We start from the raw sequence: 57,671 nt of genomic DNA, 5'->3' as shown, positions 1-57,671 counted from the left end.
TTCCGTCCAGATGAGGAATATTTGCGCAACACAGCTTATCCTTTGTTAAAGGGAGCTGCGTTATTTTGTCTGGATTGGCTGGTAGAGCTGCCTGATGGAAGATGGACAACGGGTCTGTCTACCTCACCGGAGAATGTATTCTTGACTGCTGATGGTACGCCATGCAGTGTTTCAGTTGGCTCAGCTATGGATTTATTGCTGATCGCTGAACTGTTCAAGCATTGCATTCAGGCTGCTGAGATTTTGAATACCGATGCCCAGCTGAGGCAGGAGCTACGCCAGAAACAGGAACGACTCGCTCATCCTGGGATTGCACCGGACGGACGTATTCGTGAATGGAATGAGGATTTTGCTGAACAAGAGCCTGGGCACCGCCATGTCTCTCATTTGTATGATTTATATCCCGGGAATGTAATTAGTCCTTCCTCCACACCAGAGCTAGCAGAGGCGGCAGCGTTATCGCTTAAGAAGCGCTTGGAAGGCGGGGGCGGACACACGGGCTGGAGTGCAGCCTGGCTACTTAATCTATATGCGCGTTTGAAGGATGGCGAGAATGCGTATAGCTGTTTACGTCGTATTTTGCAAGATTCAAGTCTGCCGAATTTATTCGGTAATCACCCTCCATTTCAGATTGACGGTAACTTCGGAACTACGGCCGGAGTTGCTGAGATGCTCTTGCAGAGTCATCAGGAAGGGCTTGAATTATTACCCGCTCTTCCAGAAGAGTGGTCTGAAGGAAGTGTGAAAGGCTTGATAGCCCGAGGCGGCTTTATCACAAATATAGAATGGCATGAGGGACGCTTAACGAAGGCGGAACTGACTTCGACGCATGGACAAATATGCAGAATTTACAGTCACCAGCCTTTGCTCATTCAAAGTCCCGATGGTTCACGAATAGGAATAGAGATGGAATTTGAAACCGTTATAGGAGAGACCTATATCATTACACCGCAAAGCGAATAAAACACATCGTTCTAGCATATAGGCTGTTCTCAGAGTAGAATTATTCTACGGGGAGCAGTCTTTTTTTGCCTAAATGCTCATTATCTATTAAATGGTAGGGTTCATTACAAGTCTATAGGAGCCGGAGGAACGGAATATATATGTGGAAAAAACGCTTCACATTAGTAAAGATCATTCTGGGAGGAGTGATTATATTCGCTGCTATTCCACCGATGATTTATTGGGGCTGGGGTCATGCTTATGCGGCTTCGAGTTCACCCACCCTTCGTTCTGTAAATGAAGTAGCGCAGAAGCTAACGGGTGCAATGAACAACCGCAGGGAGACCATTACTTTTACTTATGAGAGCAAAGCTTCAAATTTGAAAACGAAAATACAAGCGGCTCTGGATCAAGCGATGGCTAGTGACCCTTATTTGTATTACATTATAGACAGCTACGGATATACTTATCGAGGAAGCGCAAGCTCTGTAAAAGTTACGGTGGAAGTGAAATATTTGGAGACGCTGGAGCAGACGGCTTTTGTAAACAAAGAAGTGAAGGCTGCGCTGAAGAAGATCATAACGCCGGGCATGAACAATCATCAGAAGGTGAAGGCTATCCACGATTGGGTTGTGCTTCATCTGAAGTATGACACTTCGTATCGTAAATATACGGCTTATGAAGGATTGAAGAGTGGCAGCGCCGTTTGCCAAGGGTATTCGCTGTTGACCTATAAGCTGTTAAAGGAGGCTGGATTCACGAATAAAATCGTTGAGGGTACAGCCAAACAGCCTGGAGGACGTAGCCAGTTGCATGCCTGGAATCTTGTGCTGTTAGATGGACGGTGGTATCATCTCGACACGACTTGGGATGACCCGACACCTGATAAGGCAGGTGTGGTTAGCACAGCCTACTACTTGAGAACGGATGCGCAGATGCGTCAGGACCATAGCTGGACGAAGTCTTATCCGGCAGCTTCTGTAGGCTATCATAAGACCTTGTCTGCGCTTGTGGAGCGTGGAGGACAGAATGCGGTTGTCTATAAACAGCTTCAGAAGGATCTCAATTATGAGCTATATGCCGAGGAGCTAATTGTACGTTCGGTAGGAGATCTGACTCGGCTAGCGAATAAGGCAATTGCCTCCGGTGAGGTGTCTATATTATTCCGTTATCAAGGGAGTGGGACCAAGCTTAAGAATGACCTGCAGGAGCTATATAAGCTTGGACTAGAGGATGTATCTTACTCCAGTTCTGCTTTTGACAATACGGGCGATCTCAAAGTGTTTGTGACTTGGGAATAGAAGGATAACCAAAAAGGACATCCCATAAGCCTAAATGGCTACGGGACGTCCCTTTTTTGTTTTTTTACCGGGTCTATTTTATTCTGGGTGAGTACTTAGGTCGCATTTATCCAAAGGAATAATATTACTCTTCCGGAACCAGCGATAGCCGACCCAGATCAAGACAAACAGCGGCAAGCTGATATAGGAAACGGCGATACCATACCAGTCGATATTTCCACCTGAGAAGGCGCCCATATTCTGACCGAGGATAGCTACAATACAAAGTCCTAAAGCAAAGATAGGTCCGAATGGGAACCATCTAGCTCGGTAAGGTAGTTCATCTAGCGAATGCCCTTGTGCAATAAAAGCACGTCTGAAACGGTAATGGCAGACCGCAATACCCAACCAGTTAATAAATCCGCACATACCAGAGGCGTTCAGTAGCCAGTTATATACGGCACCGTCACCAAAGAATGAAGCGAGAAAGGCGAGCATTCCGACAGCCGTAGTTACTAGCAAAGCGCCAACAGGGACACCACGGCGATTGAGCTTACCCAGTGCGCGCGGAGCCATGCCATCCTTAGCCATTGCATACAGGACACGGGTGGAAGCATACATTCCTGAGTTCCCTGCCGACAGTACAGAGCTGAGAATGACGGCATTCATTACGGATGCAGCAATTGCAAGCCCGGCTTTATTGAACACGATCGTAAACGGACTGACTCCGATGTCATCGATGCCTCCACGCAGAAGATCTGGATTCGTATAAGGAATCAACATTCCGATTACAAATATAGCAAGGATATAAAAGATTAATATACGCCAGAATACTTGGCGGATCGCAATTGGGACGTTGCGGCGTGGGTTCTCGCTCTCACCAGCAGCAACGCCGATTAGCTCGGTACCCTGGAAGGAGAATCCGGCTGCCATAAAGACCCCGACGAAGGCGAAGAAGCCACCGTGGAAGGAGCTGCCCCCGATTTGGAAGTTACTGAAGCCTACGGCTTCTCCACCCATAATGCCGAATATCATGAGGACACCGACAACGAGGAAGGCGATAACGGTAATGATTTTGATAATGGCAAACCAATATTCTGATTCCCCGTAGCCACGAGCAGATAGGAAGTTTAGGCCGAACATCAGCAGTAGGAACACCAGACTCCAGAGAAAGGAAGGGCTGTCCGGGAACCAATATTTAATGATGACGGTAGCCGCTGATAGCTCTGCTGCAATCGTAACCGCCCAGTTATACCAGAAGTTCCAGCCGATGGCGAAGCCAAAGGCGGGGCTGACGAAACGAGTGCCGTAGGTACTGAAGGACCCGGAGTCCGGTAAATAGGTGGCGAGCTCCCCAAGACTAGTCATGAGAAAATAAACCATTACACCCACAGCCGTATAAGCTAGAAGCGCTCCACCAGGTCCTGCTGAAGCGATCGCGCCGCCACTGGCTAGAAACAGACCCGTTCCAATAGATCCGCCAAGCGCGATCATGGTCAAATGTCTTGCTTTGAACGATTTTTTTAGCGCAGGCTGATTTATGTTGCCTTGCGCTGGGTTTTGCTGATTGCCCTGCATGAATATGACACTCCTTATGATCTAATCTTACTGTTCATGAACGGGGAGTGCTGAGCTGCTGACTCCCGCAAGGCGGGAGGTATACTTCGTGATTTCCAGAAGGTTATGGATGACTGTACGAAACATACAAATTCTGTAAACGCAAAGAAGCCGCAAACTATGTCTGCGGCTTCCATCTATACAGCTCCGCATCATACTCCCTGTGAAGATAGCGCAACACACTGCAGTCTGCTATTTACGCAGGCTGTACAATGTGACAGTTCCGTGCCTTTCGGCAACGGCCCCAGCCTGCACCGCTGTAAGAGCTACAGCGCAAGCTTCGGCGGATATTCCTTTCGGCGTGATTCATAGACGGCTCTAACGTCTCCACACGCGTACTCTTTATATCCGCGACCTCTACCTCATCTTAGTATGACGAGGCTATCTTTACTTCATTCATTTATAAACAACAGGAATTAGTATAAAGCAAGTTTACTTCTCAAAGCAATGACAAAATCAGGTACTTCCATGTTAATTACGACGGCGTTCTGACATCTGTTGCCATACGGTGCCTGCTGCGGCTTCACCTGAGGCGATACGCTCCAAAGCCATCTTGGCCTGAAGGCCAACCTCGAACTCTGGATCATCTGCTGCAAGTGTGAGTGCATCTTGAGCTTCGGATGTGCCAACTTCATAAAGAAAACGAGCTGCGCGCCAGCGGACAAGCTTGCTCTTATCTGTTAGCGCCGCCGTCATCACTGGCGTGGCGGCAGGATCGCCGATGTCGGATAGCGTATCGCCAGCCGTACGTCTTACGGCTGGGGCGCTGTCAGCCATCGCCTCATAGAGCAGCTCCATCGCCTCAGGCGTGCGAAGGTCGCCTAGATACACGACCGCAAGCCTGCGAATATGCAGCTTGGGATCGTGTAGCGCCGCCTTAAGCTCCGGCAGGAGCTCCGCCGTCGGCGTAAGATCCTCTAGCGCGGCGTAGCGCACGCGCCAATCCTCATGCTTCAGGTCTCGCAGCAGCTCATCCTGTGTGCGAGTTCGTCTCTGCTCGACGAACTCACCTTCGGCTCCGTGCGCAATGGCTTGCTGCACGAGGGAGTCGAGGCGTTCCTGCGGATACGCTGCCTCGATCTCTTGCTCGACCTCGCGCGCAATGTCCGCGGGCTCGCCATAACGCACGCCGTAATCAGTGAGCTTGCGCTCTTTGATCATCACGGCGCTAGCCACATCCATAACCGCTTTAGTAAAGCGGTTAGCTAAGGATATGCGCTCTTCATTCGCGCCCGTTTTGACGCGGATTTGCATCGGAATTCCGCGGAATAATTGGACGAAGACTTGCGCTTCCCCAAAATGAGCACCGGCATTCTCGTCAGCTAGGCTCCAATCTCCAGTTACACCTTCGCTGTTAGCGAAGCGGCTTTGAACTTCTCTTAGAATGGCTGCCCAATCGGCATTGCCTTTGCGCTCAAGTGCTGCGAAGTCAGCAGCATGATAAATGCTAATAACGCCCGGTATCGTTAACATTTCACGTGCCCAAGCAGGTGCGGAACGCTCGCTTTCTGGAGTATAGGTTCTGCGAATTCCGGGTTCTAAACTTTCGTCCAAATGTAGCTTCATCGTATTTGGACTTGGAGTCGGTTCAATAAAAGTAATCTTCATACGTAGCTCCCCCTTGAACGGTATATGCACCGCCATACTTTATACACATATTATCTCATTTCTGGTGTGAAACCAAAAGAACTCTTCTATTATTTCGCTAAAGTCTGCAATTGTGAGGAATAAAAGGGCGAACCTTTACCATGCTATTTGTATATTTTGCAAAATACGCTGCTGTTCAATATAGTTGTAGTATATTCGCTAAAGCTAGGGTTGCTCGGTAAACTTCTGTAGAAGAGGTGTTGTATGCCTAAAACTCGTTACCATAACGTCGATAATGTAAGTACCGATAAATCATTAAAGGAATTTCGCCAGTGGCGTGAGGAACGTCGTCGCAAGAAGAAGGACTATTCATATGTTGTACCGAATACGCCGCCCAGATTATCTTATCTGTCTGAGAATCGATTGGAGTCTACCATTACGTGGATTGGGCATTCAACATTTTTCCTTCAATATGAAGGGATGAATATCATTACAGATCCCATCTGGGCGAGAAGGCTGGGCTTTGAGAAAAGACTGGGACAACCTGGGATTCCACTTAGCGAAGTGCCACCGATTGACCTGATTCTGATTTCGCACTCTCATTATGACCATTTGCATATTGCCTCTATCCGCAAATTATATCGGGCAGGGACAACGCTTGTAGTTCCTGTTGGTCTGAAGCGAAAAATGCTTCGCAAAGGGTTCCACAACTGTGTGGAAATGGAATGGTGGCAGGAGATTAAGCTAGGTAAGATCAAGCTTAGTTTTGTGCCTACCCAGCACTGGACGCGGAGAACGCCATGGGATACGAATACTTCTCATTGGGGTGGGTACATCTTGGAGCCCGCTGATTCCGGAAATCAGAAGTCTTCTCCGAATCTTTATTTCGCTGGGGACAGCGGTTATTTTCCAGGCTTTAAGGAGATCGGAAGTCGTTATAAGATCGATATCGCGCTTATGCCGATTGGGGCTTATGAACCGGAATGGTTCATGACCTCTCAGCATGTAAATCCTGAGGAAGCCGTTCAAGCTTTCCTAGATGTAGGGGCGGAGACCATGATTCCGATGCATTACGGTACCTTCAGACTTGCTGATGATACCGCCCGGGAAGCACTGGATCGCATGGAGAACGCCCGAGTTAAACACGCGATTTCGGACGAAAGAATTCGTATACTCGGTTATGGAGAAACACTGGTCGTACAAAAGGAGAATCGCACATCTGGGGAATAATTGAAAAAATTCCTCCTTAAAAGTTGTCGCCGTAAAACAGTTGGAATAAGTTTCGTAGGAGTGAGATCAGCTTAAATGCCTATTTCACGGGATTTTTGCACTGATTTTATGCTATAATGAGCCGAAACCCTAAAGTGAAAAGGATGGTAATGCGTAATGATTAGCACAAGCGGCGTAACACTCCGCTACGGAAAACGCGCTCTCTTCGAAGATGTAAACATAAAATTCACCCCTGGTAACTGCTATGGTTTGATTGGTGCCAATGGTGCTGGTAAATCAACCTTTCTGAAAATTCTGTCTGGGGAGATTGAAGCGAACACGGGTGATGTTCATATAACACCAGGTGAACGCCTTGCAGTTCTGAAGCAGAATCATTTCGAGTACGATGAATTCCCAGTACTTGAAACAGTAATTATGGGTCACACTCGTCTTTATGAAATCATGAAAGAAAAGGACGCGCTTTATGCGAAGTCTGATTTCACGGAAGCAGATGGTCTGCGTGCCGGTGAGCTTGAAGGCGAATTTGCCGAACTTAATGGCTGGGATGCAGAGCCGGATGCGGCGGCTATGCTGATCGGTCTTGGCATTATGCGTGAACTGCATGATAAGAAAATGGCCGAACTGAGCGGCAATGAGAAGGTACGGGTACTCTTGGCACAAGCCTTGTTTGGCCGTCCAAACAACCTCCTGCTCGATGAGCCTACCAACCACTTGGATCTAGAATCGATTGGCTGGTTAGAGAACTTCCTCATGGATTATGAAGGTACTGTTATCGTCGTATCCCATGACCGTCACTTCCTGAACAAAGTATGTACGCATATTGCGGATATTGATTTTGGCAAAATCCAGATGTACGTTGGTAACTACGACTTCTGGTACGAGTCCAGTCAGCTTGCTCAAGCTTTACAGCGTGATTCGAACAAGAAGAAGGAAGATAAGATCAAGGAACTGCAAGCCTTTATTCAGCGTTTCTCGGCCAATGCTTCCAAGTCTAAACAGGCGACTTCTCGTAAGAAACAACTCGAGAAAATTACGTTGGATGACATTCGTCCATCTAACCGTAAATATCCGTTCCTCAACTTCAAACCTGAACGTGAAGCAGGTAAGCAGCTTCTGACGATCAGCGGATTGACCAAATCGGTTGAAGGTGAGAAGGTTCTTGATGAAATCAGCTTTGTAGTTAACAAAGGTGATAAGATTGCTTTCGTGGGTCCTTACTCCCAGCCTAAATCACTTCTATTTGATGTGATCATGGGTGAGCAGGAAGCGGATGCGGGTGAATATGCGTGGGGCGTCACTACAACTCAAGCTTATTTCCCGAAAGATAACTCCAGCTATTTCGATGGCGTGGACTTGAATCTCGTAGAATGGCTGCGTCAGTATTCTAAAGATCAGGATGAGACGTTCCTGCGTGGATTCCTTGGACGGATGCTGTTCGCCGGAGAAGAAGCACTGAAGAAAGCGAGTGTATTGTCCGGGGGCGAGAAGGTTCGCTGTATGTTGGCGAAGATGATGCTGAACGGTGCGAACGTGCTTGTATTCGATGAACCTACCAATCACTTGGATCTGGAATCCATTACGGCACTGAATAACGGACTGATCGATTTCGACGGGACTATTCTCTTTACTTCCCATGACCATCAGTTCATCCAAACGATTGCTAACCGTATCATCGAGATCACACCTACAGGTGTAATTGATCGCACGATGACTTACGATGAGTATTTAGAGAATCCTGAAATTAAGGAAATGCGCCAACGCATGTATCCTGTAGAAGTATAATATTTACTTTCCGTTATGCGGAAGGAACCCGTCAAGCAGCTACTCTAATCCTAATAGGATTAGGGTAGCTGTCTTTATAATTTCGATTTTGAAAAGGTCACGGTAGGTGGAGCATGTGGACAGAACTATTTTTATTATGAGGCATGGGGAGACCGAGTTTAATACGCAAGGTCGTTACCAAGGACAATTGGATTCACCTCTGACTGAGCATGGAATGGATCAAGTCAGACAAATGGGTAGGCTGCTTCGTTATTCGGTGGAGCATCCCTCCGAATGGAAGGTGATTTCAAGTCCACTTGGGAGAGCGCTGCAAAGCACACAAATTTTGTGTGAAATCTTAGGTTATGATTTCAATGAAATAGAAACGGATTCTAGGTTAAGTGAAGTTTCCGTTGGTTCTTGGTCAGGGCTAACGCTCAAGGAAATTGAACAGGGCTGGCCGAATAGTCTTGAAGATACGACTATGTATGATTGGTATTTTCGTTCACCAGATGGAGAGAGCTATGAAGCGGTTCAGGAGCGTGTCACAGACTGGCTGGATAGCTTGTCCTCCACTCCGCGGGTCATTGCGGTTACACATGGATTAACAAGTAGAATTCTACGGGGAGTATACGCGGGGCTTGCAAGACAGGAAGCCTTATCACTTGAGGTTTCCCAAAGCGCATGTTTTCAGTTGTCTAATTGTACAATAAAGAGAATCAGTTATGAATTTGATGAGTTCTAGCCCATCCTTTAAGGCAGGCGAACGCATAAAAGGCTGCGTTGTCCCTGAGGGATGCGCAGCCTTTTATGTTTATAAAATAGTACTAGGACCCGCCGGTACGACGGCGTTGGTTGTTAGGCTTTTTGTTATTCTGACTTTTTAGTGGTTTAGCGGATCCGGCCTGAAAAGTTGATCCAGGTTTGGAGGAAGATTGTTGTTTCTTCTGCTCCAGCTTTTGCCGGATAGCTTCAGCTAAATTGATTTTTCCTTTTTCATTGTTTTCGCTCATTATGATAACCTCCTTTGAAGCAAGTCCTTCACTTTATTCTAATTGTTTTTAAATGCTGCTACAAGGGCAAGAATAATTGAAAGAATTCTTTTCTAACAAAACTGAAAACGAGGAGATAGCCAAAATGGTTGATATTTACGAAGATATACGTAAAGGCGAGCGGGGCGCTTGGGTTAGCATAGCGGCTTACCTCATTTTATCGACTTTCAAGCTGGTTAGCGGTTATCTATTCGCCTCTAGTGCATTGGTCGCGGACGGAGTCAATAATTTAACTGACATCGTAGCATCTGCAGCCGTGTTGGTTGGTCTAAAGATTTCGCGGAAGCCACCTGACTCTGACCATGCTTATGGACATTTTCGGGCAGAGACAGTAGCTGCATTGTTGGCTTCTTTTATTATGGCGGTAGTAGGTATTCAAGTGATTGTGGAGGCGGTGCGGTCCTTTTTCGATCGTGCAAAGGAAACCCCGCAGCTATGGTCTGCTGGTGTGGCTCTAGTGTGTGCAGTAGCAATGATGGGAGTATACATATACAACAAAAGGCTGGCTAAGCAGATAAATAGTAGTGCACTCATGGCAGCGGCGAAAGATAATTTTTCCGATGCTATGGTTAGTATAGGTGCTGCTGTTGGGATTGTAGGTGCTCAGTTCGGACTGCCATGGATTGATTCTGCGGCGGCAGTAGTTGTCGGACTGATTATCTCTAAGACGGCATGGGATATTTTTCGTGACTCGACCTACCGGCTTACGGATGGCTTTGATGAAGATAGATTGATGGATCTACGTAGTACGATTGCTCGAACACCGGGAGTAGAGGGGATTAAAGATGTGAAGGCACGGGTTCATGGGAATCATGTACACGTGGATGTTGTAGTGGAGGTAGACGCGAATATTACAGTGGTGGAAGGTCATAGGATCAGTGACTCCATTGAAGAGAGAATGAGCAAGCTACACAATATTATGAATGTACAGGTGCATGTGGAACCTAAAGATTAAATTTGAAAAATTCTATTTTAAGGAAAAAACAAACATATTTAAGGAGGATTCAAGACTTTAGTCCTGTATTTTACCATAAAGTGGCATGATTATATGTGCAATTTGGAGCATGTTCCAAATCCCGGGCAAGCCTATAATGAGGGCATAAAGGAATGTAGTTCACACCTTTGTTGAAATCTCATCATGGTATTGGGGGAACGTATGATTAAATCACATAAGCAATTAACAGCATCCTTATTGGTTTCAGCTGCAATTGTTGCAGGTTTAGGAGTATCTGCTCCTGGAAATGCAGCAGCAGCCTCAAGTCCATCAAATTCAGTTATGGCAGCAGCAGCCGGTCAAACAGCGGTCATCGAGGCAAGTGTTCGCCTTCGCAGTACACCTTCTACAAGTGGAGAAGTAGTGAAGTATTTGCAAAAAGGAGATCAAGTGCAGATTGTGGCACAACCGAATAGCTATTGGTATCAGGTGAAAGCAGCGGATGGATCCGTAGGCTATACTAGTACAGATGATAAGTATATCAGCGTAAATTCATCTTCAGTAGGTACACCAACAGCACCATCAGCACAAACGGGAACCATAAAATACGGAGTGAATCTTCGAACTGTGCCTTCTACAAGCGGAAAAGTACTGAGACTTCTGAAGAAGGGGGAACAAGTACAGCTTCTGGCACAGCCGAACAGCTCCTGGTATCAAATTCAAACCTCTGATGGTAGCATTGGATATATAAGTTCAAGTGATCAATATACTTCGTTCGCTAATAATGGGGGGACTGGGACGGTAACGCCGACACCAACGCCGCCAGCACCAGTACCACCTATTTCTACACCTGGGGCTTCTGCCCAAATCGAGAGCGTAATCTCAGCAGGTATGGGCTATCTGGGTACACCTTATGAGTTTGGTTCCAGCAGATATGATACAAGCACCTTCGATTGTTCTGATTTTATCCGGCAAATTTTCATGGATGCTGTGAATTTGAAACTGCCTGCTGATTCCCGTCAACAGGGAGATTGGGTGAAATCGAATAGTACGGTAGTTACGTCTACTTCCGGTTTGAAACGCGGCGATCTAATGTTCTTTATGGATTATAAAGGGAACTCCGCTTCAGCGTATGAAGGGATCGACAAATCTAAGGCAAGAATATCGCATGTTGCTATGTATCTAGGAGATGGACAAGTTCTCCATACGTATTCCGTAGCTTCAGGCGGGGTGAAAGTAGATAAATTAAGCGCTTCTTGGACGAATCGTTTCCTCTTCGGGGGATCGGTCATCCGATAATTATATAGGTATACAGAAGCGGCAGCATCGCATGTTTGTGACGGGTGAACAAAGGCGGCGTAAGCGCAAAAGCTACCCCCTCAGTAGAATGATCTACTGAGGGGGTAGCTTTTTGTAAATATAAGAATTTATATGTTCCGTTCTATAAATTATCCTTATATTTCTCGCTTAAACACTTGCCGTCCTTATAGGGACGCCGAAGGCGTTTATGCTTGTTATCATCTTTTCTGTACTAATTACATAATTACATTGGCAGCAACAGGAACCTTTACCCACGCTTTTCCTAGCCAAGTGTAGATTTCTCTCCATTCATTGCCCCAAGTATCCGTAATCACTTCACCTGTGGTATCAAGCGTTTGAGCGCTAAGCCAGCCTGCAGGAATCATACTGCCAACTGAAAAGTGAAAAGCTGTTTTTTCGGTTAGAACAATTTGTGGTGTGGCTGGAGTAATATCCGATGGGGTAATGATCGTTTCAAAAGATGTTGTGTAAGTGCTTCCAGTTCCGGGCGTAGAATCTGTAGTTGTCCCTGTTACCTCAGCGGCTGATGCTGTAGCTGCTATTGAAGCCATAAGTCCCAAGGCAAGTGTAATGCTGGCGAATTTTTTCATGTTAAGTTCCTCCTCATTATGATCTAACTTCAAAACTTTTTCTTATTTTCTCAAGTGACATCTGTGTGGGAATGACCTATACTTTCTGCATGATGAATAAGATATATGGATAGATATGGGAGGAGGCTACATCGATCTACCTCTGCGTCCCGTGAAGAGGGAAACAACAAACAGAACCAAGAATACGAAGAATAGTATCTTTGCAAGACCAGCAGCGGCTGCTACAAGATTGAAGAAACCAAAGATACCAGCGATTACAGCTACAACTAGCAGAATTGCGGACCATTTTAACATTACATATCACCTATCCTTTTTTTGATTTGTAGTCATTGTATAAACGGGGACTTTGATTCTGAAACAAAGGGGAGCAGGGAATTTTGACAACGCTCGACAGATTGTTTCGGCATATGGTAGTAGGGGTAACTATGCAGTATACAAGGCTGATTAGCCACTATTTATGAGATTTGGAAGGGGTTATGAATATGATCATTGAACTTAGTGTAGCTCTCGTTGCTATCGCATTCGCAATACTTGTTTTCTTTCTAATTAAGACTTTGCAGTCAGCGAAGCAATCTCTCGACAAAGTAAGCCAGACCTTGGTGGAAGTGCAGAAGACGATGGATGAACTGACTTATGAAGTGAAGACTACAGTCAGACATGCAAATGAAATTACCGCTGATGTACAGAATAAAATTCAGAAGATTGATCCTGTCATAGATTCTGTGAAAAATTTGGGAGAAGTTATGAATGAGTTAACCTTAACCGTTAAGCAAGTTTCAGTAACTGTGATTGAGAGATATCGTAAATCACATGAACTGAGGGAGAAGCGTAAGGGGGTATCCATAAAAGAAGCTCCGCTGACTCCAGCTGAGGAACGTACGGTAAACTCTTATGATGCTGTTAATAACGAGAAAGCACCGGGGAAAATAGCTACTGTGTTAAAAAGTGTAGATGTAGCTGCAACTCTTTGGAAAAAATTCCGTCATTAAAGTTAAGGCAGCAAGTCCTCTGTAAATGGCGGCTGCAGATAAGAAAGGTGGGATAACAACATGAACATTATCATACTCTTGTTTAGTCTACTTTCCCCATACTTTGATGCGTCTCCACAGTTGACGCCTATCTCGACTTTTAGTGATCAGCCTAAGACAGTTCTTACATTTGAACATTCCTCAGAAACGAGCCCTGCTATAAATCAGTTTGATTCACTGCAAGGTGTTGCTTTATATGCTACGAAGGAAGAATTGCTTCTGGCCAAGGGCAATCCGCTGGCGGTAACAAATGATCCATTGCAAGGGACAGAGGAGTACCAATACGCAGATGTAACAGTGGGTGTTGGTGAGGGGTTTGTACTGTATGTGCATGTCTCACCTTCTCAAGCACAGCAGTTTGGGCTACAGGTAAATGGGGTGGGAATTGATCCCGTGAAGGATAATGTGCAATCGACCTTGGGTAAACCGTATTTTATTGCCGAAGATGGTGATGTATATATGAGAGGAAACAATGCGCTCAAAATATATCGAAATTTGGCAGGTGAATTTGAAGGTATTGATTTATTTGATAGTATTTCTTCTTAATATGTTTCACTTTTGATCATTTTGGTTAATAAACAGAGGCTGTCTTTACCATAGAGTAACCTCCCGAACCACTACATGTAGTGGTTCGGGAGGTTACTTTGCTGAAGGCGTAAATGAACCTATTACTATATTTACATATATTAAAAATAGAAATAACACATTTAAATAGCGTATGATATAGGTAATGAGTCGCAGAATTTTACGTTCGTAATACTATTCGTGTGAGGTGAAGATGATGAGAATCTTAATCGTAGATGACAATCCGACTAATGTTATCATTATCCGTGAAATCCTGAAAAAAGAAGATTACCGAAATTTCGTAACCGCATCCTCTGCAAAAGAGATGCTTACACGGTTGGGTATCGGTTCTGTGAGTGAAGATGGACGTCCTCGGATGTCAGATATCGATCTGATTTTACTGGATATGATGATGCCGGAAATGGATGGAATCGAGGCATGTCGTGTTGTACAGCAATACGAACACCTAAAGGATATTCCAATAATAATGGTTACAGCTGTTGGCGATTCCAAGAAGCTGGCAGAAGCACTGGATGCAGGTGCAGTAGATTATGTTACGAAACCCATTAACAAAGTGGAGCTGATGGCCCGAATTCGGCTCGCGCTGCGGTTGAAGCGAGAGAAAGATTGGCATAAGGAACGAGATCAGCGAATTCAAGAAGAATTGAGACTAGCCGCACTTGTTCAGAATGCTGTGTTGAGCTTGCCTCTTCAGGAAGAGAATTTTGAGGTCAATGCCATCTATCAGCCATCCTCTGAGCTTGCCGGTGATTTATACGCGTGGTACCCCCTTGGTGATGGCCGATATGGCGTGATCCTGCTGGACATTATGGGACACGGAATATCGTCATCTCTTTTTTGTATGTTTCTTGCTTCTGTGTTGAAGGACACGGTAACTACGTATGTAGAGCCGGAAAAGGTAATTCAGGAGCTCAATCGAAGGTTTAATCAGCTCTATATTGAGAAAAAGCTGATCCAATACTACTTTACGACCATTTATCTTGTGATAGATACCCGTATGAAACGTATTGACTACGTCAACGCCGGGCATCCACCTGCGCTATTTTTTGAAGGAGTGGCTAAGACTCCAGTCATGCTGGAAAGTAACTGTCACCCAGTAGGTTTGTTTGAACGGATTGATATTCAGCCACAGAGCTTAACCTATGAAGATGAAGGGCATCTAGTTCTTTATACAGATGGTCTATTGGAACTGGTTGAGGGCGAACAAGAAGAGCAGCTGAAATTTATGATTCAACATTTAAATGTTGAACATGAGTGGAACGAAGAAGCTATTCGAGCTGCTTTTTTCAATGTTGAGGTTCCTAAAGAGCGTGATGATGATAAGTGTATTGTGTGGATCTCACTGAAGAAGGGAACAGATAGAGAATGAAGATAAAGGCTAAACTCTTAATTGGCTTCAGTGCCATGTTAGCGATTATGCTTGCACTTACGATGATAGGATACGACCGCTTAAATTATATGAATAATCAACTGGAAGGGTATCAGGATAGATATATGAAGGGGCGGTCTTCTTCAGGGATGCGTGGAGAAGTCAATGATATGGCGCGAATATTAACCACGACCATGTTAAGTGCAGATGCATCATCGGTAGAATCTCAAAAGAATGAGATTGATAAAAAGATCACTAAAGCCAATGAGCACTACGAGAAAATAAAAGCGTCGATGACTAGCGCTGAAGAAATGCAAATGGTCAGTCAAATAGATGGCGCGTACACTACTTATTTAAATTATCAGGAAAAGGTACTGAAACTGCTATCGGCTGGTTATTTTCAGAATGCTAGCACGTATTCCAACACAGAGGGACAAGCGATTCAGAATGCCGTGTTAAACGCTCTGAACAGTCTCTCTGATTATAATGCTTTTATTATGAATGAAGAGAGTACGAAGGCCAACGAAGCTTATAAAAGTTCGACTCAGATGGTAGTTCTAATGATGATTATGGGCTTACTTCTCGGACTTGGAGTAGTTCTATGGATCATCCCAAGCATCACTCGGGGGCTTAATGTCGTTTCGATGATGATTACCAGCTTTGGCAACGGTAAAGTGAGGGCTATACGGCGTATAAAGGTTACTACTAAAGATGAAATTGGTGAGGTTGCTCTTGTCTTTAAAAAGATGGCTTTAGATCTTGAACAGAAGCAGCAAATGGAACAGGCCTATGCGCAAGCGCAGAATGACCAATCCTGGCTGAATGCGAATGTTGCTCGGGTGACGGAACTATTGCGAGGTGTTAGCTCCTTGGATCAGGTCTCACAGACCTTCATCAATGAGTTTACCCCTGTGCTGGGAGCACAGTTCGGAGCTGTATATTTAAAAGATGCCAATCGTCCTGATTTTTTACGAAGCAGTGGATACTATGCAGTAGATAATGATAAGAAACCTAAGGACGGGTTTGTGATTGGTGAAGGGCTTGTAGGGCAAAGTGCGCTCGATATGCACCCGATCAGACTGGAGAAAGCTCCTGAAGACTATTCATCCGTTAAGTCCGGATTCGTGGATGCACAACCTGGATATATTTCTATCCATCCGCTTATTTTTGAAGACGAACTGCTAGGCGTAGTAGAATTTGCTTCATTCCAACCTTTTAGCAGTTTGAAAAATGATTTGCTGCAACAACTCGCTAATAATTTAAGTATTATTTTTAATAATATTAGCCGTCGTTTGATTGTGGAGAAGTTGTTGCGTGATTCACAAGCTCTTACGGAAGAGCTGCAGTGTCAGTCGGAGGAATTACAGACTCAGCAAGAGGAATTGCGTCGTTCCAATGAGAACTTAGAAGAGCAGACGGATGCGCTTAAACGTTCGGAAGAACTACTCCAGCGTCAGCAGGAAGAACTGGAGCATTATAATACGGAACTTATTGCCAAGACCCGCGCTTTAGAGGAACAAGTGCAGGAGGTTGAAGAGAAGAAAGACGAAATTGAGCATGCAAAAATTCAATTAGAGAAACAGGCCAAGCAATTATCCGTTACTAGTAAATATAAATCAGAGTTCTTGGCGAATATGTCTCATGAATTGCGAACTCCGCTCAACAGTCTCTTGATCCTATCGCAGCTACTTACGGAGAATAAGGATGGCAACTTGTCAGAGAAACAGGTTGAATTTGCACATACGATTTATATGTCAGGTGCAGACTTGCTTAAGATGATTGATGAGATTTTGGACTTATCCAAGGTTGATGCTGGCAAAATGGAACTGAACCAAGAAGAAATTAAATTAACGGAGCTGAAGAGCTTTGTGAAGCAGAATTTTGCTCCGCAAGCGCTCAAAAAGGGACTTTCTTTAAGAATTACCTTTAACGAGCCGCTGCCAGATAGTGTCATTGCCGATGGTCATCGGTTGAAGCAGGTGCTAAGAAATCTGCTTTCTAATGCCTTTAAATTTACGATGGAAGGATTTATTGAGTTCTCGGTTAGCCAAGCAGATGACAATCTTATTCCGCTAGATCTGCCAAGTGAAGTTGAATATATTGCTATTGCTGTAAAGGATAGCGGAATTGGTATTCCGGCAGATAAAACTGATATTGTGTTCGAAGCCTTCCAACAGGTGGATGGAACTACCAGCCGTAAATTTGGAGGGACAGGCTTAGGCTTGTCTATTAGCCGTGAGTTAGCGCGTTTAATGGGTGGAGCTATTGTGCTGGAATCCCGTGAGGGTCAAGGTAGTACCTTTACTATGTATTTGCCGGTTATAGGGAATTATAATAAGCAACCTTCAGTAATAGAAGCTGCTGCTTCTAGAGAGGATGTAACCTTCGAAGAATATATCGGAGATATGACTCCAACCCTTGTACCAACACCAGTCCATGAACCTATTCCACAATTGATGATCGATGATGACCGTGATCATTTGACTGCAAATGATAAGGTTCTGCTTATTATTGAAGACGATGAGAGCTTTGCGAAAATATTGCTGGATATGGCTCATGGCCGCAATTTCAAAGGACTTGTAGCCCTTCAAGGCGATACTGGACTGCAGATGGCGAAGACTTATCTACCTGATGCGATTATTCTAGATATTCAGCTGCCTGTTATGGACGGTTGGACCATCCTTAGAGAGTTAAAAAGTGCATCACAGACCCGCCACATTCCTGTCCATGTCATCTCTGTGAATGATGAAGTGAAGCAGGGACTTATGATGGGGGCTATGGCTTATTTAAGAAAACCATCTTCTAGAGAGGCTCTAGAGCGGGCGTTCTCCCAAATCGAGAATTACACCTCCAGTACGTTGAAATACTTGCTGATTGTTGAGGATGATGAAATTCAACGTCGTTCAATCATGGAATTGATCGGTCACGACGATGTGGCCATAACCGCAGTTTCAACTGGCGGGGAGGCACTGAGTGAGCTACGGAAGCAGAGATATGATTGTATGGTTCTGGATCTGATGCTTGAGGATATGACAGGTTTCGATCTGCTGGATCAAATTCGAGATGATGAGGAATTAAATGATCTACCTATTATTATTTATACGGGTAAGGATTTGGATGGCAAAGAAGAGACGCAGCTGCGCAAATATGCGGAATCAATTATTATCAAGGATGTACGTTCTCCAGAACGGTTATTGGATGAGACTACGCTGTTCTTGCACCGGGTAGAAGCAAATCTTCCGGAAGATAAACGTAAGATTCTGCAGAAGCTCCATAATAAAGAAGAATTGTTCGAAGGAAAGAAAATACTGCTCGTCGATGATGATATTCGCAATGTCTTTGCGCTCTCCAGTGTACTCGAAGAGTATCACATGGAAGTGAAGTTTGCGGAGAATGGACGCGAGGCGCTGGAAATGCTGGTAGAGCAAGAAGATTTTGATCTTGTATTAATGGATATGATGATGCCGGAGATGGACGGATATGAGGCTATGCGCCGGATCCGCGAGATGCCGCAGTATCAGAAACTTCCTATTATTGCGCTCACCGCCAAAGCTATGAAAGAGGATCGTGCCAAATGTATTGAAGCTGGAGCCTCCGACTATATGAAGAAGCCAATCGCAACAGGTCAACTTCTATCTTTAATGCGAGTCTGGCTGTATTCGTAACCTCAATATTGGGGTAATACTTTAAAAGAACTAACAAAAAGCCATTCTTCAAAAGTACGGCGTGTTGATAAGGGAGTCGGGATAACAATGAAAGCAATAGAACACGGATATGAGGAGCAGCCCGTTCTGGCGGGAAGTGACGAACTGGAGCAAATTGAGATTGAGCTGCTTCTTGATGGGGTACACCGTTTATATGGCTATGATTTCCGGAATTATGCGTTGCCTTCATTAAAACGACGCATCTGGCATCATGTTCATGCGGAGAATGTACTCACCATATCCGCGCTGCAAGAGAAGGTTCTGCATGATCGGGCTTGTTTTGAACGATTTGTTTACAGTCTCTCTATTCCTGTTACTGAAATGTTCAGGGATCCAGGATTATTTCTAACTTTTCGCCAGAAGGTAGTTCCTTTGTTAAGAACCTATCCCTATATTCGTATCTGGCATGCCGGATGTTCCACTGGGGAGGAAGTTTATTCTATGGCCATCCTGCTACATGAAGAAGGGCTTTATGATAAAGCTCGAATTTATGCCACAGATATGAATGAGCGTTCTTTACAGCAGGCTAAGGAAGGCGTTTATGATATTAGCAGAATGAAGCAATACACAAAGAATTATTTGGAGGCAGGAGGTACTCGGGCATTTTCCGAATACTACACTGCGAAGTATAACTCAGTCATTTTACAACCGTATTTACGCAAAAATATTATTTTTGCTGAACATAATTTAGCTACTGACACTTCTTTTAATGAATTTAATGTTATTTTCTGCCGAAATGTAATGATTTATTTCAATGATGAGCTTCGTGATCATGTTCACGGGTTGTTTCATGAAAGTCTCAGTCGCTTTGGAATCCTTGTTCTGGGCTCTAAAGAGTCTATTCACTTTACGAAATATAGCGATTGCTATGAATCTTTAGACAGAGTGGAGAAAATATACCGTAACATAAAATAACGCATGAAGGAGGGTGGTCCTATGGGGTTTCAAGAACCAATTCATATACTACTAGTCGACGACCGTCCTGAAAACTTGCTGGCGCTGGAGGCGGTACTTGAGAGCCAGCATTACGAGCTAGTCAAAGCCACCTCCGGTGAAGAGGCACTGCGGTGTTTGTTAAGGTATGATTTTGCTGTCATCGTACTGGACGTACAGATGCCAGGTATGGATGGGATCGAAACCGCAAAATTGATCAAAGCCAGAGAAAAAACAAAGGATATCCCCATTATTTTTATCTCTGCGAACAGCAAGGAAGCGGAGCACTTATTCGCTGGTTATTCGGCAGGGGCTATTGATTATATGGTCAAGCCGTTCATTCCACAGATTTTGAACTCTAAGATACAAGGCTTTGTCGAAATGTACATCACGAGTAAGAAACATCAGACTCAAACCATGCTGCTGCAGCAAAAGACGAAAGAACTGGAAATTATTAATAGTGAGCTTATTAAGGCAAAAGAAGAGGCGGAGATTGCCTCTAAAGCAAAGTCGGAATTTCTTGCTATGATGAGTCATGAGATTCGTACACCTATGAACGGCGTAGTTGGCATGATCGATCTATTAATGGAGACGGATCTTACTTCTGAGCAAAAGGAATATTCGGAGATCATTCGGAAAAGTGCCGACACGTTGATTACGGTAATTAACGACATTCTTGATTTTACTAAAATGGAATCCGGAAAAATGGAAGTTGAAGAGCACTTATTTGAACTTCGAAATTGTATTCAAGAGGTGTTCAGCCTCTTCTCGATAGAAGCGGGAAAGAAGAACCTGGAGCTCGCTTATTTTATTGATCAGAAATTGCCTCGGCTTTTATATGGGGATATGGCTCGTTTACGCCAAGTTCTAATTAATCTGATCGCTAACGCAGTTAAATTCACAAATCAAGGTGGGGTCTATCTAGTCGCCTCGATCAAGAGTGTTGCGGATCATAAGATGGAAGTTGAATTCACAATTATGGATACGGGGATTGGTATTTCTCCGGAGAAATGTGACCGATTATTTGAGCCCTTTTCGCAGCTTGATTCTTCCATGACACGGAAATATGGGGGAACAGGTCTGGGACTAGCTATATGTAAATCTCTTGTCGGAATGATGGGCGGAGAAATTCGGGTAGAATCGATGGAGCAAAAAGGAGCCACTTTTATCTTTACGATTCAGGCATCCATGCCAGGAGAAGATTTGATAGGTGGATATCAAGAAGAGGAATCCACGCATCCTGTTCCCAATCAAGAGGGGAGAAGTAGAATCCTTGTTGTGGATGACCATCCGATTAATCAGCGTCTAATGGTCAGCATGCTGGATAAGCTGGGCTATGCGGCCGATATGGCTGAAGATGGTCAACAGGCTGTGGATATGGCGATTAAACATCCTTATGATTTTATCTTTATGGACCTTCAAATGCCAGTGATGGATGGCTTAGAGGCGACCGCTCAAATTCGTCGAGAGGGTGGTCCTGCTGCCGAGAAGACCATTATCATTGCAATGACGGCGAACGTCATGGAAGGGATTCAGAATCGCTGTAAGGCCTCTGGAATGGATGATTACATCAGCAAACCGCTGAAGATGAGTAGTATAAAACAAATTATTTCTCGATATTCTAGCAACGACAATGTATTAGTAGAACCTGATATATCTATTTTCCAAGCGTAATCTAGTATTTACCAATCTGTTTTTTTAACGTTATCTGATTCAAAGGTATATCATTAAGGTTATTAATATAGAAAATATTTGTTCAGGAGAGATCGTCTAATGAATACGCATAAAAGTAACAAGTTCCATGCTAAGACAGAAACCAAAGGGAATGTATGCACAGTTTTCCTGAGTGGTGAACTTGATTTATCAGTTGCTTCCGATTTCCGCCTGGTTATGGAGCCACTTGTGGGAGATACCAAACTAGATCTAGTTATTAATCTAAAAGAATTAAAATACATCGATAGCACAGGGATTGGTATTCTACTTTCGATCCTGAAATCAAGACAAGGAATGGACGTTAAGTTTATGGTTGAGGATGTTCCTCCACAAATTCAGAAGCTGTTTGACATGACTGGTATTTCCAAGTTTTTTGCCTCCCAAGAGAATTCCCACTAGGAAAGGATAGAACAAAGAATGAGTGATGATGTGCAAAAAGTAATTCTTCAGTTGCCTGCTAGCGCAGAGTATGTGGATATTGTTAGGTTGAATTTATACGGCATTGCCTCGAAAATGGGTTTCACCTATGAGGATATAGAAGACATGAAAGTGGCAGTGTCAGAGGCGTGTAACAATTCAGTATTATATGCTTATGGCCAAAAAGACGGAGTAGTAGATGTTATTTTTGAGGTAGAGGAAAGCTCCTTATCCATTACAGTCAAAGACGAAGGGGAGAGCTTTGACGGCTTGGACAAGTCTAATGAACGTATGACACTGCACGATAAGGAGTTAAGTGACGTTCAGGTTGGCGGGTTAGGGTTCTACTTAATGCAAGCGTTGATGGATGACGTTAGTGTCGTAAGTGAAGCCGGAAAAGGGACGGTGGTAACTTTGAAGAAGCACCTTAATTTTAGCGAGGAGAAAGTATGAGTGACAAAGTGACTCCCCCCGAGTCCATGAATGAAGCAGTCACCCAAATTTGGGAGTATCAGCAGACCAAGGATAACGATCAGGCGACGTTGCTGATACAGAAATATGAGCCTATGGTGAAAATGGCTGCTGGGAAAATTTCCCGTAATCGCCCCGACTTGTATGAGGATTTATATCAGGTCGGGCAAATGGCGCTCATCCGGTTACTGCAGCAATATGATATCAGTCTCGGAATCCCTTTTGAGCCCTATGCGATGAAAAGCATGATTGGACATATGAAGAATTATTTGCGTGATAAATCTTGGTACATACAGGTTCCTAGACGGATTAAAGAAAAAGGAGCGCTTGTTCAACACGCGATTGATGAACTTACAGTGAAGCTTGAGCGTTCTCCTGCGGTCGATGAGATCGCTCATTATCTTGATCTGTCTGTTGAAGAAACTGTAGAAGTACTGGCAGGCAGAGAATGTTACCATTACGTATCTCTAGATTCACCGCTTTCTCAAGAGGAGACTGGAGCTACGCTAGGGGAGCTTATCAGCTCTGATGCGAACGATTACGAGACTGTAGAGAAACGAATGGATCTGCAGCAAGCACTAGGACAATTGAAGGAGCAAGAGCAGCAAGTGTTGCTGCTAGCCTTCCAAGATGGTCAATCCCAGCGGGCAATTGCTCAGAAGCTGGGGGTTTCACAGATGAGTGTTTCACGGATACAGAAGCGGGCCACTGAGAAGTTAAAGCAGATTATGGCCAACTCATCCTATTGAGCTCCTTTATGTGTAATATACATTACCTGGATTTGAATTCTACTGTTCGACGATAAGGACATGCCTCTCTCTGTGCCTGGAGAATAGCATGTCCTTTATTTGTGTTCCATAACGCCCTTACCCCGCTTGTCCGGCTAACCCTGAAGGATTAGACAGACAAGCGGGGTAAGGGGGAGCGGTGATAGATGGGCGATAGATAGCCCAGTTGTTAGCTGTTCGCATCGATGTATTTTTTGATCTCGCCAAGGTACTCACCGATCACGGGAACATCAAGAAATAGGCTAAGAATGTAGCCCAGAACACCAAGGACTACGAACGTTCCGAGAGATAGGCCGAGACCTCGGGATATACCGGCCATCAAGTTTGTGATAATTCTTTTTTTGGGATCTGAGTAGTTATCAAGGATGTCCTTAAATTCTGATTTTTCTAGTGAATCAGCAATCTTGTCCAGACGATTGTTTAAGCGTTTGACCTCATGACGTAATTCGAAAGGATGTTCATCAATTTCATATGCTTTTGTTTGGCTATTTGATTCTCCCATGGAGCACCCTGCTTTCTGTAGCCCGATCGGGCATTCATTAAGGATCTATTCAATCAGATGAAACTTTATATAGGGTATAACTAAACAACAGCCAGCTGCGGACAGCTGGCTGTTGTCGGATGAAATGATAGCTGTATTATGCCGCAGATTAGTAACTGGATTTATAGGAGGATTTAACATCCTCTTTCGCATCTTTAGCCTCATCGGCGACTTCTTTAGAGGATGCTTTGGCTTCGTCAGCCACTTCTTTAGAAGCGTCTTTAACATCAGAGGCTACATTATTTGAGGCTTCACTTACAGTGTCACCAATTTTGCTGCCTACGTCTTGAAGGGTAGCGGCAATTTGCTGCTTGCTGTCACTGACAGTAGTGTAGATATCAGAGGCTTTGACTGAAACCGTACTAGCCAGATCGGTTGCTTTTTCACCTACCGTTGTGGCAATGGCTTTGGTCTTGTCAGTTACGACACCAGCAACTTCTTTGGTTTTGTCAGTAGCAAGCGTAAGTTTATCGGACAGATCACTGCGCATTTCACGACCAGGCTTTGGTGCAAATAATAGGGCTGCTGCAGCACCTATTAAGCTACCAATAAAGATGCCTTTGAAAAAGTTGCTTCCGTTTTCTACTTCATGCTCTACTTTATGTTCTACGTTACTCATCACCAATCACTCCTTATAAGTTATCTTACTTCGTATTTAAACTTTGGCGTATAGGCTGAAACAATTGATGAGCAAGGCGTAGATGGCGAGGGGCTCTTGTTATGGACTATTTATTAACAGCTTGGAATACCGCATAGCCGAATTCGGGCAGATTCAGATGTAGTAATGATGTGAATTTTTCTGTTCGCTTCTGCGTCTCTAGGTTTACCCATATAGCGTCCATCCCGGGTACAGGAATGGTGGCGTCGACTAACACCTCTTCATTGTTGAGCACGATTAAGAAGCGGTTATGTTCGTCCCACCGTTCATATACAAGCAGACTTGGGTGGTCCGGGATATCCAGCGATTTAAAGCCGCTACTACGGAACGCAGTATGCGACTTACGAAGACCGATCATCCAGCGATAGTATTCGAACAGTTCCCTGTTCTGTTTCTGGATGTCCCACTCCATACATTTACGATTATCTGGGTCATATTCACCTTCCATACCGATTTCATCGCCATAGTAAATACATGGTGCTCCCTGAAAGGTCATTTGGAACAAAACGGCCAGTTTTAATCTCCGGATGTCACCACCGCAAAGGGTCAGGAAACGAGTTGTGTCATGGCTGTCTAATAGATTAAAAGTGGCCTCTGTAATTTGCTGCGGGTAATTTGCTAGCATAGTAGCAATCGATAGAGAGAATTGTGAAGCATTAATTTGTCCGTGAGCGAAGAAATTAATCTGAATATTGGTTAGTGGGTAATTCATAACGGCGTCAAATTGATCGCCAAGTAGCCACGGCAAGGAATCATGCATAATTTCGCCTACAAGATAGGCTTCTGGATTAATGCTTTTGATCGTATTACGGAATTGTCGCCAGAACGTATGAGAGACTTCATTCGCGACATCAAGCCGCCAACCGTCTACACCGATTTCCTCAATCCAATAACGACCAACGTTCAACAGATAATCTCTGACTTCAGGATTCTCAGTGTTGAATTTTGGCATGATAGGCTCGAATGCAAATGTGTCATAGGTGGGAATTCCGTCGATGACTTGTGGTGGCCACTCACGCACATGAAACCAATCGGCATAACGGGAAGAGCGCCCGTTGGTGAGCAGATCAACAAATGGCGGAAAGGTATGGCCGCAATGATTAAAGACACCGTCTAGAATGACGCGGATCCCTTTGGAATGACAGGCGTCGACAAGTTCTTTTAGCAAAGCGTTGGTTCCCAAATGAGGGTCCACCAAGAAATAATCCTTTATATCATATTTATGATTGGTGGTTGCCTCAAACAGAGGATTGAAATAGATGGTGGTAATGCCCAATTCACAGAGATAATCCAAATGATCTAGTACACCTTGCAAGTCTCCTCCGAAGAAATTCCGGGGACTCGGCGTACCGCCCCAATCCAGCACATCTGCCGGATCGTTAGTAGGATCGCCATTTGCGAAACGCTCCGGAAAAATTTGATAAAATACTGCATCCTTCACCCATGCTGGAGGGGAGTGTACATCTTCACGGTTCAAGAAAGGAAAGTCGAATAAGCCCTCATATATTATGACTGGAGGCTCTGAGAAGAAGCCTTTTTCCAAATAATAAAGGACCTCATCTTTGTTATAAAGTGCAAAATAGTAAGTGAGTCTGCGATAAACAGGACGGACCGCAGCCTGCCAATAATCGAATAAGCTGTCAGAAGCCATGTGCTGCATGGGAATAACCTCATGGGTTTTGTCCCAACCGTATTTATCTCCGCAAAAAAGATCAATCTGTGACACGTTATCCCGTTTTGTTCTTATGCGAATATGCAGTGTAGACTCATCGTAGGCATATGACCAATTCTGCCCCATGCGATGATAAACGGCTTCTTGTTGAATCATAATCAATTTCCATCCCTTCGCGGCATGTAAACGCAAAAAAGGGCCAACCTCATGATAATCAGAGGTTGAACCCTTGGCGGTTTCATTGCCTTTAAATTTTGTCTGAATCTTATCATACCCCTCAAGATTAAAGCAATAGATTATTTCACATGAATTCACAATATGGAATATTTAGTATGTAGTTAAAAAAAGGAGAAAATATAAGGAAAAACAAGAAAAGTGCTATTAAATCACCCCATTTGGATCTATACTCTGATTGCAATCCAAATTATGGGTATTATAGAATGAGGGCGAACGAACTTGATTTTTCTTAATACGCAAACAAATTAAAGGCACTGTTACCTAAAAGGTACAACCTCGGCACTTTGTGCAAATGAGGTTGTACCTTTTTTGCATGCTCTTTTTCTATGCGTGTTAGGTCTGATCACTTATGAATAAAGGGGAGATGAGCAAATGAAGAAGAGTAAACGATCTAAAATGCAAGCGGTATCATTTAGTTTGACCCTGAGTCTGCTGTTGGCATTGACGGTTACGGCTTGCGGTTCAGGCAATGGGAACTCTACGGCTCAGCCGAATTCAAGCCCGAATTCCACAGTGAACGAGCCGGGGGGAACTACAAATGAGACGAATCCCGCCGAAGAGGAGCTGAAACCGGAAGCTGGGGCCGAATTAACGGTCTGGGAAGCCAAGGAGCAGGTTGAGTACATGAAGCAGTTAGCCGCTGATTTCGAAAAAGAATACGGCGTTCCTGTCAAGGTTGAGGAAATGGCGGGCGGCGATCAGGGAACAAGGTTGGCGACAGATGGCCCGTCCAAACTAGCCGCTGATGTGTTGACTCTCCCGCATGATCAGATCGGTCAGGCTGTCAAAGCGGGATTGCTTTTGCCAAATGATGTGTTTGAGGAAGAAACGAAATCAACTATGGTGGAGACAGCTATTCAGGCATCGACTTATGACGGTATCCTGTACGGTTATCCTAAATCGGTGGAGACCTATGCGCTGTTCTACAACAAGGATCTGATATCCGAAGCTCCAAAAACCTGGGATGATGTGATCGCTTTTGCCAATACGTACAATAAGCCGAAAGAGAACAAGTTTGCGATCATGTGGGAATTCGTCGGGTATTACAGCTATCCATTCATTGGCAGCTTCGGCGGATACATTTACGGTGACAACAATACGAATGTCAAGGATATCGGCTTGAATAATGAAGGCACCGTCAAAGGATTTACTTTTCTCCAGAGCTTAAAAGGAATTCTGCCATTGAATGCAGGAGATATCACCTATGACGTTAAAACCCAATTGTTTCAGGAAGGCAAGCTGGCAATGAACATCGACGGGCCATGGTCTATAGCGATGTTCAAGGATCATATCAACCTTGGAGTGGCACCTCTTCCGAAGGGACCTGATGGTCAAGACAGCATTTCTTTTTCCGGAGTTAAATCGTATTATGTCAATTCCTATACGGTATATCCGGTCGCAGCTCGCCTGTTCGCACATTTTGCAAGCAACAAGGAGAATCAGCTCAAGAACTTTGAAATGACGGGTGCGATTCCTGCGAACATTGAAGCCGGAGAAGCGCCGGTAATCAAAGATGATCCGATTATAAGTGGATTCTTCGAGCAATTCCAACACTCCGTGCCGATGCCTTCGCTATCGGAAATCAAATCCGTCTGGGAACCGCTAAAGGCAGCATTTGTATCCCTGTGGAACGATCCGGGTCTTGATGTTAAGCAGACGCTCGATAAGACTGTATCAACGATTCAGGCCGATCTGGATTCGAAGTAAAGGACAGGTGATTTGAGCTATGCACAAAAAAACAGGTGCAGCGCTACTCTCGGCTATTATTCCGGGACTGGGCCAGTTCTTCAATCGACAGTGGCTGAAAGGATTAGTATTCCTGCTGGTGGGGTCTGCTGGAATCTATTTTATTGCTCATGATCTAATGGGGTATTTGCGGGGGTTGATCACACTTGGTGAATTTCCAAGCCGTATGGTCAAGGTAGGTAAATTAACCCGGATGGTGGAGGGCGATCACTCCATTTTTATGATGATCAATGGTCTGATGTCATTGCTGGCGCTGCTGTTTTATACAGCTTTTCATTTACTGAATATCAGGGATGCCTTTCTAGTTGGAGCTGCGCGGGACCGGAATGAGCCCATTCATTCATTCGGTGAATCGCTCAGACATATGGGGCGTAGAAATTTCGCTTATCTTGTACTTGCGATTCCTTTTGTGGCAGTGGTTTTTCTGACGATATTGCCGCTTGTTTTTTCGGTGCTACTGGCGTTTACGAACTATGCCGACCCGATTTTACCGCCTGCGCATCTAGTAGAATGGGTGGGTTTCGGTAATTTTAATAAAATGCTAAGTTTGGATGTATGGAGTTCAACCTTCGGCGGAGTGCTGACTTGGACACTGATCTGGGCGATTATTGCTACTGCGACGACTTATATTGGAGGTGTGCTCATCGCCGTACTTATTCACCAGCCCCGTGTTCGGTGGAAAAAGCTTTGGCGTACACTGCTGATCGTTCCCTTTGCTATTCCTAATATGATTTCTCTGCTCGTCATGCGTAATATGTTCAATAATCAGTTCGGACCGATCAATAGTTATGTAAGAGCTTTGGGATTGGAGGGGGTGGCCTGGCTGACTAATCCTTTCTGGGCAAAGGTCACCGTAATTCTGGCTAATATGTGGATCGGAATTCCGGTTACCATGATTCTGGCTTTTGGGGTACTGACAACGATTCCACGGGATATGTACGAAGCTGCTGAAGTGGACGGTGCTGGGGCATTCTACAAATTCCGCATGGTTACACTGCCTATGGTACTGTTCGCGACTGCTCCAATCCTGATCATGCAGTTTGCCGGTAACATTAATAGCTTTAACGTCATTTACCTGATGACCAACGGAGAACCGGTTAATCCGGATTACCAGTACGCGGGCCATACCGATCTGCTGGTGACTTGGCTCTACAAACTGGCGCTTAACCAATCGCAATACAGCTTTGCTTCCGTAATCGGGATTGTCATCTTCCTGCTGGTCGCGACCTTCTCCATCTGGAGCTACCGCCGAACGCGATCCTACAAAGAGGAGGATATGATTGCATGAAGCCAAAACTGTCAGAAGCGTTTAAAACGATTGGAAGCCATTTGCTACTGATTGTGCTCAGTTTTATTAGTCTTTTTCCAGCGTTTTGGATTATTATGTCTTCATTCAAGACGGGAAACAGTTTGTTCAGCGACTCGTTGATTCCTAAAAATTTCACGTTCATTCATTACAAGGAACTGTTTGAGCAAACTAAATATTTGATTTGGTTCATGAATACACTAAAGGTTGCAGCGCTGTCTACGCTACTTGGCACTTTTCTGCTGCTGTTGACTTCGTATGCCATCTCTCGCTATCGGTTCACGGGCAGAAAAACGACACTGACCGCGCTTCTAGTTCTGCAAATGTTTCCGGGATTCATGGCTATGATTGCAGTTTACGTGCTGCTGAACACGCTTGGGCTACTGAATTCCCATTGGGCACTTGTGCTTGTATACAGCAGTGGCGCCATTATCACCAATGTGTTTGTGGCTAAAGGTTTTTTTGATACTATTCCTAAAAGTCTGGAAGATGCTGCGCGGATGGACGGGGCGAGTCATATGAAAGTTTTTCTCTCTATAATGATCCCGCTGTCCAAACCGATGCTTACCTATGCCAGTCTTATGATATTTAATGGCTGCTTTGTGGATTTCATATTCGCTGACCTTGTATTGCGTACGGAAGAGACGAGAACGCTCGCTGTCGGGCTTTTCCGGATGGTGAATCAAAGCAATTCGACCGAATTCACATTGTTCGCCGCCGGAGCGGTGCTGGTTGCTCTCCCGGTCACGCTACTGTTCATTTTCCTTCAGCGATTCCTGGTGGACGGTCTGACCGCGGGTGCAAGTAAGGGTTAGTTCGATTTGCGCTCCCACTCTACAGCAGTACTGAATTCTATAAAAACCACTTCCTATTCAGAAGAGCAAGAATCTGATGCGGGAGTGGTTTTTTAATTTAAAAGCTTCATTTATGTTCCTGTCATTCAGGATTTATTGCTGATGGAATTGTTTTTGTGTGGTTTCTAAAATCTTCTTGGTGTGGAGAGGATTGAAGAATGATGAAAATAGGAGTAGAATTCCTCATGGAACTAACACTTAAGGGAGTTTGTGATGTACAAAAAATCCCCCGAGCACGGGGTTATTTTCTAGCATTTATTAAATGTAGAATCCTAATAAATCCTTGTGAGTTATAGAGCAGCAAAGAGAAAAGAGGAGAGTTACCATGGAAACAGTATTAGTACGAGAATATCGGTCAGATTTGCTGGAATGTGTCCATAGCGGACATATTGCTATCGTAGGAGAACACGGGAACGTAAAGGGCTATGCAGGTGATCCTGAATTTGTATCCTTTACCCGTTCTGCGGCCAAGCCACTTCAGGCTATCCCAGGCATTCGTGGAGGAATCGTGGAGCATTATGGTTTTACACCCGCAGAGGTTGCCCTAATGACTGCTTCTCACCGAGGAGAGAGCTACCATGTTGCCGCGCTAGAGAGTATTTCCTCCAAGATTGGGATCGATGAGCAACAAATGATATGTGCCACTAGCTATCCACTGGATTATACGAGTAGAGAGAATGCCATTCGCGGCGCGGGCAAAAGAAAGTTCTATCATAACTGTGCGGGCAAGCACATGGGGATTTTATCGTATAGTAAGCTCAAAGGACTACCACTTGAAGAATACTCTCAGCCGGAGCAAACGGTTCAGCGTGAAATTATAGATACGATTGCTTATATGGCTGGTGTAGCACCAGACAGTATTGGTCTAGGTACGGATGGATGCGGTCTGCCGGTATTTGCCATGCCTTTGACAGCCTTGGCGACTGCGTATTTGAAATTAGCCAATCCTGATTTAATTGCTGACGAGGCAACTCGCAAAGCGGTCACTACGATCACTGCGGCCATGAATGCTCATCCGGAGATGGTTTCTGGGTCTGGACGCCTTGATTCAATCCTTTTGGAAGATGAAAATATTATTGCTAAGGGTGGATTTAAAGGGGTATATTGCTTCGGGTTGCGCCACGAGCGACTGGGCATTGCCTTCAAGATTCTGGATGGATCAGAAGAAGAGTGGGGACTTATTGTACAGGGGATTTTAAATCAGATTGGATACAGTCAGAAAAATACTTTGGAAAAGCTGCGTAATGCATTTTCAGGTGTGATCTACAATGATGGTGGTACACGGGTAGGTCATGCAGATACAGAATTTCAGCTTCATTTCATGAAATAGGAACTTAAAAAGGAGCCCCTCGCTGCGCATCCATCTCGGATTCGCAGCGAGGGGCTCCTTTTGTAAACGAAGAACAATTATTTCTGACGTAGACGGCCGAGTTCGGAGACGAGCGCTTCCACCTGAGAAATACTGAGTCTATCGCTGCCCATGGCTACCTCATAGACATCGAAGATATCTTCATATTTATCTACTGAAAAAGCGGAGGCTTGCATTGCAGCAGCACTTGCCATCTTCAGTTTGTTCTTGATGGCCTCGATCATATATTCAACATTTTCCTGACTAGGTTGTGTTAAATCCATAGGGTTATTAACATCCTTTCTGTACACTGATTCATGTATTTTACCATGATTGTGAGCTTGATCACCATTTTTTTGTCGGGCTCACAGAAATCATGTTAAATTAAAGGCATGAAATCAAAAATATCATCGAAGGGAGGAAAGGTATTGGCAATTAGAGAACAGGGAAGCGGTAAACGAAGCAAAGTGGACGATGTAGGATTGGTGTCCTTTTTTATGGAAATTGCAGCGCTGCATTCAGCTAAGAAAGTTACCTTTCTGTGTATCGGAACGGATCGATCTACAGGTGATGCTCTCGGTCCACTAACAGGCAGCAAACTTCTGGAATATGGCTTTCCACACGTAATCGGTACGTTGCCATCTCCTTGCGATGCAGATAATTTGGTGGCCAGAGTCGCTGAGATTCCATCTGAGCATATCATTATTGCTGTGGATGCTTGCCTAGGACCTTCAATAGCTCTTGGATATTACTTCGTTTCGAAGGAGCCGCTTCAGCCAGCACAATCGGTGGGGGTATGCCTTCCCGCAGTGGGGCATTATAGCTTGGCGGCGATTGTAGATATCAATGGTCCCAAGCCCTATCGGACGCTGCAGACGACTCCACTACATAGAGTTATGGTTATGGCCGAACAAATTGCCGCCGCAGCAGCAAAAGGGTTTGGAATTGGGCGTTAAGAATAGGATCCGGTTTCAAGGAGAGCTGTTTTGCTTAATAATAGATATTAGTTAATATATCTTAGTATTTTGGAAAGAGGGAAGCAGCCATGGAAAGAGTACGTTGTGACGGAAGCAATATTTGCTACAGTGATCAGGGGAAAGGCGAGGTTATTGTATTACTGCATGGCTTTTGCGGAAGTGCTGAATACTGGGAACAAATCATTCCCATCTTAAGCAGCGACTACCGAGTGATTGCTCCCGATTTACGTGGTCATGGAGCTTCAGAGGCTCCACTAGGCCCTTATACTATTGAACAAATGGCAGACGATGTTCTGGGCTTGTTAGATACACTAGAAATTTCTGAATGCACCATGCTGGGACATTCTCTTGGTGGGTATATTACACTTTCGTTCGCACAGCGGTATGCCTCTCGATTGAAGGGCTTCGGATTAATCCATTCTACTGCATATCCGGATAGTGAAGAAGCTCGGGAGAATCGATTGAAAAGTGTCAGCAGGATTCAAAATGAAGGCATTACTCCTTTTGTGGACAGCTTCGTCCCAGGAATTTTTGCTAAAGCAACCGCTACTGCATCACCACAGCTGCTGGAGCGAGCCAAAGAAATTGGTTACAAAACGCCTCCACAAGGAGCAGCGGGAGCTGCACTGGCGATGCGCGAGCGTCCAGATCGACGTGATGTGATCACAGCTACCACGTTGCCGGTACTACTTGTTGCTGGCGAGCAGGATGGACTGATTCCTGCGGAGCGCACCTTTACTTCGGATAAACCAAATATAACGCAAGCTACGATTTCTGGAGCGGGCCACATGAGCCTCTTTGAAGCTCCTGAACGGTTAGCTGAGGTTATCAGGGAATTCACCCAAGCTACGGTTAGTATTAACAGCCATTCGTGATCGCTGAAATAATAATTCAAAAAGAGGCAGCTCCGCGTCAAAGTAACTGGCGTGGGCTGCCTCTTTTTTAGGAGACTATTGAAATTTACGGATTCCCAATCCGGCAATAGCTATGATTGTTACGCCGCTAATGAGGCACGGCATTTAATGTCAATAAGTAGAAGGATTCTAGTCATTATTTTTCCCGGAATTGCTTTAGTGGCATAGCGTAGTGCAATGGTTTAAGATAAATGAATAAAACACATATAATACCTAGATACAATAGCTTCACAGTTACAGTATGGAAAAGGGGGAAGTTCATGTTCCGAAGAGACTATATTGTCCGAATGATTGAAGATATGACGGCGATGGTTGCAAAGGTTCTAACGCTGAAGCAAGAGCGGAAGACAACGGAAGCCTTATGGGAAATTGATGAGCTATTGAACCGACATTTTCCGCTGAACTCACGTCTTTTAAATTCACTATCTGTAGAAGATATTATAGATATGTTCCGGTTTAATGGTGTATTGGAGTCAGATAAGCTTCAAGGTGTAGCTAAGCTACTTAAGGAAGAGGGCAGCATTTATGCTGCAAATGGCGATCATGACGCGGCACTATTCAGAAGTATGAGATCGCTGCATTTATATTTGTACGCAGATTTGCACGGCGCTGATCGAGAAATGCTGCAGATGACAGAGGATATTAATGAACTTCTGGAGGAAGTCAAAGCGTATCGTCTTCCAGCCAAGACGGAACGGCTGCTTCTAGATTATATGGAGTCAATCGGACATTATAGTAAAGCGGAGGACAGTCTGTATCGACTATGGGAGCAGGGGGAAGATGTCTCACTGGAAGGTGATGAGCTGTACAGACGGCTGCTGCTTAAATCACCGGAAGAATTGGAACAAGGCTCGCTTCCTATCCATGAAGTGGAACAAGGATGGAAAGAGTGGCGCCGGATCACAGAAGTTCGAAGGGAGTCGGAAGCCTAATGAATACCCCTTTATTTATTATCGATGCCTTTGCAGGAAAAGCATATTCAGGAAATCCGGCAGCAGTATGCTTGCTGAAGCATCCAGTCGACGAGGCATTTATGCTTAAGACAGCAGCAGAAATGAACTTGTCAGAGACGGCATTTCTCTGGCCGGAGAATGATGGATATCGCCTGCGCTGGTTCACGCCCAAGGTTGAGGTTAATTTATGTGGCCATGCTACTCTAGCGAGTGCACATATATTATGGGAGGTGGGATTGCTGGATCCAGAGGTGGAAGCTAGATTTTATACACGCAGTGGGTTGCTTAGAGCTTCTCGTGCGGATGACCTCATCTCACTGTACTTCCCGCCTTATGAGCTTAAGTCTTCTCCTACAATTCCGGCTCTTATAGAAGCACTTGGTATTACAGAAGCAAATGTGGTAGAAACTATGCTATATGCTGACAATGTACTTGTACGGCTTGATCAGGAATCCCTAGTTCGCGAACTTAGCCCAGACTTTGGGGCTTTATCCCGGCTTGAAGAGCGAGCCTTTGCGGTTACTGCAGAAAGCTCCATCGAAGGCATTGATTGTGTGTCACGGTTCTTTGCACCGAAGATGGGGGTAAATGAGGATCCGGTCACAGGCTCAGCGCATACTGCGCTAGCACCTTTCTGGGCTAGTCGACTTAACCGTACGCAGTTGACCGCTTATCAAGCTTCCGAACGAGGAGGCTTACTTCAACTTGAGGTAAGCAAAGATCAGATTAAGATGTCTGGCCGGGCAATAACTATTGTTAGTGGAGAGCTGCATGTGAAGCCCTGATAGGCTACCTCTTGTAGAGCCGTGATATAATGGAACGATGATGGTTAGGAGACATAGATTCTCCATTTTTAATCCCGAAAGTGAGATGTGCGTTGTGGAATCTTTAAAAGCTCTTATTGAACAACTGATTAATGACCGTACCTTGATTATGGCTACCTTAAGCCAAGTACGTTACAAAGGGGAGACCTGTACGAAGGTACAGATTAAACCTGTCGAACTAAAAGGTAAGTTGCATTATCAGTTTGCGTCCTATATTGGTACAAAGGTTGAACATCGCAACGTACCGGCAGAATTAGCAGCGGAGGACATGACTCTTTTATTTAGAGAATCATATCGCCAAGGCTTGTTATGCACGGTGGAAGCGGATTATCAGGTGCTGATTAGCAAAAAATTCAAAGTATCCATCCTTACCAAGTCTCCAAGTAAAAAAGAAGAGCCGGATCTGGCACACAACCGCCGCAAGCGTTATGTGCTGGAGGATGGAGAACCTGTGCCATTTCTTGTGGAGCTTGGCATAATGAACAGAGAAGGAAAAGTGCTGGCCAAGCGATACGATAAGTTCCGGCAGATCAACCGTTTTTTGGAGATGGTTGAGGATGTGCTTGCCGATCTGCCAACGGGACGGCCATTAACGATTGTTGATTTTGGATGTGGTAAATCGTATTTGACCTTTGCTCTTTATCACTATCTGACCGTCCGCAAGAAGCGGGAGCTTAATATTATTGGACTTGATTTGAAAGCGGATGTAATTGAGCATTGTAATGAGCTTGCTGCGAAAATCGGTTATGATCACCTGAAGTTCCTTGTGGGTGACATTGCCGAGTACGATGAGCTGGATCAGGTAGATATGGTTATAACGCTTCATGCTTGTGACACAGCTACAGATGCTGCACTCGAAAAAGCAGTACGTTGGGGCGCCTCCGTCATTTTGTCTGTGCCTTGCTGTCAGCATGAATTGTTCGCGCAGATTGAGAATGAAGTAATGAGTCCGATGCTTTCACATGGGATACTTAAGGAACGTTTCTCTGCCTTGGCTACGGATGCTATCCGTGCCAAATTGCTCGATATGATGGGTTATAGCAGCCAGCTGCTGGAATTCATCGATATGGAGAATACACCGAAGAATATTTTAATCCGCGCAGTTAAAAGCTCGGGTGGTGATAACTCCGTCAAATGGCGTGAATACACCGCATTCCGTGATTTTATAGGGGCGAAACCTTACCTTGAGCGCGTATGTGCTGACCTGCTTCCGAGTGAAAGTTCGGTGGAGGGATAGCACGAGCAATTTTCCCCATCCGGCGGAATTCTCGAAAAATAGTTGTACATTATGCAATTACACTAGGATGCAGTAACGAATATCAGAGGTTAGTTGTACTTTTTGCAACTATATAGCTTTTTTGATGAGAATTGGGACGGTACAGCTCCTTCGTGGAGAGGTATCGTCCTTTTTGCATTCTAGTTTTGCGAAGGGGAAATGTGGAAAGGATAGAGATAACTTAACGAATATAGGGGTATCTAAATGGGAAGCGTTAACAGAGAGCGGAGTCTGGATTCAATAATCGTATATTTTAGTGCAGCCTTAGTCATCGCAGCCGGAGTAGGAGCTTGTTTGCTGCGTGGATTTTTTTTTACAGAGGAGATGTATCTCTTTCTGACCCTATGGTTTGTGATGTGTTCTGTGGCTTTGCTTTATTTGTACATTGGAGTAGGCAAGTGGAGAAGTAGCGCAGGGGGAGCAAGTGGAGTACGTAGAGCTTTGAAAATAATGTTGACTGCACCTTTAATAGTTCTATCACTCTATCTGATTCATTGGCTAAGAGATCCTCTTTCGGCACAGGGAACAATGAATGAAATATTACGGTGGGGCTTGTATGCTAGCTTTGCATTTTTGGTTTGTTTTTGCGCGTTGAATCGGGTGGGGCGTCAGCTTATCATTGCTGCGTGGTCTATTTTGGGCATATTCTTAAGCATAAGTGCTTTGCTGGCAGTGTGCGGGGTGGTAGAGTTACCTTTCGCTATAGCTTACAGCAATTCATCGGAAGTAAGCATTACAGGTGCCAGATTAGCAGGGGTGATGGAATATCCTAATGCCTTTGGTGCTGTGATGGCTGTTTTTCTACTGGAGCGGCTGTTTGCTGTCGCTGCTTATTATGAAAGACCTCAGAAGAGTGTGGAAGGATGCGATAGATTGGAGCGGCGAGAACCGCGAAGCACGGCCGCTGCGCTGCTGCGCTTGCTGCCGCTGTTTCCGTGCGCCGCCGCGCTGCTCCTCAGCGAGTCGCGCGGCGCGTGGCTGACGGCGGCTTGCGCCTGCGCCGCCGTTTTGCTCTGGAAGCGGCAGCTCATCGCGCCGCTTCTTGCCGCTGGCGCCGCGCCCGTGGTCGCCGCGGCGCTGCTCTACCGCCAACTGGCCCGTGCCGGGTTGGCGGTAGAGCCTTTGCCCGGCCTGCTGTTGCTGGCCGGGCTTTGGGCCGGCGCGTTGCTAGCCGGCCTATGGCTGTGCCGCCGCCAGCGCAGCGCGGCGGGCATTGCCCGAGCCGCCATGCTGGCATTGGCGGCAGCAGGTTGGACGGCGGCGGGCACCGCCGTCCTCCTGCACGTGCGCGAGCGGATCACCGGACCGTCATCGACGGTATCCGCGCGTGGTCTGTTCTACCGCGACGCCTGGCGGCTGGCGGTAGAGGCACCTTGGCTGGGGCGCGGGGGTGAGACTTGGCGGAGTTCATACCTCGCCGCCCAATCTCGCCCTTATGTTGGCAGCCAAGTGCATAACGGTTATCTCGACATCCTGTTGAACCTAGGATTTGTCGGCCTGGCAGCCATACTGCTTATGCTGCTAGCAGCAGGCTGGCTGCTGGCTAAGAGATCGCCGCGTCTGCTGCCGCCATTTTTGGTTATCGTTATGCATAGCGCAGTCGATTTTGACTGGAGCTACGGATTAATCTGGCTGCTGCTTTTTTGGCTGCCAGCACTTGCCCTGTCTGAATATGAGCAGAAACATCAATCTGCGAATACCCGCTTTACGTCCATAAGTTTGCTCACCACTCATTACGCATCCGCGAACCTCGGCGCCACTATCCCTGCATTCGCGAGCCTGTCACATCCATATCCCCGCCGACTATTTATCACTGTCGCCTGCTGCCTTTGTCTCATGCTATCTGTATTGTCTCTTCAGGCTGCACAAGGAGAGAGGTACTACCGGCAAGCAGTTCAGACGGTTGATCCCTCGGTGAAGGTAGATTTGCTAGAGCAATCACTAGCGTGGAATCCCCAGACTCCCAAAACAGCTGTAGCATTATCCAGGCTACTTACGGGTGAACAAAGTGTGAGTATACTCCAGCAGAGTTTGCAATATTCTCCGGATAATGCAAGTTTAAACTGGGAAATGGCTAGACGATGGATGTACAGTGATGATCCGGGAGCTGCATTATATTGGATACGTCGAAGTATTCAGCTTGATAAATACAACTCTGTTAAGTGGGTCAAAGGGATTGAAGGCATGCTTATGATGGGCCGGAAAAAGTTAGCGGAAGGGAATCGAATGGAGGCCATAAGCTGTATTGCCTCAGGGAACGAGCTTCTGCGGGAGTATAGAGTGTTGGCAGAATACGAGGGAAGTAAAGGTGAGCAGCATAATGACCGGAAGTTCCAAATAACAGAACAAGCCGACGACCTGAGTCGACGGCTTAGTGTATTGGCTTCACGATTTTAACTGACGTGAAATGATCCAAGAGTATAGAACAGGAACGAGAATAACAAGTACAAGAGCTGTAATAATAAGGGTCTGAGACAAGACGCCGCTCAAAAAGGCTCCCCCAAAAATAAGCAACCCGCCGATCATCCACATTCTTCCGGAAAGACGATGTGTTTTTCGCCACACCTCTGGGCTAGAGAGCGTCCATGCTGTGCGAACACCGAACAAATAATTATCTTTTACCTGTGGCATGTAGTTGCCGAGCGCAATAAACATCACTCCTAGGGCTCCTATAGCAATTTTACCCACATTAATATCTTTACCCAGACCGTAAGCAACCGTGAGCACGAGCATGAGATTAAAAAGCACCCCAATGGCGAGTCTGCTCATAGCATAGGCATTTTCGAACTTCTTATAATTTTCCCGTTTAGGATCGATGCTACGTGTGAATTGCATGATCAGCGGAAGCACAATACCCAGGATTCCGAACATAAAAATAGCTATGTTTTTATCCCAATACCGGTTGACTTTACCCGAAATTCCCCACTGCGCGGGCAGCTCCTGTGGCAGCTTGCCATAATTGATTAAAGCATAAGCTAATGAAGCTAAACCTAATATCACAATCAGTGTATCTTGCCATCTCCATTTAAAATCCTTCATCTTCAATCAGCCTCCTTCTCAGAATCCATACCACGGCTTTGTTTTCCGTCCAGTGATTTGCTTTCCGTCTCCGTTTGCTTTCCCGTACCTGTAAGCTCGAGCAACCAGCCAAGAACCTCTTCGAGAACCGTCGTATTTAATGAATACATAATGAATTGACCTTTGCGTTCATCCTGTACGAGATCGGCATGCTTCAGTGCATTCAGATGGTGAGAAATGCTTGGTTTTGACATGTTGAAAAAATCAGCAATTTCACCTGCGGTTCGGTCCTTCTCCCTTAGTAACCGAATGATTTGGCGACGGGTAGGGTCAGCTAGTGCTTTGAAAGACTCATTCATATTCCACCCACCATTTCGATATTTAGGTAATTGTCTAAATATATAATAACCATTCTTATTCTTATCTGTCAATGCGTATTCTCCTCATTTTGATTGAGAAAGAAATTGTCACCGAATCTTTGGATTTACCGCCGTTTGCGGCTATGCCCTTGCTAATACTAACTGTGGGCAAGTATTCGATGAATGGTTCGAAACATAGAAGCGGAGGAGAGGATATATGATGCTGACGAATAAGGTTGCAGTTGTTACAGGTGCGGGTTCTGGGATTGGGGAAGCAATTGCTCTTCTTTTTGCCCAGCAAGGGGCTAAGGTTATTGCTGCGGACATCCATCTGGGGGATGTTGAAGCGGTGGCCAAGAAGGCAGAACAAGGTCATGGCAACGGGGTGGTGTATTCTGTAAAGGCAGACGTTTCGAAGGAAGAGGATACTCAGCGAATGATTGATGCCGCAAGTACACAATTTGGTGGACTTCATATTCTCGTTAATAATGCGGGGATCATGGATAAAATGACCCCGGCTCATGAAATCACAGACGACTTATGGGAGAACGTAATTGCAGTGAACGTCACCGGACCCATGAGAGCCATTCGTAAGGTCTTACCGATTTTCATGGCACAAGAAGGTGGATGTATCATCAATGTAGCATCGATCGGCGGCTTAGAGGGATCACGTGCAGGAGTGGCCTATACTGCCTCCAAGCATGCTGTCATCGGTATGACTAAAAATGTAGGGTATCAGTACTCGAAGCTTGGAATTCGCTGTAATGCTATAGCACCAGGTGGGGTAAAGACGAATATTGATTTGTCTAATCCGAGTGCTTTTGGTAGTCAAAAGGCAGGAGATGGTATGGCGTCCATGCCGCGAACAGGGGAAAGCAGCGAGATCGCATCGATAGCTTTATTCCTGGCTTCAGAAGCTGCGAGCTTCGTGAATGGAACGGTAATAACGGCGGACGCCGGATGGACCGCTTATTAAACAGCTTTTACATTTTAGACAAACAGGTGTCCATTTCCATCTTCATTGCTGGAAGTGTACACCTTTTCTGGTTATACAGGTTGTTCTAACTCTTTTTAAGAGAGGGTCGATATAGGATAATGGCCTCGCCGCTGTAAGTAGATGTGATAAGGTTGCTTGTGCTAGAATAGGCTAAGAGAAACTGGAAAATAGAGCAGAGCGGCAGAGCTTTTAAAAATATAAGAAAGTATAAGTTTAGCATCTATACTTTATGTTCTTATATTTCTTGCTTAAACGCTAAGCGTCTTTATATAGACGCCAAAGATGTTTATGCTAGATACATAGCCATATTCTGCGGAAAAGGGAGGAGGAGTACGGTTGCATGTTATTTCTGATCTGATCTCAACATTGTTTGAATGGATTCAGAGTCTTGGTTATTTTGGGATTATGATCGGACTTATGATTGAAGTTATTCCGAGTGAAATTGTACTGGCTTTCGGTGGCTTTTTAGTATGGAGTGGAGATATTAATTTTTTTGGCGCCGTATTATTCGGTACGATTGGCGGAGTCATTGCACAGATTTTTGTATATTGGATTGGTCGTTATGGTGGCAGACCTGTTTTGGAGAAATACGGGAAATATATTTTCATTCAAAAGAAGCATATTGACCATTCGGAAGAGTGGTTCAATAAATACGGGACTGGCGTAATCTTTACAGCTCGTTTTATTCCGGTTGTTCGTCATGCCATTTCCGTTCCAGCTGGGATATCGAAAATGCCTTTAGGTAAGTTCACTTTGTTGACTACGCTTGCTGTTATTCCATGGAGTGCTCTGTTTGTATATCTGGGGATGACCTTGGGGAATAAATGGGAAGATATTGACAAAGTAGCAGCTAAGTATACCAACGAAATTATACTTGTAGCGATCGCTCTGATCATCATTTACTTTGTGTTTAAATGGTACAAATCCAAGAAAAAGGGGACTACAAAATGAAGCAGAATGTAGCTCAAAAGTTTGGAAAAGGCCTAACACCGCGCCAATTCGTAGAAAGTATGACGAAGAATCAACAGGCTTTTGAATCCTGGTATGAGAAGTTTAATTGGGAAGATGAGAGCGATAAGGAATATTTCGAAAGTCTGAACCATCGCGACGATTTGCGAGTACTTATCCTAGCAGCGGATTGGTGTGGAGACGTAGTACGCAATGTTCCTGCTGTATTCCGTATTCTGGAGACGGCGGGAATGAAGACAGAGGTATTTATTTTGGAAGAGAATCCGGAGCTTATGGATGATTTCTTGACCATGGGTGGCAGATCTGTCCCAGTCGTGATTTTTGCAGACACTGGAGGATATGTGCTCGGACATTGGGGTCCTAGACCAGAGCATGTGCAGCGTATAATGAGAGAGTTCAAACGTGAGAATCCTGATCGTGAGGCCACTGATTACGACAGCAAAATCGCAGAAGCACGTAAGGCTATGGGGCAAGCCTATGGGGAAGGAACGGAATATCAGGCAGTTATCGCAAAAGAACTGCGTAGTCTGATTTCCGGATTCTAAACTGATGCTAAATATACGTTCATTTAATCTGGGTCCGCTTCAAACGAATGCCTACTTACTGACAGGTGCGGATCCTGCGAAGGGTATCATCATAGATCCTGGTATGAATCCTGCTGCATTAGTGCGGAGTATCGAAGGAATGGAAATCGAAGCTATTTTGTTAACACATGCACATTTTGATCATATGGGCGGTGTAGACGAAATTCGTAAAGCTAAGAAATGCCCTGTTTATTTACATCCACTTGAAAGTGAATGGCTAAGCAGCCCCAAGCTGAACGGTTCACTAATGTGGTCGGAGGTGTCACCTCCTCTAGCTACAGATCCTGCGGAATATGATCTGGCAGAAGGGCAAGTTCTGCAGTTCATTGGACACACCTTCCGTGTGTACCATACACCTGGTCACTCTCCAGGCAGTGTAAGCTTCCTTTGTGGAAATGATCTATTCTCCGGAGATGTACTCTTTAAAATGGGAGTTGGGCGCACAGATTTACCTGGTGGTAGGGAACGGGATCTGTTCGATTCTATTCGTGGCAAGCTATACAAAATGGATGACGAAGTGAAGGTTTATCCAGGACATGGTCCACGGACAACCATTGGATTTGAAAAGATTCGCAACCCTTATGTTCCTCAATAGAAGTTGGTTCTAGTAGAACCGACAAAAACCGAGGAAGTTTTAATAGACAAAAGACTACAAAAGGACTAGAATGAGGTTAATTAAATGTAACATTAACCTCGCGAAGCACGCAGACTGCGGAATTAATCCCGGTTTGCGTTCTTTTTTTGTCTTCATATAGGCTTAAAAGCATGGAGGGAAATAGAATGGAGAAGAATATATACTACCCGCTGGACTACGGTTGGTATGACTCCAAGGAGAAATGGAACCATTTTTGCAGCAGTAATTGCCGTTTTTTTTCGGAGTGTTCAGGAAAGGGTGGCTTTTGTTCATCCATAGAACGTAGAGACATACAATTTGAAGATAAGGAACTTTGTAAGGGCTTGCTCCAGGAGGCCTGTGGGGTTTACGGGGGAGTATCGGTGGTTTCAGGAGGCGAACTTAGAAGAACGCCTCTTTTTTGGCATTTTCCGGCAAGGGAAGGGATAATTCAGCCCTGGCGGCGCAAGTTGTGGGATCTCAAAAAATAATTATTAAGCGGAATGAACGATTCATAATACATATTCGTACTACAAATAGAAAAGAAATCTTGAATGGAGGGGCAGATGAGCGATCAGTCGCTGGAGAGAATCAGACGGGCTCAGCAGGGAGATACTTCAGCACTGTCTTCACTGCTGCGAGAACACTATACTTTTTTATTCAAATATTTAATCAAGGTGACCATGGACCCGTTGCTGGCAGAGGATCTTGTACAGGACACCATGGTCAGATGTATGGAGAAGATCAACACCTATAACGGAACTTCTTCCTTTTCCTCTTGGTTAATCACAATTGCTACCAGAATATTTATTGATCGAAAGCGGCGCTGGAAGCGTGAAGCGGAATGGAAACAGCGGGAGCAACAGGAACAGGGGATCCGTTCGATTCGTTGGCGATTTGAGAGCAGGGGGGAAGAGTGGGGTGAAGTGCTGGATTCCCTCTCCAAATTACCTTCTGCGCAAAGAGTGGCTGTGCTACTGAAGCATTACTATGGCTATAGTTATGACGAAATTGGCGAAATCCTGCGAGTTCCTTCAGGTACAGTCAAGTCGCGTGTATCCCTTGGACTTAACCAACTACGAAAGGAGCTGAATGAGGATGGAGAAGGATAAAGATAAGGAGCCTGAGTTGTATTTGCATAAGCTTTCAGATGAGCTTGACCGGTTAGATGCACAATATAATGACATCACACCACCTTCATTACAGGAACTGGAGAGGTTAATGGTTGATGCCTCTGTGCATAGAAAGAGCATGGAACGTAAAGAGCTGCTGTTATTCTGGGGCATATCGTTGATCCTGATCAGCGTATTTCTATCCATTCTCGGTTCTGCACCGATGATCTATTGGATTATTCAAGCGCTTATTCCTATTGCGGGACTTAGTGCTCTAGGAATAGCGAGGATCAGGAGGAACAGAGAAGGTGCGCAAGAATGAATGAGCTGCAGGATGTGCCTCTATGGTTATGGTTTTGCATAGCGATAGCATTATTGCTGCAAGGGACATTGCTGTTCCGGGACGCAAGACGACGCGGAAGAAAAGCTTGGTTCTGGGGACTGTGGGCTATTACTACAGTTCCGTCACCCGCATTAGTCTACTTACTTGTTGTCATTCTTCCTGACCGACGTAGAAGGAAGAAGCAGTTGTAAAGCTTTAGTAAGAAGCTCGTTCCTTTCATCCTATTACAAGGAGTGGTACTTCATGGAAGAGGTAAAATGGGGTTTAATCATGCCGTTAATCATTCTGCAGGCTTTGCTTGCTATTATTGGACTGATATCTCTGGCCAAAGCGGATAACGTTCGTGGTCCAAAATGGATGTGGATTATTATCATTATTTGCGGAAATATATTAGGCAGCGTAGCTTATTTCACAATAGGAAGGAAAGATGTCTGATGTCACTCCTTCAAGTTACGAATTTGCGCAAAAGCTATGGGGCGCATGTTTCCGTAAATGATATAAGCTTTGAAATTGAGAAAGGACGGTGCGTCGCTTTACTGGGGCCTAACGGTGCTGGGAAAACGACCACACTTCGTATGCTGGCAGGGCTGTTAGAACCCACCTCTGGAATGATTTCATTTGAGGGGAGCCGTCCGGGAGCAGGATATCGCAGGGGATTAGGATATGTGCCACAGTCTCCAGCTTTTTATGGGTGGATGACTGGACATGAATATGTTATTTTCGCTGCAAAGCTTAGTGGAATGGGAACTAAAGACGCTACCAGCAGGGCATTGGAATCGCTTGAGCGTGTAGGGCTTAAAGGTGATGCTCGTCGCCGGATTGGTGGATACTCTGGCGGGATGAAGCAGCGGCTGGGTCTGGCTCAGGCGCTTGTGCATCGGCCTCGTCTACTATTGCTTGATGAGCCTGTATCTGCACTTGATCCGATTGGTCGCAGAGAAGTAATGGGACTGATGCGGGAAATACGTGAAGAGACAACTGTAGTTTTTTCTACACATGTGCTGCATGATGCAGAAGAAATTTGTGATGATATTATTTTAATGAATCAGGGCTTGATTGCTGAGAAGGGGTCTTTATCACAGCTTCGTTCACAATACAGCCTTCCTGTTATTCGTGTACGTACGGAGAAGCAAGAAAAAGCTATTCAGTGGCTGGAGTCTCTTGCTGCCAAACCGTTTGTACTAGAGACTCAGTTGTTCGGAGATCAGGCCATTTTTAATGTGAACGATGTAGACATGGCTCGTTGGACGATTCTGCAAGAAGCGGCGCAGCTCGAAATTCCATTGCTGCAATTTGAAGCGGGTTCTTCCACGTTAGAGGATTTATTTATGAAGGTGGTGGGAGTATGAGAAGCGCCTGGGTCCTTTATCGCAAAGAAATGCTCGAAATGACTCGCAGTTATAAGTTAATCTGGATACCTGTCGTTTTTATCATATTAGGCATTATGCAGCCGTTAACTACTTATTATTTGCCGGAAATATTAAAAGCTTCAGGTGATGTTCCCCCAGGACTGCTAGAGGGGTATGAAATACCGAGTGCCGCAGCTGTGATGGCGCAATCTCTGGGACAGTACGGAACGATCGGAATGTTAGTATTGGCGCTTGGCGCGATGAATGTTTTAGCTGGTGAGCGCTATAGCGGAACTATGGAATTAATTCTGGTAAGGCCGGTTTCTCCGGCCGCAATAGTGTTCGCTAAATGGGCAGCGCAACTGACCCTGTTGATCGTTGCTCTTGGATTGGGTGCAGCGGGCGCGGCTTACTACACGGAGCAGTTGATTGGTTCACTATCTTGGGGCGATGTTATCGCAGCTTCTGGAGTATATAGTTTATGGTTATTATGTGCTGTCTCGGCTACGTTGTTGTTTAGTGCCTTTTTAAAACCTCCAGTAGCCGCATTTTTAGCACTGGCGTTAATGGCTGGCTCGTCATTAGGCTTAAGCTTATTGCCTACATGGTTTGACTGGACACCCGCAGGACTTTCCGGGCTGTCAGCAGGAATTCTTACAGCTGGAGAGGGCTTTAGAGCAGGTCCATATCTTTCTGCCGGTGTATTGATCATAATTTGCCTTGTTGGGGCTTCGCTTTTGACAAGGAAGAATAACTTTCCCGACTGATTATTATCCTGTGCTGTATCGAATATAGTATATTTAAAAATATAAGAAAGTATAAGTTTCACACTATACATTTTCCTTCTATTTCTCGCATAAACGCATATCGTCCTTAGGGGACGCCGAGGCGTTATTGCTTGGTAGAATTCTCAGGATCGTCCGGCCTGCCGCTAGACAGTTCTATCTTTTTTTAGTAGACTGTTGAAATAAGCAAAATCATGATAGATTTTGGGGTCAGGAGGTAGGGCGATGCTGCGTTTAGGAGAAAAGATTGTCATTGTTGCGGACGCTTTTGAGCAGAGTCTTCCTATCGGGGAATACGGCTACCTAATTGCTTACGACCGCAATCCCGATAATGCGTTTGACTATGTTATACGTGTACCGGAAGCCAACAGGAACTTTTATGTTCCTGCTGAAGACATTGAGGCGGAAGAACATTTATTAGTAGCTGAGGCTGAAAGAGCAACGCATGAAGCGTTAATTGATTATGCTTTGTCCACGTACAATGAGAAGCTGTTCCATCATTTGATGAACGGTGAAGATATGGATACAGAAGAGACGGAAACAACGTCAACCGAAAGCATGTCCCAAGCAGATTTCATCAAACAAGTGAATCTTAGAGCTTGGATTTAAGGAAGGCCGGCGAAAGCCGGCTTTTTTGTTATAACCCCATCATTGAATTGTCCAAGCTTCTACAATATAATTAAAAACGTTATCCGGGCGCTTTAGCCCTTTAAACAGGAGGGATTTATCTTATGAGCATTACCGTTAAAGATGTGCAGCATGTGGCCAAGCTGGCTCGTCTGCAATTGAGCCCGGAAGAAGAGGCAACCTTTACAGAACAAATGAATGCTATTTTACAATATGCTGAGAAGTTGAATGAGCTAGATACGGAGAATGTGAAGCCGACCACGCATGTACTGCAGGTCAGTAATGTGATGCGTGATGATGTTGTGAAGGAAAGCCTAACGCAAGAGGAAGCACTTCTTAACGCGCCGGATGATGAAGACGGACATTTCAAGGTTCCAGCTGTTTTGGAATAACTACATAATTAGAAAGGGGGAAGAATCTTGAGCCTGTTTCAAAATCGATTGCCTGAAGTACATCGCATGTTAACTGCTAAAGAAGTATCGGTCAGTGAACTGACTGAAGAATCGCTGGCGATTATCGCTGAGCGGGATAAGAAAGTAAATGCATTTTTGACCTTGAACGAGGAGGGCGCTCGTAGCACCGCACGCGCTTTGGACGACAAACTGGCATCTGGAGCAGCACGTGGATTGCTGTTTGGTCTTCCTGCCGGAATTAAGGATAATATTGTAACTAAGGGACTACGCACGACCTGTGCCAGCCAATTTTTGAAAGATTTCCAGCCGATTTATAACGCTACTGTGGCTTCTAAACTGCAGCAGGCAGATGCCGTAACGATCGGTAAATTGAATATGGATGAATTCGCAATGGGTGGATCTAATGAGAATTCAAGCTTTGGTCCTGTACGCAATCCTTGGGATTTAGAGCGTGTGCCCGGCGGTTCCAGTGGCGGATCTGCTGCAGCAGTAGCTGCAGGCGAAGTGTTCTTCTCACTAGGTTCGGATACTGGGGGTTCCATCCGCCAGCCTGCTTCCTATTGTGGTGTTGTAGGTCTCAAACCTACTTATGGTCTTGTATCACGTTATGGACTGGTAGCCTTTGCTTCCTCACTCGATCAGATTGGACCATTAACACGTAATGTAGAGGATTCTGCATATGTGCTTCAAGCGATTGCTGGTTATGATGCCCAGGACTCTACTTCAGCTAAAGTAGAAATTCCTGATTATTTGAGTTCTCTGACTGGTGATGTTTCCGGACTTCGCATTGCTGTACCTAAGGAATACTTGGGAGCAGGTGTCGATGCTTCTGTGCGTGAGACAGTCTTGTCCGCACTTAAGGTGCTGGAAGGAATGGGTGCTGTCTGGGAGGAAGTTTCGTTACCACATACGGAATACGCAGTAGCAGCTTATTATTTGCTGTCCTCTTCGGAAGCTTCATCTAACCTCGCGCGTTTTGACGGTGTGCGTTATGGTGCACGTGTAGATGAAGGCGGAGGATTGCTTGATCTATATCTTAATTCCCGCAGTCGCGGCTTTGGCCCTGAGGTCAAACGTCGTATTATGCTAGGGACTTATGCGCTTAGCTCCGGGTATTACGATGCTTATTATTTAAAAGCACAAAAAGTGCGTACTTTGATTAAACAGGACTTTGATGACATCTTTAAAAAATATGATGTGGTCATCGGGCCTACAGCGCCTACGACAGCATTCAAATTAGGTTCACAGACGGAGGATCCGCTGACCATGTATCTGAACGATATTCTCACGATTCCTGTGAGCTTGGCAGGTATTCCTGCTGTTAGTGTTCCTTGTGGCTTTGCGGAAGGTATGCCAGTAGGTTTGCAAATTATCGGTAAAGAATTTGACGAGAGTACGATTCTGCGTGTTGCTCACGCTTTTGAACAAAATACTGATCATCACAAGCAGCGTCCACAGCTGTAGTAAAGGAGGGAATGGGATTACTTATGTCTAAATACGAAACGGTCATCGGCTTAGAGGTTCACGTAGAGCTTCATACCAACTCCAAAATCTTTTGCGGATGCTCCACTGAATTTGGAGCCCCGCCTAACACGCATACCTGTCCTGTCTGCCTGGGTCACCCCGGCGTATTGCCAGTTCTTAACAAACAAGCGGTAGATTACGCTATGAAAGCAGCGATGGCGCTAAATTGTACCATTGGTGATGTTAGTAAATTCGACCGCAAGAACTATTTTTACCCGGATTCACCGAAAGCTTATCAGATTTCGCAGTTCGATCAACCTATTGGTTTGAACGGCTGGATCGACATTGAAGTGAATGGAGAAACGAAACGGATTGGTATTACTCGTCTTCATTTGGAAGAGGATGCGGGTAAGCTTACGCACGTAGATGGCGGTTTTGCGTCGCTCGTCGATTTCAACCGGGTGGGAACACCGCTTATCGAAATCGTATCTGAGCCAGACTTGCGCTCGCCAGAGGAAGCTCGTGCTTATCTGGAGAAAATCCGTGCCATTATGCAATACTGCGACGTATCCGATGTCAAGATGGAAGAGGGATCGATGCGCTGTGACGCGAACATCAGTCTACGTCCAGAAGGACAAGAGGAATTCGGTATTAGAGCAGAGCTTAAGAACATGAACTCCTTCCGCGGTGTGCTGCGTGGACTGGAGTATGAACAATATCGTCAGGCTGAGATCCTGGATGATGGTGGAGTAGTTGTACAAGAGACTCGCCGCTGGGATGAAGCCCAAGGGAAAACTTTATCTATGCGTGGAAAAGAAGAAGCGCACGATTATCGTTATTTCCCAGATCCAGATCTGATCGTGCTGCATATTGACGATGCGTGGAAAGAATCCATTCGTTCGACGATCCCGGAACTACCGGATGCAAGGCAAGCTCGCTACAGTGAAGAACTGGGTCTTACAGCTTATGATGCTGGCGTGATCACTTCCTCTAAACCGCTAGCGGACTTTTTCGAAGGATGCCTTACTTATACGCAGGATGCCAAGGCTGTAGCTAACTGGATCATGGGTGATCTGCTTGCTTATTTGAACAGTAATAACCTGGAATTGTCTCAGGTCAAAATTACGCCGCAAGGGCTCGGGGAAATGATCGGCCTCATTGCAGGTGGAACCATCAGCAGCAAGATCGCTAAAACGGTATTTAAAGAAATGCTAGAGAGCGGTAAATTGCCTGCTGCAATCGTTGAGGAAAAAGGTCTGGTACAAATCAGCGATGAAGGTGCCATTAAAGGAATTGTGGAAGCTGTCGTAGCTGCCAATCCACAATCAGTGGAAGATTATAAAGCAGGTAAACAGAAAGCCATCGGTTTCCTCGTAGGACAAGTTATGAAAGAAAGTAAAGGTAAGGCAAATCCAGGTCTTGCGAATAAACTTCTGATCGAGGTATTGAGCAATTAAAACGATTATCGTCTTTAGTAGTCGATAACGTTGTTTATACTTGGGGTAATATACTTATGTAATAAGCTAAGGGCTTGTCGGCAACGGCAGGCCCTTAGCGGCATATAAGGGGACTAGTAGGGATGAATACAATTATTAAGCTAAACCTCCAGGATGATAGTACCGTTAATGAACTATGGAGCCTCCAGCATAAGGCCTACCGGCTAGAAGCGGAGTTAATAGGGTTTCGTGAGATCCCACCGCTTATGGAGACGAGAGAGATGCTCAGCCGCTCTAAAGAGGATTTTTACGGCTGCTTTGATGAAGATGAAGAACTGATGGGTGCTATTGCTATAGAAGAAGAATCCCCGGGCAAACTCACGATTACGCGGATGATGGTGGGACCGGACTTTTTCCGCAGAGGTATTGCAAGCTGTCTCTTGGAATATGTATTTGAACATTTTTCAGGGATGGAGCAATACATCGTATCTACGGGGAAGCTAAACCTGCCTGCCGTTTCTTTGTACAGCAAGCATGGTTTTGTACCTATGGGATCGCAGGAAGTTGCTCCCGGTGTGGAATTGATTGATTTTTATCGGAGTGGTTCACTTTGAAGAAGCATATACACAGACCCATGTTTACGAAAGGAGGAGCCGAGATATGACAAATGATTCTGCAATACTCTCAGCGCAGGAAGAGCAGCGGGGTTCAGCCGATCTTGAGACTACGGAGAGTGAGATTCAGAAGAAGATAATCCCTCCACGTCCAAAACGGCGCCGCCGCAAACGCAAATTTATCGCTGGACTATTGGCAGCTCTCATCCCAGGAACTGGGCACTTATACTTTGGGCTTCTCCGCAAAGGAATTACCTTTATCTTCTTGATACTATTGGATATCTCAGCTTTAATTTATTTCTCATCCATTGGAATGCAGATTAATGTTCCGTTGCTTATTTTACTTGCACTGATTATTCCGGCGATATATTTCTATAATGTGTATGATGTACTGCAATCAGCGGACAAGATTCTCCGTTACCCTGAAGATCAAGAGCTTGATGATCCTGTGGCAAAAATAACTACACCTCCTAAGCGTCGTAGTATCGTCAGTGAACCTGGCGTATCCTTTGGATTTCTACTTCTTTTAGGGGGAGCGCTTCTCATTCTGTTTCGCCAAAAGCCAGCATGGCTGCAATTTTTTATTGAGCATTACTCCGAAGTGGCCGTGTCTGCAGTTTTATTATGTGGTGGTATATATGTAGGAGCGAGAGAAATTGTCAGAGGAATCGTTTCGCGCAAGAAAAATGAGTCTCATAACCGGCGTGTAGGAAGATATACGGCATCGGTCTTGCTTATTGCTATGGCCATCCCGTTGTTTCTGGATTGGAGAGACGGGTCGGATTATATGCTTTTACTCTTGAAGTGGTGGCCGGTCATCCCAGTGTTGTGGGGGATTGAGTTCCTGTTCATGTATTTCTTCTCTGGTCGTTCAGGCTCTGTACAAAAGGGAACAAGAATCAGATTGGATTTACGCGGCCTTTTATCTGCTATATTGCTTGCTGCGAGTGTGTTTATCGTTGCCGAACAAGAACATTACTTATATCTGTGGAAAAATGTGAGTCTCAACCTTACAGCAGCTGCAGTCGACTATGGCGAGGCGAAGGGAAGTAAATTTCAGAAGGCTCCACTTATTGTTCCAGTGAAGTTAAATACAGCCAAAATATCCGTTGATGGTATTAATGGAGATATTTTATTGCACCGGGCTCCCGTAGATAATATTCAAATTACTACTACAGTTTGGGTAGATCAATTGGAAGGTCCGATGGCTGAGGCCATTTCGGAACAGTCCTTTGTGGATGTTGTTGAAGGACCAACTATAAAAATCACTTCAAACAGCAAGGCGTACGGAGAATCAGGTAAGCGTCAGCCGCGAATGGATTTGGACATTTCTTTGCCGGAAGACCGCCGTTTTAACCTAGATGTTCGCACTATGAATGGTGGGATCACCCTGCAGAACATTGAAGCGATCGAAGATATTTCGCTGGAAACGGGAAATGGAGAACTTATTCTTCATCGTATCTTTGGTAATGTGAAAGGGAAAACACTGAATGGAGCTGTGCGTGCGAGATCCGTCCAGGGCAGCGTTGATTTATCAACGAGCGGTGGCAATATGAATGCTTGGAATGTCACAGGAGCCTTGAAATTATCAACGGCAGTTGGCAATATCGGTGCAACCGGGAATGAAGCCGAGATCGATATTTCTAGCAAAAATGGTAATTTAGAGATTGATGGAGCCAGATCGAAGCTGCATGCAGAATCCTTGAATGGCATCATTGATGTTCGTTCACATGAAGTCGGAGGAGACTGGGACATTTATAGTGCAGTTGGCGATATTCAATTGTATTTGCCGCAGTTAGGGAACTATAAGTTGAATGGCTCAAGTGGATATGGAGATATTATTTCAGATTTACCTACCTTAACCATTGATAAGAAGAAGATATCTGGTGAAGTGGGCACAGGTGAGTTCAAGATTCAGGTTGAGGGAAACAGCAACTTAAATGTGAGAGGTTATTGAAAAAAGTAATTTTTCTTATATAATAATGAATATAATGTATCGACTTCGTTGACAAGATTGAAAACCCAGTCTTACAATTATAAGAAATATTTCTTTTATTTTTAAATTTAAAAGGCGGTGACAGTCATGGGGAGTGGCGTACAACATGCATTGGAACAATTAAAAACAACAGGTGTCCGTATAACGCCCCAGCGTCATGCGATTCTTACGTATTTGATGGAAGCAATGAATCATCCTACAGCTGACGATATATATCGGGCATTAGAGCCTAAATTTCCGAGCATGAGCGTGGCAACCGTATATAATAATCTCAAGATGTTTATGGAAGCTGGCATGGTTCGTGAGTTGACCTATGGGGATAGCTCCAGCCGTTTTGATGCCAATGTGTCTGATCATTATCATGTTATATGTCAGAAATGCGGTAAGATTGAGGATTTCAGTTATCCTTCGCTTAGGGATGTAGAGCTGCATGCTGAGCAAGCTACAGGCTTTAAGATTACAGGATTGCGTATGGAGCTGCATGGATTTTGTAAAAGTTGTAGAGAGAAGCAGCATTAAGACTAGAATAGAACGGTATCAAGGCGATCTACCAAGTTATCACTAAACGTGCGAAATCCGAAAGCGGAGGACTCACGTTTTTATTTTTTTACAAATATAAGAACGACAACGTCATTTCTTCTTGAATATAACAATTTGTAGGATAAATGACTATTTTCTACTGGTTATACGAAACCAAGTGGATGTTATAATCGTAATGTTAGACTCTATTAAAAATCATATTATTATCTGGAGGATATATTTTGGACAGAAGACTGGGACAGAGGCGCGTCAAAAAGCGCGGAGGTTTTTTTAGGCGGTTATTTGGACTTTTAATCATTGTAGCAGCAGCATATTGGGTAGTGTTTTATGTATTGCCAAATCGTCAGCACATAGATGTAGATTGGAAAGCTCAAGCGCATCCCATCTTTGTAAAAGGAGAGCATACAGGTTATTCTGCCTCGGGGACTGGGGATAGCATGCTATTACCATTACCATTGTTGCAAGAGTATGTGGATCCTTCCATTCGTTATGAAGAGAAGACGAAGTCGGTCATCCTATCAACGGATAGTGAGCTCCTTTACATGCAGGAGGATAAAACCGATGCTAGTCTGAACAACCGTCCGCTGCAACTGCGGCTAGCGCCTGAAGTAAAGGAGAAAGTGACCTACCTTCCTGCGGATGTATTAGAAGATCTATATGGGTTTGAAATACAGGAGGATACGAATACTGGAGCAATACTACTAATGACGGCAGGAGAATCTGTCTCGTTAGGAAAAGTTAAAGGTGAAAAAGGCGACAAGTCAGTAGCTCTACGAAATGAGGCATCCATCCACGCACCTATAGTTGCGGATATGTCTCCTGGAGCAGTCGTGAATATTTGGAATGAAGAAAATAAGGACTGGCTGTTTATACAATTAAGCAGCGGGCATGCAGGTTATGCCAAGGCAAGTGACATTGTTCGGGATGGTCAAAAGACAGTGGAACCGAAAAAATCCACGCCAACACGCGCTGAACGTAACTGGAAAGGGAAGTCAGTGAATTTGTATTGGGAGGCTGTTTACCAACGCAAACCTAACCCAGAAACCTTCGGTGAGCTACCAGGCGTTAACGTGGCTAGCCCAACCTGGTTTAGTATTATAGATGGTGATGGCAATGTGCGCAGTCAGGCCGACAGTGCGTATGTGCAGTGGGCGCATGGGCACGGGTTAGAGGTATGGGGGTTGCTTAGCAATAGCTTCGATCCAGACATGACTACTGAGGCATTGTCCAGCTATGAGAAACGGATGAATGCAATCGTACAGATCTTAGAATATTCGGATTTATACAATTTGGATGGAATTAATATCGATTTTGAGAATGTGTATACGAAAGACGGAGAGAATGTCACTCAATTTATGAGAGAGCTAAAACCGATGGCTCAGGCTAAGAATCTAATCGTCTCCATAGACGTGACACCTAAATCCAATAGCGAGATGTGGTCAGCATTCCTTGATCGTAAGGCTCTTGGGACATTAGTCGATTATCTAATCGTGATGGCTTATGATGAACATTGGGCAGCTAGCCCTATCGCGGGCTCTGTTGCCTCCTTACCTTGGGTAGAGAATTCAATAAGCCGGATCATAGAGGAAGACAATGTGCCGCCTGAGAAGGTGATTTTGGGGATCCCATTGTACACCCGCATCTGGACTGAGGCTCAAGTAGATGGCAAGACAAAGGTAAGCTCCAAATCCGTTAGTATGAATGCCGTTGAAAAAATTATCAAAGAGAAGAAGCTAACTCCTACATTTGATAAGGCTGCTGGGCAGAATTACGTAGAGTACAAGGAAGATGGCGCTCTTAAGAAAATATGGATAGAAGATAAGGTTAGCTTAAAATCAAGAGTTGAGCTTGCTAAGTCCATGGGGCTTGGAGGCATCGGATCATGGAATCGCAGTTTTAGCAATCCATCAGCATGGGAAGCATTACAAGAGATTCATAAGTAATCATAATTTCATTTATAACAAACAAAGAGGCTCCCATATCGGGGGCCTCTTTGTTGTATTAACAAATATTTGAGTGCATTTTAACTAGTTAGTAATGAGCCTCTGTAAGGTGTGTTTAGTGGTTTAGTTGCTGATGCTCAAGCTGATCTGCAGTAATAGTAGCCTCAGCCCGATCCATAGTAAGAATGGTGTGGCAGAACATACAGCGGTCTGTTTTACCGAGCATCTTGGTCAGCTTGTGACACTCAGGGCACTCTAGCTGAACTGCACTCGTTGAGAGCATGCCAGCCCAGAAATAGATCGCAAGACTTGCCATCATGGAAATTAAACCGATTACAAGTCCGATTCCAGCGAATACTTTCCCAGTCGATCCCCAGAATACGATGCCTGCTGTACCCAAAACCATAAGTCCCATTCCGAGCATTGTGAGCAGTAATCCCCATGTGCGAAAAGCGTTGATCTTAGCCGTTTTAAACTTCATGAGTGTTTGCTCCTAACTAAATATAGTTGGGTTGTCCAGAAGGAACTGTCTTTCATATGTAGAATAATTATTATAACTGAATTATAACTGACTGGACGCAAATTCGCCAAATTTAATGGAGGGAAGCATGGAATTATCCAATGTAACTTTGTTGAGTGGAGAAACGTTTGAAGAAAATGTTTTAGGAGCTGTCGCTTTGCGGCAGAAAGGGAGTACTCCTTTTCAAAGCGCGCTACTTCACGATTTTGATATGGTTGTGTTAGTTTTACATGAGGAACAGGATTTAGAACATATTGTTCGCCACACCATTGCCGGTGACACACGGACCCAGTCAGTCCATATTGGCCTTTCCGCTTTGGAGCGGGCTGTCATGGCGGGAGATAATAACGAGCTCCTTACTAGTTTGATGATTGGGGAAGTGATCTGGGATCCCAAAGGAATACTAGGGGATATGCGCCGGGAGATTTTACAATTTGAAGGGCCTCTTAAGGAACGAGTTGAGTTCATGGAGTTTGCACGATTCTTGCATTTGTATGTGAAATCTAAACGGTATATAGAAGCTGGCTACATTATGGATGCATATAACTGTGTATTGATGGCTCTATATCATTGGGCAAGAATAGAAGTGAGTGAATCTGGTTCATTTCCAGAGCCGGCTGTTTGGGAGCAGGTTAAAAGTATGAACACTTCGGTCCATAAACTATATGAGGAACTAACCATCAGCACGGAGACCTTAGAGCAAAGAGTAGAGCTTGTTCTTCTAGCATGTGAATTTGGGATCATGTCCAAAATGACGGATTGTTGTGCATTGCTTTTCAATATTCTGAATAGCCGTAAGGAAGCGTGGAGTATAAAAGAATTACTACAGCATTCTGGCCTGTGTCAGTTAGAGGCTGAGTTGCCCCTAGTTTTACGAAAGCTTGTTTCTCGTTCGCTAATCCGTGAGATTACTTTATGGGCTGACGGTCATGGGGGAGAGGGTCATGCGATCCGATATACCTTATAGATAAGAAATTAGATGCAGGATTTGCCGGTAATCTATAGATAAAATAAGTAGGGATAGGGAGAGGCTGAGCACTCTCTTTTTTGTTTGCTCGCTATTATGATGCGCTCATATTTATTCTAATAAATTTATGGTTGACTCTTTCCTAGTTCATGTGTTAAATTATAACTCGTCCCTCTGACACAGAGATGTGCTTTCGAAAACATTCGAAAGACAACCGAAAAAAGAAATTAAAAAAAAGGTTGACTAAAACGAGGACGCTGTGATATATTATAAAGGTCGCTGCTGAACAACACAACGACGAAATAAACAGTTTGATCTTTGAAAACTGAACAACGAGTGAGTAGGAAATCACGAAAGTGAAATCCAAAATTAGAGAATTAATTTTCTCGTCAGAT

Annotated in this window: 58 protein-coding genes and 1 riboswitch (1 of these 59 running past the window's edge); of the genes, 46 read left to right on the top strand and 12 right to left on the bottom strand. The window is 44.8% G+C overall.

All coding sequences use genetic code 11. The features are described 5' to 3' along the window. Together NSQ29_RS30700 and NSQ29_RS30695 are read left to right on the top strand one after the other, a co-directional pair. Positions 1-963, top strand: the 3' portion of a protein-coding gene (locus NSQ29_RS30700; protein WP_341126855.1) for a glycoside hydrolase family 95 protein. 1,410 nt of this gene lie to the left of the window's left edge; only the last 963 of its 2,373 coding nucleotides appear in the window; its start codon lies beyond the left edge, outside the window; it ends in the stop codon at positions 961-963. Between the two features lie 140 nt (positions 964-1,103). After that, the gene (locus NSQ29_RS30695) at positions 1,104-2,243 is read left to right on the top strand and encodes a transglutaminase domain-containing protein (protein ID WP_042191876.1); all 1,140 of its coding nucleotides are present in this window, start codon (positions 1,104-1,106) and stop codon (positions 2,241-2,243) included. A gap of 78 nt (positions 2,244-2,321) precedes the next feature. Here the strand turns inward: NSQ29_RS30695 and NSQ29_RS30690 are convergent, their stop codons facing one another. After that, on the bottom strand, positions 2,322-3,800 hold the full coding sequence (locus tag NSQ29_RS30690; protein WP_042131059.1) for an amino acid permease: 1,479 nt from the start codon (positions 3,798-3,800) through the stop codon (positions 2,322-2,324). Positions 3,801-4,001: 201 nt separating this feature from the next. After that, positions 4,002-4,207, bottom strand: a riboswitch (Lysine riboswitch). A gap of 103 nt (positions 4,208-4,310) precedes the next feature. Further along, entirely contained in the window at positions 4,311-5,447 is a 1,137-nt protein-coding gene (locus NSQ29_RS30685; protein WP_042191874.1) for a virulence factor, read from the bottom strand. Positions 5,448-5,690: 243 nt separating this feature from the next. Between NSQ29_RS30685 and NSQ29_RS30680 the strand changes: the two genes are divergently transcribed. The 3 genes from NSQ29_RS30680 to NSQ29_RS30670 all read left to right on the top strand — a co-directional run bounded on the left by NSQ29_RS30680 (position 5,691) and on the right by NSQ29_RS30670 (position 9,162). Next, complete coding sequence (locus tag NSQ29_RS30680; RefSeq protein ID WP_341059479.1) at positions 5,691-6,656, top strand: MBL fold metallo-hydrolase; 966 nt, start codon at positions 5,691-5,693, stop codon at positions 6,654-6,656. Between the two features lie 156 nt (positions 6,657-6,812). After that, positions 6,813-8,438: an ABC-F family ATP-binding cassette domain-containing protein gene (locus tag NSQ29_RS30675; RefSeq protein WP_042131056.1), complete on the top strand. Its 1,626-nt coding sequence runs from the start codon at positions 6,813-6,815 to the stop codon at positions 8,436-8,438. A gap of 115 nt (positions 8,439-8,553) precedes the next feature. Continuing rightward, a complete protein-coding gene (locus NSQ29_RS30670) occupies positions 8,554-9,162 on the top strand; it encodes a histidine phosphatase family protein (protein WP_341126854.1) in 609 nt (202 codons plus the stop codon). 82 nt (positions 9,163-9,244) lie between these two features. On the opposite strand, the gene NSQ29_RS30665 is transcribed toward NSQ29_RS30670, so the two are convergent. Then, the gene (locus NSQ29_RS30665; protein ID WP_042191867.1) at positions 9,245-9,430 is read right to left on the bottom strand and encodes a hypothetical protein; all 186 of its coding nucleotides are present in this window, start codon (positions 9,428-9,430) and stop codon (positions 9,245-9,247) included. Between the two features lie 124 nt (positions 9,431-9,554). On the opposite strand from NSQ29_RS30665, the gene NSQ29_RS30660 reads away from it, so the two are divergent. Both NSQ29_RS30660 and NSQ29_RS30655 read left to right on the top strand, forming a co-directional pair. Then, positions 9,555-10,424, top strand: a complete 870-nt coding sequence (locus NSQ29_RS30660; protein WP_042191865.1) for a cation diffusion facilitator family transporter — start codon at positions 9,555-9,557, stop codon at positions 10,422-10,424. 201 nt (positions 10,425-10,625) lie between these two features. Then, complete coding sequence (locus tag NSQ29_RS30655) at positions 10,626-11,702, top strand: C40 family peptidase (RefSeq protein ID WP_341126853.1); 1,077 nt, start codon at positions 10,626-10,628, stop codon at positions 11,700-11,702. Between the two features lie 236 nt (positions 11,703-11,938). Here NSQ29_RS30655 and NSQ29_RS30650 read toward each other — a convergent pair whose 3' ends face one another. Both NSQ29_RS30650 and NSQ29_RS30645 read right to left on the bottom strand, forming a co-directional pair. Next, complete coding sequence (locus NSQ29_RS30650; protein WP_042191861.1) at positions 11,939-12,313, bottom strand: hypothetical protein; 375 nt, start codon at positions 12,311-12,313, stop codon at positions 11,939-11,941. Positions 12,314-12,439: 126 nt separating this feature from the next. Further along, complete coding sequence (locus NSQ29_RS30645) at positions 12,440-12,607, bottom strand: DUF1328 family protein (protein ID WP_042131050.1); 168 nt, start codon at positions 12,605-12,607, stop codon at positions 12,440-12,442. A 188-nt stretch (positions 12,608-12,795) separates the two neighbouring features. Here NSQ29_RS30645 and NSQ29_RS30640 point away from each other — a divergent pair, with 188 nt between their 5' ends. From NSQ29_RS30640 to NSQ29_RS30600, 9 genes are all read left to right on the top strand, one after another. Next, the gene (locus tag NSQ29_RS30640; RefSeq protein WP_076285482.1) at positions 12,796-13,302 is read left to right on the top strand and encodes a DUF948 domain-containing protein; all 507 of its coding nucleotides are present in this window, start codon (positions 12,796-12,798) and stop codon (positions 13,300-13,302) included. A 60-nt stretch (positions 13,303-13,362) separates the two neighbouring features. Then, complete coding sequence (locus NSQ29_RS30635; protein WP_076300663.1) at positions 13,363-13,887, top strand: hypothetical protein; 525 nt, start codon at positions 13,363-13,365, stop codon at positions 13,885-13,887. Positions 13,888-14,122: 235 nt separating this feature from the next. Continuing rightward, positions 14,123-15,295: a SpoIIE family protein phosphatase gene (locus NSQ29_RS30630; RefSeq protein WP_076285480.1), complete on the top strand. Its 1,173-nt coding sequence runs from the start codon at positions 14,123-14,125 to the stop codon at positions 15,293-15,295. After that, positions 15,292-18,960: a response regulator gene (locus tag NSQ29_RS30625; RefSeq protein WP_339267232.1), complete on the top strand. Its 3,669-nt coding sequence runs from the start codon at positions 15,292-15,294 to the stop codon at positions 18,958-18,960. Before NSQ29_RS30630 ends, NSQ29_RS30625 begins: the two co-directional genes overlap by 4 nt. An 87-nt stretch (positions 18,961-19,047) precedes the next feature. Further along, on the top strand, positions 19,048-19,914 hold the full coding sequence (locus tag NSQ29_RS30620) for a CheR family methyltransferase (RefSeq protein WP_076300661.1): 867 nt from the start codon (positions 19,048-19,050) through the stop codon (positions 19,912-19,914). A gap of 21 nt (positions 19,915-19,935) precedes the next feature. Further along, positions 19,936-21,606, top strand: coding sequence for a response regulator (locus NSQ29_RS30615; protein ID WP_339798630.1), 1,671 nt, complete (start codon positions 19,936-19,938; stop codon positions 21,604-21,606). A 99-nt stretch (positions 21,607-21,705) separates the two neighbouring features. Continuing rightward, positions 21,706-22,044 (top strand): STAS domain-containing protein, encoded by a 339-nt coding sequence (locus NSQ29_RS30610; protein WP_042131044.1) that lies wholly within the window; start codon positions 21,706-21,708, stop codon positions 22,042-22,044. An 18-nt stretch (positions 22,045-22,062) separates the two neighbouring features. Then, on the top strand, positions 22,063-22,515 hold the full coding sequence (gene rsbW, locus NSQ29_RS30605) for an anti-sigma B factor RsbW (RefSeq protein WP_042191848.1): 453 nt from the start codon (positions 22,063-22,065) through the stop codon (positions 22,513-22,515). Beyond that, complete coding sequence (locus NSQ29_RS30600; RefSeq protein ID WP_042131042.1) at positions 22,512-23,282, top strand: sigma-70 family RNA polymerase sigma factor; 771 nt, start codon at positions 22,512-22,514, stop codon at positions 23,280-23,282. Before rsbW ends, NSQ29_RS30600 begins: the two co-directional genes overlap by 4 nt. A 208-nt stretch (positions 23,283-23,490) precedes the next feature. Here NSQ29_RS30600 and NSQ29_RS30595 read toward each other — a convergent pair whose 3' ends face one another. The 3 genes from NSQ29_RS30595 to NSQ29_RS30585 all read right to left on the bottom strand — a co-directional run bounded on the left by NSQ29_RS30595 (position 23,491) and on the right by NSQ29_RS30585 (position 26,348). Beyond that, complete coding sequence (locus NSQ29_RS30595) at positions 23,491-23,823, bottom strand: DUF5665 domain-containing protein (RefSeq protein WP_042191847.1); 333 nt, start codon at positions 23,821-23,823, stop codon at positions 23,491-23,493. A gap of 148 nt (positions 23,824-23,971) precedes the next feature. After that, complete coding sequence (locus tag NSQ29_RS30590) at positions 23,972-24,481, bottom strand: YtxH domain-containing protein (RefSeq protein WP_340972861.1); 510 nt, start codon at positions 24,479-24,481, stop codon at positions 23,972-23,974. Positions 24,482-24,587: 106 nt separating this feature from the next. Next, the gene (locus NSQ29_RS30585) at positions 24,588-26,348 is read right to left on the bottom strand and encodes a glycoside hydrolase family 13 protein (protein ID WP_341126852.1); all 1,761 of its coding nucleotides are present in this window, start codon (positions 26,346-26,348) and stop codon (positions 24,588-24,590) included. Positions 26,349-26,801: 453 nt separating this feature from the next. On the opposite strand from NSQ29_RS30585, the gene NSQ29_RS30580 reads away from it, so the two are divergent. From NSQ29_RS30580 to NSQ29_RS30565, 4 genes are all read left to right on the top strand, one after another. Further along, on the top strand, positions 26,802-28,136 hold the full coding sequence (locus NSQ29_RS30580; protein WP_339798623.1) for a sugar ABC transporter substrate-binding protein: 1,335 nt from the start codon (positions 26,802-26,804) through the stop codon (positions 28,134-28,136). A gap of 19 nt (positions 28,137-28,155) precedes the next feature. Further along, the gene (locus NSQ29_RS30575) at positions 28,156-29,463 is read left to right on the top strand and encodes a sugar ABC transporter permease (protein WP_042191843.1); all 1,308 of its coding nucleotides are present in this window, start codon (positions 28,156-28,158) and stop codon (positions 29,461-29,463) included. Then, positions 29,460-30,296, top strand: coding sequence for a sugar ABC transporter permease (locus tag NSQ29_RS30570; protein ID WP_341126851.1), 837 nt, complete (start codon positions 29,460-29,462; stop codon positions 30,294-30,296). The genes NSQ29_RS30575 and NSQ29_RS30570 overlap by 4 nt, the downstream gene beginning before the upstream one ends. Positions 30,297-30,660: 364 nt before the next feature. Further along, complete coding sequence (locus NSQ29_RS30565; protein WP_341126850.1) at positions 30,661-31,665, top strand: asparaginase; 1,005 nt, start codon at positions 30,661-30,663, stop codon at positions 31,663-31,665. Positions 31,666-31,742: 77 nt separating this feature from the next. Here the strand turns inward: NSQ29_RS30565 and NSQ29_RS30560 are convergent, their stop codons facing one another. Then, entirely contained in the window at positions 31,743-31,967 is a 225-nt protein-coding gene (locus NSQ29_RS30560; RefSeq protein WP_042191840.1) for a DUF1128 domain-containing protein, read from the bottom strand. Positions 31,968-32,111: 144 nt separating this feature from the next. Between NSQ29_RS30560 and yyaC the strand changes: the two genes are divergently transcribed. The 6 genes from yyaC (at position 32,112) to NSQ29_RS30530 (ending at position 39,024) form a co-directional block, all read left to right on the top strand. Further along, positions 32,112-32,639 carry a spore protease YyaC gene (yyaC, locus tag NSQ29_RS30555; RefSeq protein WP_341126849.1) on the top strand — a complete coding sequence of 176 codons (528 nt, stop codon included), beginning with the start codon at positions 32,112-32,114 and terminating at the stop codon, positions 32,637-32,639. An 89-nt stretch (positions 32,640-32,728) separates the two neighbouring features. Then, positions 32,729-33,535 (top strand): alpha/beta fold hydrolase, encoded by an 807-nt coding sequence (locus NSQ29_RS30550; RefSeq protein ID WP_341126848.1) that lies wholly within the window; start codon positions 32,729-32,731, stop codon positions 33,533-33,535. A gap of 299 nt (positions 33,536-33,834) precedes the next feature. Then, on the top strand, positions 33,835-34,506 hold the full coding sequence (locus NSQ29_RS30545) for a DUF6483 family protein (protein ID WP_341126847.1): 672 nt from the start codon (positions 33,835-33,837) through the stop codon (positions 34,504-34,506). After that, positions 34,506-35,312 carry a PhzF family phenazine biosynthesis protein gene (locus NSQ29_RS30540; RefSeq protein ID WP_340972852.1) on the top strand — a complete coding sequence of 269 codons (807 nt, stop codon included), beginning with the start codon at positions 34,506-34,508 and terminating at the stop codon, positions 35,310-35,312. The genes NSQ29_RS30545 and NSQ29_RS30540 overlap by 1 nt, the downstream gene beginning before the upstream one ends. A gap of 85 nt (positions 35,313-35,397) precedes the next feature. Continuing rightward, complete coding sequence (locus tag NSQ29_RS30535) at positions 35,398-36,588, top strand: class I SAM-dependent methyltransferase (RefSeq protein WP_341126846.1); 1,191 nt, start codon at positions 35,398-35,400, stop codon at positions 36,586-36,588. A 243-nt stretch (positions 36,589-36,831) separates the two neighbouring features. Next, positions 36,832-39,024 (top strand): O-antigen ligase family protein, encoded by a 2,193-nt coding sequence (locus tag NSQ29_RS30530; protein WP_341126845.1) that lies wholly within the window; start codon positions 36,832-36,834, stop codon positions 39,022-39,024. Here NSQ29_RS30530 and NSQ29_RS30525 read toward each other — a convergent pair. Together NSQ29_RS30525 and NSQ29_RS30520 are read right to left on the bottom strand one after the other, a co-directional pair. Continuing rightward, positions 39,013-39,666, bottom strand: a complete 654-nt coding sequence (locus NSQ29_RS30525; protein WP_076285470.1) for an SdpI family protein — start codon at positions 39,664-39,666, stop codon at positions 39,013-39,015. The genes NSQ29_RS30530 and NSQ29_RS30525 overlap by 12 nt on opposite strands. A gap of 2 nt (positions 39,667-39,668) precedes the next feature. Continuing rightward, entirely contained in the window at positions 39,669-40,004 is a 336-nt protein-coding gene (locus NSQ29_RS30520) for an autorepressor SdpR family transcription factor (RefSeq protein ID WP_076285584.1), read from the bottom strand. Positions 40,005-40,221: 217 nt separating this feature from the next. On the opposite strand from NSQ29_RS30520, the gene NSQ29_RS30515 reads away from it, so the two are divergent. From NSQ29_RS30515 to NSQ29_RS30425, 19 genes are all read left to right on the top strand, one after another. Further along, positions 40,222-40,980: an SDR family oxidoreductase gene (locus NSQ29_RS30515; protein WP_341126844.1), complete on the top strand. Its 759-nt coding sequence runs from the start codon at positions 40,222-40,224 to the stop codon at positions 40,978-40,980. 357 nt (positions 40,981-41,337) lie between these two features. Beyond that, positions 41,338-41,952, top strand: coding sequence for a DedA family protein (locus NSQ29_RS30510; protein ID WP_042191826.1), 615 nt, complete (start codon positions 41,338-41,340; stop codon positions 41,950-41,952). After that, a complete protein-coding gene (locus NSQ29_RS30505; RefSeq protein WP_341126843.1) occupies positions 41,949-42,515 on the top strand; it encodes a thioredoxin family protein in 567 nt (188 codons plus the stop codon). Before NSQ29_RS30510 ends, NSQ29_RS30505 begins: the two co-directional genes overlap by 4 nt. A gap of 1 nt (position 42,516) precedes the next feature. Continuing rightward, on the top strand, positions 42,517-43,149 hold the full coding sequence (locus NSQ29_RS30500; protein WP_060625706.1) for an MBL fold metallo-hydrolase: 633 nt from the start codon (positions 42,517-42,519) through the stop codon (positions 43,147-43,149). Positions 43,150-43,334: 185 nt separating this feature from the next. Further along, the gene (locus tag NSQ29_RS30495) at positions 43,335-43,658 is read left to right on the top strand and encodes a hypothetical protein (RefSeq protein ID WP_341126842.1); all 324 of its coding nucleotides are present in this window, start codon (positions 43,335-43,337) and stop codon (positions 43,656-43,658) included. A gap of 75 nt (positions 43,659-43,733) precedes the next feature. Then, a complete protein-coding gene (gene sigY / locus NSQ29_RS30490) occupies positions 43,734-44,279 on the top strand; it encodes an RNA polymerase sigma factor SigY (RefSeq protein ID WP_339267204.1) in 546 nt (181 codons plus the stop codon). Next, positions 44,266-44,601, top strand: coding sequence for a YxlC family protein (locus tag NSQ29_RS30485; protein WP_339267202.1), 336 nt, complete (start codon positions 44,266-44,268; stop codon positions 44,599-44,601). Before sigY ends, NSQ29_RS30485 begins: the two co-directional genes overlap by 14 nt. Further along, positions 44,598-44,813, top strand: coding sequence for a hypothetical protein (locus NSQ29_RS30480; RefSeq protein ID WP_339267200.1), 216 nt, complete (start codon positions 44,598-44,600; stop codon positions 44,811-44,813). The genes NSQ29_RS30485 and NSQ29_RS30480 overlap by 4 nt, the downstream gene beginning before the upstream one ends. Positions 44,814-44,865: 52 nt before the next feature. Beyond that, on the top strand, positions 44,866-45,057 hold the full coding sequence (locus tag NSQ29_RS30475; RefSeq protein WP_036680175.1) for a PLDc N-terminal domain-containing protein: 192 nt from the start codon (positions 44,866-44,868) through the stop codon (positions 45,055-45,057). Beyond that, complete coding sequence (locus tag NSQ29_RS30470) at positions 45,057-45,971, top strand: ABC transporter ATP-binding protein (RefSeq protein ID WP_339798604.1); 915 nt, start codon at positions 45,057-45,059, stop codon at positions 45,969-45,971. Before NSQ29_RS30475 ends, NSQ29_RS30470 begins: the two co-directional genes overlap by 1 nt. Beyond that, the gene (locus NSQ29_RS30465; RefSeq protein ID WP_340972841.1) at positions 45,968-46,738 is read left to right on the top strand and encodes an ABC transporter permease subunit; all 771 of its coding nucleotides are present in this window, start codon (positions 45,968-45,970) and stop codon (positions 46,736-46,738) included. Before NSQ29_RS30470 ends, NSQ29_RS30465 begins: the two co-directional genes overlap by 4 nt. 243 nt (positions 46,739-46,981) lie before the next feature. Then, on the top strand, positions 46,982-47,365 hold the full coding sequence (locus NSQ29_RS30460) for a hypothetical protein (protein ID WP_042131017.1): 384 nt from the start codon (positions 46,982-46,984) through the stop codon (positions 47,363-47,365). A gap of 122 nt (positions 47,366-47,487) precedes the next feature. Then, complete coding sequence (gene gatC / locus NSQ29_RS30455) at positions 47,488-47,775, top strand: Asp-tRNA(Asn)/Glu-tRNA(Gln) amidotransferase subunit GatC (RefSeq protein WP_042131015.1); 288 nt, start codon at positions 47,488-47,490, stop codon at positions 47,773-47,775. A 27-nt stretch (positions 47,776-47,802) separates the two neighbouring features. Next, positions 47,803-49,260, top strand: a complete 1,458-nt coding sequence (gatA, locus tag NSQ29_RS30450) for an Asp-tRNA(Asn)/Glu-tRNA(Gln) amidotransferase subunit GatA (protein WP_042191806.1) — start codon at positions 47,803-47,805, stop codon at positions 49,258-49,260. An 11-nt stretch (positions 49,261-49,271) separates the two neighbouring features. Beyond that, complete coding sequence (gatB, locus tag NSQ29_RS30445) at positions 49,272-50,717, top strand: Asp-tRNA(Asn)/Glu-tRNA(Gln) amidotransferase subunit GatB (protein WP_076300655.1); 1,446 nt, start codon at positions 49,272-49,274, stop codon at positions 50,715-50,717. 122 nt (positions 50,718-50,839) lie between these two features. Next, the gene (locus NSQ29_RS30440; RefSeq protein WP_339243492.1) at positions 50,840-51,310 is read left to right on the top strand and encodes a GNAT family N-acetyltransferase; all 471 of its coding nucleotides are present in this window, start codon (positions 50,840-50,842) and stop codon (positions 51,308-51,310) included. A 46-nt stretch (positions 51,311-51,356) separates the two neighbouring features. Next, entirely contained in the window at positions 51,357-53,267 is a 1,911-nt protein-coding gene (locus tag NSQ29_RS30435; protein ID WP_341126841.1) for a DUF4097 family beta strand repeat-containing protein, read from the top strand. 126 nt (positions 53,268-53,393) lie between these two features. Further along, positions 53,394-53,825, top strand: a complete 432-nt coding sequence (locus tag NSQ29_RS30430) for a Fur family transcriptional regulator (protein ID WP_042191799.1) — start codon at positions 53,394-53,396, stop codon at positions 53,823-53,825. A 242-nt stretch (positions 53,826-54,067) separates the two neighbouring features. Next, positions 54,068-55,789, top strand: a complete 1,722-nt coding sequence (locus tag NSQ29_RS30425; RefSeq protein ID WP_341126840.1) for a glycosyl hydrolase family 18 protein — start codon at positions 54,068-54,070, stop codon at positions 55,787-55,789. A gap of 115 nt (positions 55,790-55,904) precedes the next feature. Here NSQ29_RS30425 and NSQ29_RS30420 read toward each other — a convergent pair whose 3' ends face one another. Continuing rightward, positions 55,905-56,270 (bottom strand): DUF2614 family zinc ribbon-containing protein, encoded by a 366-nt coding sequence (locus NSQ29_RS30420; RefSeq protein WP_076285462.1) that lies wholly within the window; start codon positions 56,268-56,270, stop codon positions 55,905-55,907. 127 nt (positions 56,271-56,397) lie between these two features. Here NSQ29_RS30420 and NSQ29_RS30415 point away from each other — a divergent pair, with 127 nt between their 5' ends. Beyond that, positions 56,398-57,276 (top strand): nucleotidyltransferase-like protein, encoded by an 879-nt coding sequence (locus NSQ29_RS30415; protein WP_042191792.1) that lies wholly within the window; start codon positions 56,398-56,400, stop codon positions 57,274-57,276. The last annotated feature ends 395 nt before the right edge of the window (positions 57,277-57,671 follow it).

Origin of the sequence: Paenibacillus sp. FSL F4-0236, assembly GCF_038000135.1 — a bacterium.
GTDB lineage: Bacteria > Bacillota > Bacilli > Paenibacillales > Paenibacillaceae > Paenibacillus_AQ.
The sequence above is the reverse complement of the archived record's forward strand: the minus strand, read 5'-3'. Positions and strand labels throughout refer to the sequence as shown.

Bases quoted from the DNA above. Each gene is read 5' to 3' on its own strand.
- NSQ29_RS30615 (WP_339798630.1), top strand. From the start codon at position 19,936: ATGGGGTTTCAAGAACCAATTCATATACTACTAGTCGACGACCGTCCT.
- NSQ29_RS30585 (WP_341126852.1), bottom strand. From the start codon at position 26,348: ATGATTCAACAAGAAGCCGTTTATCATCGCATGGGGCAGAATTGGTCA.
- NSQ29_RS30550 (WP_341126848.1), top strand. From the start codon at position 32,729: ATGGAAAGAGTACGTTGTGACGGAAGCAATATTTGCTACAGTGATCAG.
- NSQ29_RS30530 (WP_341126845.1), top strand. From the start codon at position 36,832: ATGGGAAGCGTTAACAGAGAGCGGAGTCTGGATTCAATAATCGTATAT.
- sigY (WP_339267204.1), top strand. From the start codon at position 43,734: ATGAGCGATCAGTCGCTGGAGAGAATCAGACGGGCTCAGCAGGGAGAT.
- NSQ29_RS30630 (WP_076285480.1), top strand. From the start codon at position 14,123: ATGAGAATCTTAATCGTAGATGACAATCCGACTAATGTTATCATTATC.
- NSQ29_RS30635 (WP_076300663.1), top strand. From the start codon at position 13,363: ATGAACATTATCATACTCTTGTTTAGTCTACTTTCCCCATACTTTGAT.
- NSQ29_RS30560 (WP_042191840.1), bottom strand. From the start codon at position 31,967: ATGGATTTAACACAACCTAGTCAGGAAAATGTTGAATATATGATCGAG.
- NSQ29_RS30680 (WP_341059479.1), top strand. From the start codon at position 5,691: ATGCCTAAAACTCGTTACCATAACGTCGATAATGTAAGTACCGATAAA.
- NSQ29_RS30525 (WP_076285470.1), bottom strand. From the start codon at position 39,666: ATGAAGGATTTTAAATGGAGATGGCAAGATACACTGATTGTGATATTA.
- NSQ29_RS30665 (WP_042191867.1), bottom strand. From the start codon at position 9,430: ATGAGCGAAAACAATGAAAAAGGAAAAATCAATTTAGCTGAAGCTATC.
- NSQ29_RS30595 (WP_042191847.1), bottom strand. From the start codon at position 23,823: ATGGGAGAATCAAATAGCCAAACAAAAGCATATGAAATTGATGAACAT.
- NSQ29_RS30415 (WP_042191792.1), top strand. From the start codon at position 56,398: ATGGAATTATCCAATGTAACTTTGTTGAGTGGAGAAACGTTTGAAGAA.
- NSQ29_RS30640 (WP_076285482.1), top strand. From the start codon at position 12,796: ATGATCATTGAACTTAGTGTAGCTCTCGTTGCTATCGCATTCGCAATA.
- NSQ29_RS30570 (WP_341126851.1), top strand. From the start codon at position 29,460: ATGAAGCCAAAACTGTCAGAAGCGTTTAAAACGATTGGAAGCCATTTG.
- NSQ29_RS30625 (WP_339267232.1), top strand. From the start codon at position 15,292: ATGAAGATAAAGGCTAAACTCTTAATTGGCTTCAGTGCCATGTTAGCG.
- NSQ29_RS30565 (WP_341126850.1), top strand. From the start codon at position 30,661: ATGGAAACAGTATTAGTACGAGAATATCGGTCAGATTTGCTGGAATGT.
- NSQ29_RS30540 (WP_340972852.1), top strand. From the start codon at position 34,506: ATGAATACCCCTTTATTTATTATCGATGCCTTTGCAGGAAAAGCATAT.
- NSQ29_RS30495 (WP_341126842.1), top strand. From the start codon at position 43,335: ATGGAGAAGAATATATACTACCCGCTGGACTACGGTTGGTATGACTCC.
- NSQ29_RS30480 (WP_339267200.1), top strand. From the start codon at position 44,598: ATGAATGAGCTGCAGGATGTGCCTCTATGGTTATGGTTTTGCATAGCG.
- NSQ29_RS30515 (WP_341126844.1), top strand. From the start codon at position 40,222: ATGATGCTGACGAATAAGGTTGCAGTTGTTACAGGTGCGGGTTCTGGG.
- NSQ29_RS30460 (WP_042131017.1), top strand. From the start codon at position 46,982: ATGCTGCGTTTAGGAGAAAAGATTGTCATTGTTGCGGACGCTTTTGAG.
- rsbW (WP_042191848.1), top strand. From the start codon at position 22,063: ATGAGTGATGATGTGCAAAAAGTAATTCTTCAGTTGCCTGCTAGCGCA.
- NSQ29_RS30520 (WP_076285584.1), bottom strand. From the start codon at position 40,004: ATGAATGAGTCTTTCAAAGCACTAGCTGACCCTACCCGTCGCCAAATC.
- NSQ29_RS30650 (WP_042191861.1), bottom strand. From the start codon at position 12,313: ATGAAAAAATTCGCCAGCATTACACTTGCCTTGGGACTTATGGCTTCA.
- gatB (WP_076300655.1), top strand. From the start codon at position 49,272: ATGGGATTACTTATGTCTAAATACGAAACGGTCATCGGCTTAGAGGTT.
- NSQ29_RS30535 (WP_341126846.1), top strand. From the start codon at position 35,398: ATGTGCGTTGTGGAATCTTTAAAAGCTCTTATTGAACAACTGATTAAT.
- NSQ29_RS30660 (WP_042191865.1), top strand. From the start codon at position 9,555: ATGGTTGATATTTACGAAGATATACGTAAAGGCGAGCGGGGCGCTTGG.
- NSQ29_RS30475 (WP_036680175.1), top strand. From the start codon at position 44,866: ATGGAAGAGGTAAAATGGGGTTTAATCATGCCGTTAATCATTCTGCAG.
- gatC (WP_042131015.1), top strand. From the start codon at position 47,488: ATGAGCATTACCGTTAAAGATGTGCAGCATGTGGCCAAGCTGGCTCGT.
- NSQ29_RS30690 (WP_042131059.1), bottom strand. From the start codon at position 3,800: ATGCAGGGCAATCAGCAAAACCCAGCGCAAGGCAACATAAATCAGCCT.
- NSQ29_RS30685 (WP_042191874.1), bottom strand. From the start codon at position 5,447: ATGAAGATTACTTTTATTGAACCGACTCCAAGTCCAAATACGATGAAG.
- NSQ29_RS30465 (WP_340972841.1), top strand. From the start codon at position 45,968: ATGAGAAGCGCCTGGGTCCTTTATCGCAAAGAAATGCTCGAAATGACT.
- NSQ29_RS30470 (WP_339798604.1), top strand. From the start codon at position 45,057: ATGTCACTCCTTCAAGTTACGAATTTGCGCAAAAGCTATGGGGCGCAT.
- NSQ29_RS30645 (WP_042131050.1), bottom strand. From the start codon at position 12,607: ATGTTAAAATGGTCCGCAATTCTGCTAGTTGTAGCTGTAATCGCTGGT.
- NSQ29_RS30420 (WP_076285462.1), bottom strand. From the start codon at position 56,270: ATGAAGTTTAAAACGGCTAAGATCAACGCTTTTCGCACATGGGGATTA.
- NSQ29_RS30600 (WP_042131042.1), top strand. From the start codon at position 22,512: ATGAGTGACAAAGTGACTCCCCCCGAGTCCATGAATGAAGCAGTCACC.
- NSQ29_RS30505 (WP_341126843.1), top strand. From the start codon at position 41,949: ATGAAGCAGAATGTAGCTCAAAAGTTTGGAAAAGGCCTAACACCGCGC.
- NSQ29_RS30590 (WP_340972861.1), bottom strand. From the start codon at position 24,481: ATGAGTAACGTAGAACATAAAGTAGAGCATGAAGTAGAAAACGGAAGC.
- NSQ29_RS30485 (WP_339267202.1), top strand. From the start codon at position 44,266: ATGGAGAAGGATAAAGATAAGGAGCCTGAGTTGTATTTGCATAAGCTT.
- NSQ29_RS30545 (WP_341126847.1), top strand. From the start codon at position 33,835: ATGTTCCGAAGAGACTATATTGTCCGAATGATTGAAGATATGACGGCG.
- NSQ29_RS30580 (WP_339798623.1), top strand. From the start codon at position 26,802: ATGAAGAAGAGTAAACGATCTAAAATGCAAGCGGTATCATTTAGTTTG.
- NSQ29_RS30675 (WP_042131056.1), top strand. From the start codon at position 6,813: ATGATTAGCACAAGCGGCGTAACACTCCGCTACGGAAAACGCGCTCTC.
- NSQ29_RS30575 (WP_042191843.1), top strand. From the start codon at position 28,156: ATGCACAAAAAAACAGGTGCAGCGCTACTCTCGGCTATTATTCCGGGA.
- NSQ29_RS30440 (WP_339243492.1), top strand. From the start codon at position 50,840: ATGAATACAATTATTAAGCTAAACCTCCAGGATGATAGTACCGTTAAT.
- NSQ29_RS30435 (WP_341126841.1), top strand. From the start codon at position 51,357: ATGACAAATGATTCTGCAATACTCTCAGCGCAGGAAGAGCAGCGGGGT.
- NSQ29_RS30610 (WP_042131044.1), top strand. From the start codon at position 21,706: ATGAATACGCATAAAAGTAACAAGTTCCATGCTAAGACAGAAACCAAA.
- NSQ29_RS30620 (WP_076300661.1), top strand. From the start codon at position 19,048: ATGAAAGCAATAGAACACGGATATGAGGAGCAGCCCGTTCTGGCGGGA.
- NSQ29_RS30655 (WP_341126853.1), top strand. From the start codon at position 10,626: ATGATTAAATCACATAAGCAATTAACAGCATCCTTATTGGTTTCAGCT.
- NSQ29_RS30695 (WP_042191876.1), top strand. From the start codon at position 1,104: ATGTGGAAAAAACGCTTCACATTAGTAAAGATCATTCTGGGAGGAGTG.
- NSQ29_RS30430 (WP_042191799.1), top strand. From the start codon at position 53,394: ATGGGGAGTGGCGTACAACATGCATTGGAACAATTAAAAACAACAGGT.